Source organism: Tardibacter chloracetimidivorans (assembly GCF_001890385.1).
Taxonomy (GTDB): domain Bacteria; phylum Pseudomonadota; class Alphaproteobacteria; order Sphingomonadales; family Sphingomonadaceae; genus Tardibacter; species Tardibacter chloracetimidivorans.
The window spans coordinates 1330052-1385541 of the sequence record NZ_CP018221.1 but is presented as its reverse complement, the minus strand read 5'-3'; the positions used below and the strand labels follow the sequence as shown (position 1 = coordinate 1385541).

Genomic DNA, 55490 nt, shown 5'->3' with positions numbered 1-55490 from the left:
AAATGGGCGCATGCGACGGAGGCGTGGGACAATCTGCAACTCGGCCTGCGGCTGGGGACGCAGCCGCGCGTGCTGGTGACGACGACGCCCCGGCCGGTGAGCCTGCTGAAGGCGATGCTGAACGACCCGTCGGTTGCCGTCACCAGAGGCCGGACGAGGGACAATGCCGACAATCTGCCCAGGTCGTTCCTGGCCCATGTCGAGGCGAGCTATGGCGGCACGCGCCTTGGCCGACAGGAACTGGACGGCGAACTGATCGAGGATGTCGAAGGCGCGCTCTGGACGAGGGCGCTGCTGGAGGAGCGAAGGACGAGGACGCATCCCGGCCTGCGCCGGGTGGTGGTTGGCGTGGACCCGCCTGCGGGCGTCGGCGGCGACGCCTGCGGCATCGTGGTGGCGGGTCTGGCGGAGGACGGCCGGGCGCATGTGCTGGAGGATGCGAGCGTCCACGGCCTTCACCCCGAAGGATGGGCGCGCGCGGTCGCGGCCGCCGCCGGTCGCTGGCAGGCGGACAAGGTGGTGGCCGAGGTGAACAATGGCGGGGCGATGGTGACGAGCGTGCTTCGCTCCGTGGACCCGCTGCTGCCGGTGAAGGCGGTGCGCGCATCCCATGGCAAGGTGACGCGGGCCGAACCCGTCGCCGCGCTTTATGTGCAGGGCAGGGTGTCGCATGTGGGGTGCTTCCCCCTGCTTGAGGACGAGATGTGCGGATTGATGGCGGGCGGCGGCTATGCGGGGCCGGGCCGTTCGCCCGATCGCGCGGACGCGCTGGTGTGGGCGCTGACCGAGCTGATGCTCGGCAGGCGCGGGGCCGAGCCGATGGTTCGGATCGTCTGAGTTCCCGCCTTCGCGGGAATGATGGGCTCTTATGCTTGGAGAAATCGATGCGATGGTTTGGACGCAAGGCTGCGCGCGATGACGCGCGGCCGCATTTGACTCGCACTGCAGTCGCCTGGCTGGGGCTGGCGGCGAGCGAGACGCCCCGCAGCTATGAAGCGCTGGTGCGCGAAGGCTATGAGCGCAACGCCTTTGCCCAGCGGGCGGTGCGGCTTGTCGCCGAGGGCGCGGGCTCTGCGCCCATCGGCTGCTGCGCCGGGCATGAGGATGCGCTGGCGCTGCTGACCGGCACGGCTTCCGGCCGGCAACTGGTGGAGGCGATGGCGGCAGGCCTGATGCTTCACGGCAACGCCTATGTGCATACGATCAACGATGCCGAAGGACGGCCCGCCGAACTGATCGCGCTGCGGCCGGAGCGCGTATCGGTGGAGCTTCCTGCTGCCGGGCGAGGCGGACCCGGTCTATGCGGGCGACATCGACCGGCTGTTCATATCGATGGTGCCGCCGGACTATGGCCCCGCGCCGCTGCCGCTCGCCGGTCCGGTGGAGGCCTGGGCGGAACTGACCGAGATGCGCTGCGAAGGGCGGCGTTCGGTGCTGGCGATCGGAGATACGCTGGTGCCCGAGCATCGACTGCGGATCGCCAATGGCTATGACGACAGCTATGATGTGACGCCCGCGCGGCTGCTGCGCAACGTGCTGCACCTGGGCTATCGCAAGCTCATCAACCATTATGTGGGCATGAGCCATTATTTCCGGCTGGGCTGGAACGCCGGGGAAGGAAGGTTCGTGGCGCAGGCGGCGGGTGATCCGCTCAATGCGCCGTGCCGGAGATGGCACGAGGATTTCGCTGCACGCGCCAAGGCGCTGAACTACAACATCATCTGGTCGCTTTCCTATGAGCTGTTCGACGCCCATCCCCCGGAAAGCTGGAAGCAGCGGGCATGGGACGGCAGTCCGGCATTGACCGGCTGGTCGCCGCCGTCGACTCTGCTGTCGCCCGCCAATGACGACGCGATGGAATATCTGCGGGGCGTGGGCCGGGCGTTTATCGGCTTTTCGGCTTCGGCCGGGCTGGAGCCGCTTTTCCAGATCGGCGAGCCCTGGTGGTGGGTGCCTGCCGATGGGCGGCCGCACATCTATGACGATGCGGCGAGGGCGGCGTTCGGCGGCACCCCCCCGGAGATCCCGACCGTACGGGCGAGCCTTTCGTCTGGCCAGCAAGCGTTGCTCGATCAGGCGGGGGTGCTTCTCGGCGCATCGACGCTGGCGTTGCGCGATGCGGTCAAGGCGGAAGCCCCGGCGGCAAAGGTGATGCTGCTGTTTTATGCGCCGCAGGTGCTCGACAGCGAAGCGCCGGACCTGGTGCGGGCCAACATGCCGGTGGAGTGGGCTGTGCCCGCGTTCGACGTGCTTCAATTGGAAGACTATGATTTCGTGATCGCCGGTGATCCCGGATCATCGGCGCGCGCGTTCGACACGGTCATTGCGCGGCTGGGCTATCCGCCCGACGACCAGCATTATTTTTCAGGCTTTGTGCTGAACGGAGAGGACCGGGCGCTCTGGCGGCTGGTGGACTCGGCAGCGGACGCGGGCAGGCGGCGCGGTGCTGCCGAGACATTCGTCTGGGCCTATCCGCAGGTGGTCCGCGACGGTTTCATTCATTTCGACGAGACGGAGGCCGAGGTGCAGCCCTTCCATGACGTGGCATTTCCGCTGGCGCTGGGCCTGGACGCAGGTGTCGGTCCGGAGTTTTCGACGGCGATCGTGACGACCGGCTCCGGCCGTGAACAGCGCAACGCCGGATGGGCCGATGCGCGCCTGAGCTATGATGCCGGATCGGGCCTCAGGTCGGAAGATGACCTGAAGACGCTGATCGCTTCTTCCGCGCACGGCGGGGACCGGCGGTCGGCTTTCGCCTCCGCGATCCGCTGGACGACAGTTCCGCAGCGCCGGGGGATGAACCCGATGCAGCCGACCAGTGGCTTGGAACTGGCGACGGCGTCCAGACCCGCTTTGCGCTGGTGAAGCACTATGGCCTTTCCGATGATCCGCAGACGCGGCGTATCACGCGGCCGCTTTCGGGCAGCGTGCGCCTGTCGATCGAAGGTGTGGAGCAATTGACGGGCTGGTCGCTGGAGCCGGGTGGCTGGATCAGCTTTGCCGCCGCGCCAGCCGAAGGGCAGGAGGTGAGGGCGGGGTTCCGGTTCGATGTGCCGGTGCGCTTTGCCGAAGACCGGCTGCAACTGTCGCTCGCGGCGTTCCGGGCCGGCGAAATCCCGAACGTGACGTTGGTCGAGATCAGGGAGGACTGAGGGTGGTCCCGCTGGAAACGGAGTTCGCCGCGCGGCTGGCGGCGGACACAACGACATTTGCCTTCTGCTGGCGCGTGGTGCGGTTCGACGGAGTGGCGCTCGGCTTCACCAGTCATGACCGCGACCTCGAGATTGAGGGGCTGGTCTATCGATCAGCGCCCGGAATTGCGCCGTCCGCCATTCACCTGTCGGCGGGCCTTGAGACGGACAGCATGGACGTGACGGGTGCGCTCTCTGCCGATGCGATCACCGAGGCTGACCTTGCGGCCGGGCGATATGACGGCGCGCAGGTCGAGCTGTTCATGACGGACTGGGAAATGCCCGAGGCCGGAAAATTGCCGCTGATGCGCGGCCAGCTTGGCACGGTGAGCCACGAAGACACGGCCTTTTCCGCTGAACTGCGCGGGCCGATGCATGTGCTTGAACGGCCGGTGGTCGAGCTGCTTTCGCCCGAATGCCGGGCAGAGCTTGGCGACCCCAAGTGCAGGGTCGACATAGCTTCACGGTCCGCAATGGCGGAGGTGAGCGAAATTGCAGGTCCGCAGTCGCTGCGCGTTTCCGTCGTCGAACCGGCCCCAAACGCCTTCGGCTATGGCATGGTGCGCTTCCTGTCGGGCGCGAACAGCGGGCTGGAACGGGCGATCCTTTCCTCCGCGAGCGATATGATCCAGCTTTCAGAGCCACCCGCCTTCGCCTGTGCGCCGGGCGATGCGATCGAGCTGCGGCAGGGGTGCGACAAGCGCTTTTCCACCTGCCGGAACCGCTTTGCCAATGCCGCCAATTTTCAGGGTGAGCCGCATGTGCCGGGCAACGACCTGCTTACCCGCTATCCCGGGCTTTGACATGACGGGCGACAAAATCGCGAGTGCGGCGCGGGCGTGCATCGGAACACCGTTTCGCCCGCAGGGAAGGCTCGCCGGAGTCGGCCTCGACTGCATCGGCCTGGCGGCCGTGGCGGTGCGGGCGGGCGGAACCGATGTGGAACCGCCATCCGACTATGACCTGAGCGGAGATTGCGGATCGCGCCTTCCCGACGCTCTGGAGGCGCTCGGCCTGTCACGTGCGGACACGGCCCGCACCGGCGATGTGATGCTGTTTCGGTCCGGAAGGTTGCAGCAGCACCTGGGCATCTGCACGGGTCGCGGCTTTGTCCACGCCCATCTGGGGCTACGGCGCGTGGTGGAGACGCCGTTTCCAGCGCCCTGGCCCGTGCTTGGAATCTGGCGCGTGAAAGAGGGGGGCTGAACAGATGGCGACGCTTGTGCTGACCGCAGTGGGCGCGGTCTTCGGCCCCGTGGCGGGAATTGCCACCGGTGTGATCGGCTTTGCCGGGGCGCAGCTTTTCGGCGCGGGCGGCAAATCGCGGCAGGGCCCGAGGCTCAATGACCTGGCGGTGCAAAGCTCCGTCTATGGAACGCCGCTGCCGCGGCTTTATGGAATGATCCGCGCTTCGGGATCGGTCATTTGGGCGACGGACATCCGCGAGACGGCGCATCGGTCCGGCGGGGGGAAGGGCAAGCCCAAGACCACCACCTACAGCTATGCGGCGAGTTTCGCCGTGGCGCTTTCAGCCCGCCCCATCCGATCTGTGAAGCGGATATGGGGTGACGGCAAGCTCATGCGATCGGCAGAGGGAAGCTGGATCATGGCCGCCAACATGCGGCTTTATACCGGCTTGGAGGATGAAGCGCCCGATCCGTTGATCGCCTCGGCGGAAGGGCCGGACGCCGCGCCTGCCTATAGAGGCATGGCCTATGCGGTGTTTGAAGATCTCGATCTGACGGAATTCGCCAACCACATTCCGTCGCTGAGCTTTGAGGTGGAGGCCGATGAAGCGCCGGTGAGCGCCGCTGCGATCATTGACGATCTTGGCGCGATCACGGGCCTTGCGCCCAGCCTTTCCCCCGAAGAGGCGACGCCGTTGCGAGGCTTCGGCATTGCAAGCGGCGGTTCTGTCCGCTCCGTTCTGGAGACGCTCGCCACCGTCGATCCGTTGACCATATTGGACGACGGGACCGCCACCGCCGTGTCGCTGCGGAGAATCCCCGACGCGATCGACCTCTCCCGCCAAGACATGGGAGCATCATGGCGCATAGAACGAGGCGCTCCCGTGGCGCGGATGACAGTGGAGCGCATTGCCGCCGATCAGACGCCGGGCGAGATCAGCATCGGCTATTATGATTGCGCGCGCGACTATCAGACCGGGTTGCAGCGGGCGCATTTCGGGATGGGCCGGCGTTCCGAACGGATTGAGCTTCCCGCCGCGCTGATGCCGGGAGAAGCAAAGGCGCTGGCGGAACGCAAGATGGCGGAGGTGTCGGTCCGCTCGGTGACCTCGACGATCCGTCTTCCCTATCGCGCGCTGGCGCTGAGGCCGGGCGACCTGCTGCGGCACCCGGCAGATGGCGGCCTGTGGCGCGTGACCGAAATGACGGTGGAGCGAATGGTCGTGGAACTGGCGCTGGAGCGGATGCTGCAGATTCCGCTCACGCCCTCCTCGGCGGCAGACGGCGGCCGCGTTGCGCCGCAGAACGGCCTGGCGAATGGCGAGACCGTTCTTCACGTGCTGGACCTGCCGCCATTGTTTGACGAACTGCCCGCCGTCCCCCGAATCTGGATCGCGGCATCGGGAAAGGAGCAGGGGTGGCGCAGGGCCGATATCGCTCTCAGCCTCGATTCGGGCGGAAGCTGGCAGTCGATCTACACCGCCACCGGAGGCAGCGTGGCTGGCGTGACGCTGACTGCATTGGGCGCCGGCGCATCGACACTCTGGGACGATCGAAATGCAGTCGAGGTCGAGCTTGACCATGAAGGCATGTGGCTGGAGGGCAGGGCCGATGAGAGTTTGCTGGCAGGCGCGAACCTCGCGCTGATCGACGATGAACTCGTGCAGTTCGGCCATGTGGAGCAGCTTGGCGGCCACCGCTTCCGGTTGAGCCGGCTGCTGAGGGGGCGACGCGGAACGGAATGGGCCTCGGCCGACCATGAGGCGGGCGGCAGGTTCATATTGATCGAGCCGGCTGTGACGGGCGTTGCCGACCTGCCGGTGAGCCGCCTGGGAAGCAGCATCCGGTTCCGCGGGACGGGTCCGGGAGAGGACCCGGCGGCGGCCGAAGCTGTGACGCTGCTGCTGAAGGGGCGGGCATTGCTGCCGCCCAGCCCGGTACATGTGACGGCGTCGTTGCTCGCCGATGGTTCGGTGAACGTGCAATGGATCAGGCGGAGCCGGCAGGGGTGGGGGGGATGGATCGACGGTGTCGACGCGCCGCTCGGCGAAGAAAGCGAACGCTATCGCGTGACCCTGCGACAACTCGGCGGCAGCGAGCGCATTGTGGACGTCAGCCAATCTTCGTGCACTCATGCCCTTGCCGACCGACTGGCCGATGGCGGCGACATATCAAGGCTGAGTGTTGCAATTGTGCAACTCAGCGCGATTGCCGGACCCGGCATGGCGGCTGCCGCCGACTTCGTGATCGATGACTGAACGATGACGGTGAACTGGACTGGAGTAATACATGACCAAGAGCGCACGTCTTTTTCTTCCACTGCTGGCGCCGGGACAGGCCCAGAAGGAAATCACGCATAACGAGGCACTTGCGCAGCTGGACATCATTACGCAGGCGGTCGTTCAGGCCGTGGGCGTCGATGTTCCGCCCGCTTCACCCGCGCTGGGCGAGTGCTGGATTATCGGTCCGTCCCCGGAAGGATCATGGTCCGGAATGGCGCAACACCTTGCAGGATGGACAGAAAACGGCTGGCGCTATGTGCAACCATTTATCGGATTGGGCGTTTGGACCGTCGATGAAGGCATGTTCGCCCGCTGGGATGGGGGAGCGTGGGTAACAGGGATTGTGTCGGCTGCCGCCATAAGCATAGGCGGTGAGCAGATCATCGGTTCCCGTCAACCCGCAATCGCAAACCCGGAAGGCGGCGGAACTGCCGACGTCGAGGCTCGAACGGCGATTGGATCAATTCTGGATGCAATGCGCGCCCATGGACTGATCGACGAGCCAGTGTAGTGAGTTCGGCAGAACAAGACATGTTGTGATGAGTAGTCTGAACATTCGTTAACTTTTCTCAACATCAGACGCGATCGGTTTGGAAAGAGCGTCTTTTTGGCAACAGTTCTGTGGTTTACTCTCTTGCATCGCCGTAATGAGTTGGTTAGACGGCAATTTCAGTTCTTGTATGGAACTAGTTTTGGAAAGGGGATAGCTATGCGGAAGCTCGCCATTGTAATGGCCTTCGCATCGACTGCACTCGCAACCACAGCCCAGGCACGTGACGGCGCCTGGTATGTCGGTGTCGAGGGCGGCGGTATGATCGTCGAGGACTCCGATTTCGACCTCGGCGCAACATCGAACGCGGTGACGGTCGAACATGAGAAGGGCTTCGACGTCGACGGCATCATCGGCTATGACTTCGGCGGGTTCCGTGCCGAATTCGAAGTCGGCTACAAGGATGCAAACCTCGACAGCGTAAGCACCAGCGTTGCCGGTGTTCCGGGCGGCGGCGGCACTTCATATCTGCCGGGCGGCGCACAGCCCGCCGGCACCTATGAAGCCGCCGACGGCAATACCCGCGTCCTGAGCTTCATGCTCAACGCCTTGCTCGACTTCGGCAACGATGACGGCTGGAACGGCTATATCGGCGGTGGCGCCGGTGTCGCTCGCGTCAAGGAATCCGAGTATCAGCTGGCCAAGTACGGCTCGGCGTTCGTCGATGATTCGGACTCCAAGTTCGCATGGCAGGCGATCGCTGGTGTTCGCCGCGCGATCACGACCAACATCGACTTCGGCCTGAAGTATCGCTTCTTCAACGTCGACGATGTGAAGACCGTCGCCGTGAACGGCGCGAACATGGAAGGCCGGATCCGCTCGCACAGCTTGCTGGCCAGCCTGATCTACAACTTCGGCGAACCGGCTGCACCGCCGCCCCCGCCGCCCCCGCCGCCCCCGCCGCCGGAACCGGCTCCGCCGCCTCCGCCGCCGCCGGCTGCGACACCGGGGCCGTTCATCGTGTTCTTCGATTGGGACAAGGCGGACGTCACGCCTGAAGCAGCCAGCATTCTCGATAACGCTGCTGCCGCCTATCAGCAGACCGGCCAGGCAAGCGTCATGCTGGCAGGACACGCCGACAAATCTGGTTCCGACCAGTACAACGTCGGTCTGTCGCAGCGCCGTGCAGAAGCGGCCAAGGCCTATCTCGCCGGCAAGGGCGTGCCTGAAACGGCAATCGCGACCGAGGGCTTTGGTGAGAGCCGTCCGCTGGTCGAAACCGCTGACGGTGTCCGCGAGCCGCAGAACCGGCGTGTGGAAATCACCTTCGGTCCGGGTTCGGGCATGTAAGGACTGCCTGCAAAGGCAAGAAGTTCGGGCGGGTCATCTTGGGATGGCCCGCCCTTTCTTTTGCCCGAAGATCAAATTGCTGCGCTCATCTCCGCGACCGGCGGCGCGCGTTTTCCTGTTCAGCCGCCCTCAGATGTCAGGCGCCCCTCTAATCCCATCTCGGCAGGATCAGCAGCGCTTCTTGCGCCGTCCCTTCTTGTCCAGGCACGGGTCAACAAGCCTCGGCAGGTGGAACTGGGAATAGTTGACCGAGAATATGCGATCGCCAACCGGCCTCAGGCTGTTCCTGAATTCGCGCAGCCGCGCGACGGCAAGTTCGTGAAAGCTTCCCTTGGGCGTGGCCAGCGCGGCGCGACCGATCTGCGCGGCCGTCTGGCAAAAGCCGAGCTGGCCATACAGCGTTGAAAAGTTGTTATAGGTCCGGGTGGTGTATTGATCGAACGCACGCGGTCCGGCCTTGCTGTGGACGCGCTTGAAATAGCGCTCCAGGCTTGCCCGTGCGCTGTCCAACTCTGCTGCCTGATGGCGCAAAAGCTGGTTGTAATTGCGCACGGTCCCCAGAAAGGGAGAGAACTGGCACTGGAGCGCGGCTACGTTCAACCCGGCGCGGAGATTCCAGATCAGCGACGAGCGCACCTCGTCCGGCGTCGCGCCCGGTAGCGGGAGGGCGATGCCCGGCTCCAAAGTTGTCACCGGGGGCCCGGAAAAATCAGGCGGATAGATAAAGAGCTGCGCCGATGCCGGCGCGCCAGCAAGCGTCAGCGCCACAAATCCGGCGGTAAAATGATTCCAGCGAAGAGTCACAAGGTGGGCCTTTCAATCAAACCAAAAGGATGCGCGCCGCCTGTCTGAACAGGTCATGCGCCACCCGCATCGCTCCGGAGGGAGGTATGCCCCTCCCCCATTATTGCCCCCCGTTTTCGTATCAGCCGCTATTCGGCCGAAGCGTTGTCCTCGGCCCCCTCGTTGGCGGGCACGGCGACTTCATCATCCGTTCCGATGGCTGCGTCGAGCGAAGTGGCGTCGTTGGTCGTCCCGTCGAGCGTGGTCTCTGTGCTCAACATTTCCGTCGTCGTCGTATTGCCCGCCTCGGCCCCCTCGTCAGCGCCGCCGCACGAGGCGGTGGCGAACGCCAAAATCGACATGCCGGTGGCGACGAAAATCTTGCGGGCAATGCTCATATGTGTCTCCCTGTTTCAGCCGAGGCTGGCGGTGGTGATGATTGATCAAGGTAAACGGATCGCCGTCGCGTCTCAACTGCCAGCAGCGCCAGTATCCGGCATTTTCGACAAAGCGCCATCCGCCAGCCGGTCAAGGAACGCCGGAAGCCTTGCCTTCAGGCACTCATCCACCTCGGCAAGCGAGGCCTGGCGACCCAGTGCCGCCAGGCTCGTGACTGCGTAATCGGGAAGGCCACAGGGCACGATGCCGCCAAAGTGGGAGAGATCGGGCGCGACATTGATCGCAAAGCCGTGAAAGGTGACCCAGCGCCTGACCCGGATGCCTATGGCGGCGATCTTGGCTTCGCCCTCGGGCGTGTCGACCCAGAGGCCGACCCGCCCGTCCACTGCATATGCGGCAATCCCGAACGGCAGCAACGCCTCTGAAATCCAGGTCTCCAGGCTGTGGACAAAGTTGCGGACGTCCCGCCCCCGCTTGTCCAGATCAAGCAGGATATAGCCCACCCGCTGTCCCGGCCCATGATAGGTATATTGTCCGCCACGGCCGGAACGGAAAACGGGAAAGCGCCCGGGATCGACCAGGTCCGAAGGTTTTGCGCTGGTGCCCGCCGTGTAGACCGGCGGATGTTCGACAAGCCAGATGCGTTCTTTCGCGCCGGCCGTGCGGATTGCCTCCGCGTGGCTTTCCATCCGAGCGACAGCCTCGGCATAATCGATGAGGCCGGGTTCCACGATCCAGTCAACGTCCGGCATTGGCGGTATCAGTCCCCGGTGAACAGCTTTCGAGCGGTAGATCGACCTGTGGAAGCCCCGGGTCAAGCCGCAGCGCCCTTCCTTTACTCTTGGCAGGACGGCCCGACATCGCCACATGGGAGACATGGCAGATGATTTCACCCCCCGCTATGGCGAAGTTGAGCAGATGGCTCCCGGTATCCGGCGCGTGCTCGCACGGAACGCGGGGGCGTTCACCTATTATGGCACCGGAACATATATCGTCGGCAACGGCGCAGTAGCCGTGATCGACCCCGGTCCCGACGATGCCGATCATGTGCATGCCATCCGCGCTGCCCTGGAAGGGGAGCGGGTGAGCCATATTCTGGTGACGCACACACACTATGACCATTCTCCGGCAGCCGTGCCGCTGAAGGCTGCGACCGGCGCTGAAATCGTCGGCTGTGCGCCGCTGGTCCTGGATGACAATGGTCCGCGCGCGGACGCCGGATTCGATCGGGATTATTCGCCCGATCGCGTATTGACGGACGGCGATGTGGTGGCGGGTTCGGACTGGACGATCGAGGCGGTGGCGACTCCCGGCCACACCTCGAACCATCTGTGTTTCGCCTACCGCGAAGGTGAGGCGCTCTTCACCGGCGACCATGTGATGGGCTGGTCGACGACTGTGGTGTCGCCCCCTGATGGGGACATGGCCGATTATATGCGTAGCCTTGAAAAGCTGCTCGAGCGGGACGAGCGTATCTATTACCCGACCCATGGCGCACCGGTGGATAACCCGCGGCGTTTGGTCAGGGGGATGCTGACGCACCGCAAGCAGCGCGAATATCAGATCGTGGCGCTTCTGAAGGAGGGCGTGAAGCATATCCCCGACATGGTCGCGCGCATGTATGTAGGCCTGGACCCGCGGCTGACGGGCGGCGCGGGCAGATCCGTTCTGGCGCATCTCGTCGATTTGAAGGAGCGGGGGCAAGTGCGGGAAACCGATGGTGAATGGCGCCTCTGCGCCACATCCGCGCGAGATTGAGGAGCAGGAATGGACGCAAGGCTGAACATGCTCGGGGGCGAACTCGCAGGGCTGGACCTGCGCGCGGAGATCGACAGGCTGCGCAAGGAGCGTAACGCCGTCATCCTCGCCCATTATTATCAGGATCCGGTCATTCAGGATCTGGCCGATTTCGTCGGCGACAGCCTGGACCTGTCCCGGAAGGCAGCGGCGACCGACGCCGAGGTGATCGCCTTTTGCGGCGTCCGCTTCATGGCGGAAGTCGCCAAGATATTGAGTCCGCAGAAGACGGTCGTGCTGCCGGACATGGCGGCCGGGTGCAGCCTGGAAGACAGCTGCCCGCCCGATCAGTTCGCCCGCTTCCGCGCCCAGCATCCCGATCATATCGCGCTCAGCTATATCAACTGCTCGGCGGCCGTGAAGGCGCTCTCGGATATCATCGTCACGAGTTCGTCGGCGGAAAAGATCATCAGTCAGCTTCCCCGCGACCAGAAGATCATCTTCGGCCCCGACCGGCATCTGGGGGCCTATCTGAACCGCGTCACGGGGCGCGGCATGCTGCTGTGGCCGGGCGCGTGCATCGTGCATGAGGCGTTTTCCGAGACCGAGCTTTTGAAGCTGAAGGCGCAGCACCCCGACGCGCCGGTGGCCGCCCATCCGGAATGCCCGGGGCATATCGTCGAGCATGCCGATCATGTCGGCTCGACCTCCTCCATCCTTTCATTCGCGCTGGCGAGCCCGGCGACGACGATCATCGTCGCCACCGAGCCGCACATCATTCACCAGATGCAAAAGGCCGCGCCGCACAAGGAGTTCATCGGAGCGCCCGGCGCGGACGGCAACTGCAACTGCAACATGTGCCCCTATATGGCGCTCAACACGCTGGAAAAGCTGTATTTGAGCCTGCGCGACCTGACGCCGCGGATCGAGATCGGCGAGGACATGCGGCTGAAGGCGCTGAAGCCGCTCGAGCGGATGCTGGAGATGTCCGGCGGCACGGTCGGACAGGGCGATGTGGGCAAGCCGAAGGTGACCGGTGGCTGACTTTTCCATGCCGGGCTTCGATCTGGACGCATTCGTTCGAAACACGCTTGCCGAAGACCTGGGGGAAGGGGGCGACATCACCTCTGCCGCAGTGATCCCGGCCGATGCACGTTTTGATGGCGTGATGGACAGCCGCGATTCCATTGTAGTGGCGGGGCTGCCGATCGCCGAGGCCTTCTTCCGTGCGCTTGACCCCGATGTCGGGATCGAGCGGCTTGTGGAGGACGGGGCGCGGGTGAGACCCGGCACCAGTCTGATGCGTCTCATAGGCCGTGCGCGGGCGATGCTGACGGCGGAGCGATCCGCCCTCAACACGGTGCAGCATCTGTCGGGGATCGCCACCATGACGCGCGGCTATGTCGATGCGATTTCGGGCACCGGCGCGATCCTGCTGGATACACGCAAGACCATTCCCGGCCTGCGCGTTCTGGAGAAATACGCAACGCGGATGGGCGGAGCGCAGAATCACCGGATGCGGCTGGATGACGCGGCGATGATCAAGGACAATCACATAGCCGTGGCGGGCAGCGTCGGCGAGGCGGTGCGGCGGGCGCTTTCGGCGGGTATCGCGGAAGTCATCGTCGAGGTGGACAGGCTGGCGCAGATTGAGCCAGCGCTTGATGCGGGCGCGACGCGGCTGCTCCTCGACAATATGGACGCGCCGACGCTGGCGCGGGCGGTGGCGCAGGTCGCCGGGCGCGTGCCGACGGAGGCGAGCGGAGGCGTGCGGCTGGACACCATCAGGGCCATTGCCGAAACCGGCGTCACCTATATTTCGGTCGGGCGGCTCACCCAGTCGGCCCCGGCGGCGGACATAGGGCTGGATTTTGCGACTGCTTGAGGCGGCGGCGCTTTTCGCGCTGCTGCCGTTGGCGAGCGGTGCGGCGGCCCAGACCGCCTCATGCGTCGTCCCCGATCAAATCCCCGCGCCCGAGACGCCCCGGCAAGCCGATCAATCACGGATAATTGCGCCGGTTACAGGTTATCTCCTGGCACTCTCCTGGTCGCCCGAGTTCTGCCGAACGCACACGGAAAGCAAGCGGCACCGCCTGCAATGTTCAGGAGAGATGGGGCGCTTCGGTTTCATTCTCCATGGGCTGTGGCCGGACGCTGCGGGAAGGCGCGACCCGCGCTGGTGCCGCCCCGTGCCGCTTCCGGACCCGGCGACGATCAGAGCCAATCTGTGCGTCACTCCATCAGCCGATCTGCTGGCGCATGAATGGGCGAAACACGGAAGCTGCCGCTTTAGCGACGCGCCCCGCTATTTCCGTGCGGCGTCGGTCATGTTCAACGCCGTCCGTTTCCCCGACATGGACAGGCTGTCTCGCCGCAATCCAACGGCGGGGGACATCAGGCGCGCTTTTGCCGCGCGCAACCCCGGTCTGCCCGAAAGCTCCGTGGCGGTTGTTGCCAATCGGCGGCAGTGGTTTCAGGAAGTCCGGCTTTGCCTGGGCGAAAACTTTCGGCCCCGGCCGTGCCCGGTTGAGGACGGAGGCGTGGCTGACAAGGTGCCGGTTTCTATCTGGCGCGGCCAGTAATCTCGCCCTCGATCACGGCCGAAGACGGATGGTGACGATCGAGGTGACGCCGGACGATCCGGAGGTTGCGCGTGTTGGACCGAAAGGCAAAGTCGAACAGATCGCCGACCAGCGGAATCGCGCCGATGGCCGTGTCGACGAGGGTGTTCGCCCCCATGCGGGCGAGATGCCATTTCGACATGCCGAGGTTGCGCGCTTCCCAGATGACATAGGCAGACATGAGCGCGGCCAGCAGATCGCCGACGACCGGGATCAGCCCGACAATGGCGTCGAGCCCGATTGGCCGGTTGATGCCGGGCACGATGAAGGCGCGCTCCAGAACCGCCTCCAGCGCCTCGATCCGCCTGCGGACGGAGGCCGGGTCGTTTCGGTCGCCTCCCATCATCCGGGCGAAATCATTGACCTGATCGGGGGTGATGCGTCGCATGGCTTTGTCTCCTCGCGTCAATCTAGGAACTCCTGCCGCTTTTGTTTAGAGGCATGGCGCGACCAATCGGGCGAGGCGGTGTGATCGGGACGGCAAAATATCTGTTTGGGCTGAGCGTGGGGCTGATCGCATTGCTGTGCTTTGCGGCCGGCGCGGTCATCGATCGCCGGCCTGATGTGCCCAGGGCGCCCCCTCCCGATGCGCAGGAGGTGCGGGCTGCCCTTGGCTTCGGCCAGATGGCCCTGATACTGATGGGTACGTCCAGCCCGGTCAGCTTCACCCTGCCGCAGGCCTGGCTGGACGGCGTTCACAGCCTCGTCAGCCACGGCAAGGACAATCTGGCGATGGACGGCCGCATCGACGGCAGGGGTGCGGTCTTCCGCGTCTCCAAGCGGCTGACGCGGCACGGCTGGCTCAATCTGGCCTTCCGGCTTGAGGAGACCTCCGCCGGCGGCGCGCCTCGCCTCATCCTGTATGCGGGCGGGTGGCGCGCGCCTGAATGGTTGACCGCTGCACTGTTGCGGATGGGGCTGCCGCTGCTTGGCGGCAGTCAGGAGCTTGAAAGCCTCATCCCTGCCTTTCGTGCCGAGGATCAGACCGTGCAAATGACGGCGCGCGTGCCAAGGGCGCTTGTCGGCGGGCTTCAGGCGGTCCTCGGGTCGGGCGAGGGGGGCGGCGTCGACCTGGAACTCGTGCGAGCCATATATGGCGAACTGCTGGCAGGCGCGGTTCTGGAGCCGGAGCCTGATTACGCCCGGATCGTCCGCCGCGCTGCGATGCAGGTCGACAGCGCCGAGGGGCTGAAGGCTGCGCTTGTGGCGCTGACGATGTTCACCGACGGCCCGCGTGTGCTGAGGCTGGCCGGCGACCGCACCAAAACCCCGCCTTGCGCGTTGACGGCGTTTGCAACGCGCCTCCACGGCAGGGCTGATACTCCCAAGCACTGGGTGCTGTCGGCTGCGCTCACCATGTTCATGGATGAGAAGACCGGGCGCGCCATCGGGCTGTGGAAGGAACTGGACGACAGCCTGCCCGGCGGCTCCGGCTTTTCCTTTGTCGATCTGGCCGCCGACATGGCCGGGGTCCGGATCGGCAAGGCGGCGCGGGACGGCACGGATATCGACAAAGTGATCGCCGGGTTGAGGAGCGGGCGTCCGGAAATCATTCTCCCCTCCGCCGTTCTCCAACTTCCCGAAGCGCTGCCGCACCACCAATGGAAAAGGCGCTACGGACCGCTGGAGGAACGGCGGATGATGCGGCAGGAGAGGCTGATCGGCAATCTGCTCGACCGCTCGCCGCTCTATTCGCGGTTGCCGCCCAGCAGGCCCTGATTGCCGCTGATCACCGACAGCGCGGCCAGCGGGTGCTGGCCCACGGCGTTGTCCGCCCAGCCCAGCACATTCGGGTCGACCATTGACCAGCGGATCGGCGTGAACAGCGGGATCATCGGCTGATCCACCACCAGCAGCTGTTCCGCCTCCATAAGCGCCTTTCGACGTGCGGCCGCGTCCTGTGCGCTTCGTGCCTGATCCAGCAGGGCATCCACCTGCGAATTGCAATAGCCGTTCTTGCGGCAGCGGAACATGTTCAGAAACCATGTCGCGCTGTCGGCGGGAGCCACCGTTTCCACAATCTCAAGATCCGCGCTTTTGTCGCCCGGCTTCACGGGCTCGGTCCGGACTCCGACCTGCAGCCAGCTCTGCGCAATCTGGTTCAGCAGGGCGGCATGGCCCGGCCCATGGGGAATGGCCACGCGCAGCACCAGCGGATTGGCAGCAATGTCGCCGCGCGCAGAGCGCATCAGAGCCTGCGCGTCGGCCACGCGGTCGGCGAGCGGCCGGTTCACCCATTCCGCCACATAAGGTTGCGGCAAATCGGACAGTCCCCATGAGACGACGCCGTAGATGGGCGAGGCGGTGCCAGCGCCCGTCGATGCGGCAACCGCCTCGCGGTCGATCACCATTGCAAGGGCCTGGCGGATGCGCGGATCGGCCAGCGGCCCTTCCATGCTGACAGGCCGATAGCCGTAAATCCCGCGAACGGGATCGAGCCTGAGGAAGCGGTCCAGCCCCGATGCCCGGGCAAGCTGGAAGTCCCCGGTTGTGCCGCCCAGCAGAACGCCCTTTTGCTCGCGCTTGTAATTCTGGAGGGCGATTGCCGCCTCGGAATGGGCGACAACGCCGATGCGGTCGAGCTGGACAGAGCCGGGATCGGTGAAGTCCGGATTGGGGACAAGCTCCGTCACTCCATCCTCGTTGCGGCCGAACCTGAACGGTCCCAGCGCGACGCTCGACATGTTGCGGTCGGCAATGCCCATTGCGGGATGCGCCATGATCTGCAGCAGGCTGGGTCGCGGCGCGCTGAGCCGGATTTCGACCACCTCCGGAATGGGGGCCAGCACGCCCAGCGCGCTTGGCGGCTTTTTCCCCGCCGCTACGTCTGCGCCATTTTCGATCACGGAAAGAATCTGTTTGAACGGATGCTTGCTGTCTCTGGCCATGACGGCCCTGAACATGCGGACGAAGTCCTGGCCGGTCACGTCGCGGCCGTCGGTCCATTCGGCTTCCCGCAGCCTGAAGATGATCGAACGGCCGTCGTCGCTCACCCGCCACGATGTCGCCAGGTCGGGGACCACCTGCCCATTGCCGTCAAGCTTGACGAGCCCGCGCGAAACCGCTCCCGCGATCAGTTCCGGCTTCAGCGGCCAGTCGCCGAGCAGCGGCTGGAAGACGACTGATTCCTCGCTGATTGCGATGACGCTCAGATCGCCGCGCTTTTCCTCGGCGTCGCCGCTTCCGCAGCCGCCAACAAGGACCAGGAGCGAGATGAGGATAAGCCGGATCATGAGCCCTTCAGTCCCAGGGTGCGCGACGGGTGAACATTGGCCAGATTGTTTCGCCAGCCGGTGACGCGGGGTCCTACCAGATTTTTGGTAACATAGTAATGAACGGGAAGGACGGGCGCGTCTTCCATCAGCGCCGCTTCGGCCTGCGCCATCGCCGCGTCGCGTTGCCGGGGGTCGCTGATGGCGAGCGCCTGCTCCAGCAGCCGTTCAAAGGCAGCACCGCGATAGCCCGGATAGTTGAGCGGGCTGTCGCCTCTGTAGATGCTCAGAAAGTTTTCCGGCGCCGACAGATCCCCGATCCAGCCGGATCGCGCCAGTTCGAAATCGCCGTTTCTGAGACTGGCGAAGTGGAGCGTCGCCTCGGTGTTGAGAAGCCGCACTTCGACCGGCAGGTCGCGCCAGTTGTCGAGCAACGCAAGCGCCACCCGGCGATGATCGCTATCGCTGTTGAAGCGTATTTCAAACCGCAACGGCCGATCTGCCCCATAGCCCGCCTCGCCCAGCAGGCGACGTGCTTCCGAAAGCCGCTTTTGACGCGGCCAGAAGCTCCAGTCGGGGCGGTGGCCTCCTTGCCGCGACAGACCTGCGGGCACCACGCCCCAGGCCGGGGGATTGCCGACGGCAAGCAGCCTGTCGGTGATCGCCTCCCGCTCGACGGCCAAATTGAGCGCGAGGCGCACCCGCCTGTCGTCGAACGGCGGCCGCCGGGTGTTGAACACGAAATAATAGGAACCGCGATAGGCCGAGATCTGGGCCGCTCCCGGCATTCGGCGGTTCAGCCAGTCGAGCCGCTCGGACGGGAAATCGCTGACGATATGGGCCTGGCCGGCGCGAAACTGGCGAAAGGCGCTCTGCTTGTCGCCTGCGGGCTTCCACTCGATGGCGGGGATCGGGGCGGGAGCGTCGTGCCAGTTGGGATTGCGCTCCAGCAGAATACGGTCATGCAGCGCCCAGCTTTGCAGGCGATAGGGGCCTGATGTCACCAGCGGCCGGTCTTCGGTCCAGCGGTCGCCCGCTTCGGCGATTCGGTGCATCGGAAGCGCGGCGATTGCTGGATGAGCAAGCAATTCGGTAAGCGCCGGGAACGGATGCCGCAGCTTCAGCGTCAGAACATGGCTCTCGGGCGCGTCCATGCTTTCGATCACGTCGAACAAGCCCGCGGTGGGAGAAGCGGTGACGCCGCGCCGCAGCCTTTCCAGAACTGCGACGAATGTTTCGGCCGTGATCGGCGCTCCATCCGAAAAGCGCAGCCCCCGACGCAAGACGAAGCGCCAGATGAGGCCCTGCGGGTCATGGCTCCAGCCTGCGGCCAGTCCCGGCTCGACCGTTCCGTCGCCGCGATAGCGGGTCAGCCCCTCGAACTGGTCCATCGCGACCCTGAGCGAGGTGAGGTCGGACACCTTCTGGGGGTCCAGGCTCTTGACTTCGTCATCCGACAGGCGAATCAGAACGTCGTCGGGCGGGGCTTGCGGTTGCGCCTGTTGCCGGGAGCAGCCGGCAAGCGCGAGAGCGCACAGGCAAAGGACAAGAAGCCCGATTGCCGTGGAAACCTGCCGGGACAGAATGGACGCCCGCGAGCCGCTAGCCGTCAAGAACAGTAACTCCGTTGTCCCGTCAGGCCTATTCCTCTCGGTCGGGCCTTGCAACCGGCCAGACTGATTGGGCTGATTTGGGGTGGCATGGGCAGCGCAGACACCCTAAATGCGGCCCGTGCAATTTTGGAGAGAATGATGTCCGACGCCGAAAACACCCTCATCTTCACGCTGGACAGCGGCGACGTCACCATCCGGCTGCGGCCGGACCTTGCTCCCGGCCATGTCGAGCGGATCAAGGAACTGACCCGCGAAGGCTTTTACGACGGCGTTTTGTTTCACCGGGTGATCGATGGCTTCATGGCGCAAGGCGGCGATCCTACGGGCACCGGCATGGGCGGATCGGAGAAGCCCGACCTGAAGGCGGAATTTTCCGCCGAGCCGCACGTCCGGGGCGTTTGCTCCATGGCGCGTACGTCGAACCCGAACTCGGCCAACAGCCAGTTCTTCATCTGCTTTGGCGACGCGACCTTTCTGGACCGGCAATATACCGTCTGGGGTGAAGTGACCGACGGCATGGAACATGTCGATGCGCTTCCCAAGGGCGAGCCGCCTGCAAAGCCCGGCAAGATTCAGAAGGCGCGGCTGGCGGCCTGAGTCGCCGGCGGGGCGGGATTGGCCAGGTCGATCTCGTCGAACAGCCAGTTATGGAACATGCGGACGGCCTTGGATGACAAGGCCGCCTGCTTGCACACGAACCAATATTCATAGGGGCTGTCGATCTTCACATCGAAGATCGGCTGGAGCCGGGGATCGTTGGCGAGCAGCGTATCCAGCATGAACGCGATGCCCATGTCTGTCGCGGCCGCGTCCAGAATCAGCTGGCCGCTGTCGAACTGAATGGTTTCCACCGGCCGGATCACGGGCAGGCCCTGCGCCTCGAACCAGTGATTGACGGCGTTGGGCATGTCACGGTGGACCAGGAAGGTGTGCCCTCGCAGATCATCAGGGGTTCGCGGTGCATTGCTGCTGTTCGCCATCGCCTTCGATGCGACGACCGCGATGCGGTTATGTCCGATCCGGCGCGAATAAAAGCGCGGGTCGATGTCTTGCGCCAGGGTAAGCGCGACATCCAGCCCTTCGCCCAGGCGGCTGACGGGCAAGGGCGCCGTATCCAGATCGAGGTGCAGTTCCGGATGCAGATTTCGCAACCGTGGCAGTTGCGGCATCAGCACGTGCGACGCGAACAGGGGCAGGACGCCGACGCGCAGCCGCAGTTCGTGAGGCCCGCTCATGCTGTCGAAGATTCGTCCCAGATCGTCGATGAGCGGGGCGACGGCTTCGAGCAGGCGTTCGCCCGCGATCGTCAAAGACAGCGCCTGGTGCTTCCGCTCGAAAAGAGCTTCACCCATCCTGTTTTCAAGGGTTTGCACCCGCCGGCTGAGCGCTGATGGCGACAGGGCGAGAACTTCGGCGGCATTCTTTATGGAGCCCATTCGGGCCACTGTCACAAACGCCTCTATTGCCCCAAGCGGCGGCAGCCTCAACATTGGAACGCCCCATTCCCCATCTGCAATTGCGCAGCGCGGTATCGATGTGGTGCAGGTTTCCGGCAAAAACCAGCCCCTTTTCAATAGCGAGTGAATTGCATTTTTTGCAATTGGCGTCAAGTTTTTTGCAGTTGCGAAGAGAATCGCTCAACTGCACAAGGAACGGGCCTTTCAGGCATCCTCTCCTAAAACTTGCGGGCCGGCCCTTTTGGGCTGGCCCCTTTTTTATTGTTGCAAGGCATCGCATCTTCGGTCTCGATCATTATCTATTCGAAACGGCGGGATCGTAACGGGAGGATCGGGCAATTGGCGGATGCAGAATCGGACGTCCGAAAGCTTCAGGTCGCAAACGCGCGGCCGGATGATGCCGGCAGGGGCCTGGCCAGGCTGTCACGCACGTCGATGAACGCGCTTGGCCTTGCTGAAGGCGATGTGGTGGAGATCGTCGGCCGTCGATCTACGCCGGCGCGGGCCGTATTATCCTATGCTGAAGACGAAGGGCTGGACATTCTGCGCCTCGATGGGCTGCAGCGCGCCAATGCGGGCGCGGGCTCGGGCGATTTCGTGGAAATCCGCAAGGCGGAAGCAAAGCCCGCGACCCGAGTCGTCTTTGCTCCCGCGCAGAAGAATCTTCGACTGCAGGGGTCTAGCGAGGCGCTGCGTCGCACTTTCGGGATGAGGCCTCTTGTCGCGGGCGATGTCGTTTCGACGTCCGGCCAGCAGCGTGTGGACAGGGGCGACCTGCCGCCGCAGCTTCGCCAGATGCTGAACGCTCCGGCCTATGCGTTGCAGGAAGTGCGGCTGGCCGTCGTCTCCACTGCGCCAAAGGGCATCGTCCAGATCACGCCCGAAACGGAAATCGAGCTTCGCCCCGAGTATGAAGAGCCCAAGGAAGCCCGGCGCGCGGACGTGACCTATGACGATCTGGGCGGCCTCGGGGTGACGATCGACCAGATCAGGGAAATGGTCGAACTGCCGCTCCGCTATCCGGAGTTGTTCCAGCGTCTTGGCGTCGATCCGCCCAAGGGGGTTCTCCTCCACGGTCCGCCCGGCACCGGCAAGACGCGGCTCGCCCGCGCGGTTGCGAACGAATCGGAGGCGCAGTTCTTTCATATCGCCGGGCCGGAAATCATGGGATCCGCCTATGGCGAATCCGAACGGCGGCTGCGGGAAGTCTTTGAAGAAGCGAGCGCCAACGCGCCTTCCATTCTGTTCATCGATGAGATCGATTCGATCGCGCCCAAGCGCGGGCAGGTGACAGGGGAGGCCGAGCGGCGGCTGGTGGCGCAGTTGCTGACGCTGATGGACGGGCTGGAGCCGCGACAGAATCTTGTGGTCATCGCCGCGACCAATCGCCCGGAAGCCCTGGACGAGGCGCTGCGTCGTCCCGGCCGTTTCGACCGGGAGATCATCATCGGCGTGCCCGACCAGCCCGGACGCCGCGAGATTTTGGGCATTCACACCCGCGCGATGCCGCTGGCCGAAGATGTCGATCTGGATGAATTGGCGCGAATCACCTACGGCTATGTCGGGGCCGATCTGGCCGCCATCACCCGCGAGGCGGGGATCGAGGCGGTGCGGCGGATCATGCCCCAGCTGAATCTGGAGGAAGGGACCGTCCCGCCGGAAGTCCTGGAGAATCTTTCGGTGCGGCGGGATGATTTCATCGCTGCCCATAAAAGAGTCCAGCCATCGGCCATGCGCGAAATCATGGTGCAGATGCCGGATGTCCGCTGGGACGACGTCGGCGGCGTCGACGAAGCTCGCGACAAACTGCGCGAGGGCGTGGAACTGCCGCTCAAGAACGCGGCTGCCTTTCACCGGCTTGGCATACGCCCCGCCAAGGGCTTTCTGCTGTTCGGGCCGCCGGGCACGGGCAAGACGTTGCTCGCCAAGGCGGTGGCGCGAGAATCCGAGGCCAATTTCATCACCGTGAAATCGTCCGACCTTCTTTCCAAATGGTATGGGGAAAGCGAGCAGCAGATCGCACGGCTGTTCGCCCGTGCCCGACAGGTGGCTCCCACCGTCATCTTCATCGACGAGATCGACAGCCTTGTGCCCGCGCGGGGCAGAGGGTTTGGCGAGCCTCAGGTGACGGAGCGGGTGGTCAACACGATCCTTGCCGAGATGGACGGGCTGGAGGAATTGCAGTCGGTGGTAGTCATCGGCGCAACGAACCGGCCCAATCTGGTCGACCCGGCGCTGCTTCGACCCGGCCGTTTCGACGAGATTATCTATGTGCCGGTCCCCGACGAAAAGGGGCGTCGGCAGATTTTGGGCATTCATACCGAAAAGATGCCGCTGGGCGAGGGCGTCGATCTTGATGATCTGGCGCGGCGCACACCCCGCTTCACCGGCGCGGACCTTGAGGACCTGGTGCGTCGCGCGGGGCTTACCGCGTTGAGGCAGGACAATATGGTTACCGCCGTATCCGGCGATCATTTCGAAGCCGCGCTGAAGGAAACGCGCGCCAGCGTGACGCCGGAGATGGAAGAGGAATACAGGGCGATGCAGTCCACGCTCAAGCAGGACGCCATGCAGGTGCCGCTTGGCTTCATTAGTCCGGGCATGTTGAAGCCGCGAAACTCGCCGGACGGGAAAACCGTTTAGGATCGGTTGCCTGATGTCGTCCGGGTGAAAACGTCCGCCGGGCGCACGGCCACTTGCGTTGGATTCAGTCTTCGGCCAACGGCAGCTTTGAACGCCGTTCGCGCGTTGAAAGTCAGGGAGCAGTTGATGTCGGCATTTGGGGCTGGGCGTGCAGAGGGCAAGGCGATCGGCAAGTCGCGACGTCCCGGGCCTCTCACCATGTTCGCGCGCGGATTTCTAAAAAATCCCGTGATGGTGGGCTCGGTTATCCCGTCCTCGCGCTTCCTGATCGAAAAAATCCTCGCGCCGGTGAACTGGGGACGCGCCGATGTGTTCGTCGAATTCGGCCCCGGCGTCGGCACCATCACAAAGCCCATCCTTGATCGGCTGAAGCCCGACGCAAAGCTGATCGCAGTCGATACCAACGCCGATTTCTGCGAGTATCTGCGGCATGAGTTTGCCGACCCGAGGTTGATCGTCGCAAATCGTTCGGCGGCGGACCTGGGCAAGATACTGGCGGACAACGGGTGCGAAGGCGCGGATTACGTCATTTCCGGCCTGCCCTTCTCGACGCTTCCGGCCGGAGTGGGGCCGGCGATCGTGAAAGCGACGCGATCGTCGTTGAAGCCCGGCGGTATCTTCCTCGTCTACCAGTTTTCCCCAAAGGTGGGTGATTATCTGCGGGCCGAATTCGATCACATCGACCGGGGTTTCGAAGCGCTGAACGTCCCTCCCGCACAACTCTTCTTCGCACATGCCTGACCGGCTCAGTCGTTGCCCAGATTCAGGCGGCGCGCGACGTTGAAATCCAGAATTGCGACGATGAAATAGGCGATCGTCCATTTGAGCTTTCGCCACCAGTTCGACATCTGCCGATAGCGTGCCCGGTCAATCCGTTCGCTGACGGCGATGTCCTCGGCAATGCGGCTGCGGATTTCTCCCGCAAAGGCGGGGTCGTCCACCCGCAGCATCAGTTCCATGTTGAGGTAAAGGCTTCTGACGTCGAAATTGGCGGAGCCGATGTAGGTGATGTCATCGGCCACGATCAACTTGGCGTGCAGCCGCTGCTTGCCATATTCGTAGATCTTCACGCCCCGGCGCAGCAGGCGGCGGTAGCAGTGCCGGGCGGCGTCGATGGTGACGTTGTTGTCCGATCTGGCGGCGGTGACGACGGTGGCCGCGCCGCGTTCCCCAATGCGTCCCAAACGCCTCAGGAAACCGGGGTTGGGGGCGAAATAGGCCATGGACATCATCAGGTCGCGCGCGCCCTGAAAGTCGCTCTTCAACGTCCGGACAAGACCGCTCGGCCGCAATGTGGGCCCCCCGATCAGCCACCGCACGGCACCCCGGGTCTGGCTGGAACTCTGAACGAGCTTGCGGATCGTCCGCATGCTCCCTCGGGGGTCGCCGGACCAGCGGAATAATGCCCGGTAGTAATCCGCCAGATGCGCGATCGATGGCCCCTCCACCTCCACGCCATAGTCGTGCCAGCTTTCCGGGTGGTCGGGCATGAAATATTCGTCTTCGACATTGAACCCGCCAATGATCGCGCGGCTTGCGTCGGCGATCGCCACCTTCTGGTGGTTGCGCAGCAGATAGCGGCGGCCCAGCCGGGGATGGAACCGGCAGACCTGCACGCCGCTTTCCGCCAGCGGCGCGAAGAAGCTTTCAGGCGTGTCCTCGCTTCCGAAGTCGTCGATGATGAGCGAAACGTCGACACCGCGCTGCCTCGCGTTGCCGATGGCGTCCCGAACGCGGTGGCCAACGGCGTCAGCTGCAAAGATATAATAGAGGAGCAGGAGTTCGCTTCTTGCCCCATCGATCAGCCCGCACAGGCGATCCAGCGCGCGTGGGCCGGTTGTCGCGAAGCTCAGCCGGTGCCCTTCGACGATGAAATCACCGCGTTGCGCTGCCGCTTCCGTCATGCCCTGATAACGCGCTGGCGATGCATTCCATACTCGTCCGTCGTGGAGACAAAACAACTTATCGCACAAGCACATGCTTGTGCATCATCCTTTCCTGTTCATATAAGGGGCCGGCAAGGGCTGCCTGCAAGGGCGCGGCAGCATATTGGGGGAAGGAACAGCCGTGGCTAAGATCATGGGTAATCTGAATCTCGTTCTGGGCCTGGGGGCGATACTGCTCCTCGCCATTATCTTCGGTTTTCATGGCGATGCGTTCGACGGCAGCTATGCCAACTGGATATTGCGTTACCTCCATGTCCTGTTCGGCATCATGTGGATCGGCCTGCTCTATTATTTCAACTTCGTGCAGATACCGACCATGCCGAAGGTTCCTGCCGAACTGAAACCCGGCGTCTCCAAATATATCGCGCCGGAAGCGCTTTTCTGGTTCCGCTATGGGGCGCTGTTCACTGTCATTACCGGCCTGCTCATTGCGGGATTGAATCATTACCTCGTCGAAGGGCTGCTGTTTCAGCCCGGCTTTGTCATCATCGGCATCGGCATGTGGCTGGGGCTTATCATGGCGTTCAACGTGTGGTTCGTGATCTGGCCGAACCAGAAGCGCGCGCTCGGCATCGTCGAGGCGGACGCGGACGCGAAGGCCAAATCGGCGACCACGGCGATGATCTTCAGCCGCATCAACACGCTGCTGTCGATCCCGATGCTCTATTGCATGGTGACGCAGTTCTACCTGCCTCGCTGACGCGAATGGAGGCCGGTCCGCCGCCGCTGCGGCAATTCCTGGGCGAGGCAAGATTTCTCGCCGAATGGTGGACCGGCCGCAACCGCCGCTATGGCTTGGAAGGCCGGGAGGGCGCGCGCGGCAGGACCGTGCTCGTCATTCCCGGCCTTCTTGCCGCCGACTGGATGACCCGTCCGTTGCGTCGCGCGCTGGAATCTGCCGGGCACGGGGTGCATGGCTGGGCGCTGGGATGGAACAGGGGACTGAGGCCCGGCCTGGTCGAGCGGATGATGGAGCGCACTGCGCTGCTTGCCGAGCGGCATGGTCCCGTCACCGTCATCGGCTGGAGCCTTGGCGGGCTTTACGCGCGCGAGATCGCAAAGCGCCTGCCGCAAGCGGTCGAACAGGTCATCACCCTCGGCAGTCCCTTCTCCGGCGATCTGCGCGCCAACCGCGCATGGCGGCTCTATGAGCGGGTGGCGGGGCATCGCATCGACACGCCGCCGATCGAGGTGCGCCTCCATGAAAAGCCGCCGCAGCGGACAGTTGCGCTCTGGAGCCGTCTCGACGGCATTGTTTCGGCGCACACCAGCCGCGGCCTTCCCGGCGAGGTGGACGAGGCGGTGGCGGTGGATTGCACCCACATCGGCTTTGTCTGTGCGCCTGCGTCGATCGAGGCGGTGCTCAGGCTGCTACGCTAATTCTGTGCGGTTTAGATGGGATCATCCTGCTCACCCTGAGCCTGTCGAAGGGTTGGCGGAGGGAAGCGCCGGCTTCGACAAGCTCAGCCTGAGCGCTTCAATCTAAACAGGACAGACCCTAGCTTTCAGCCGCTCGACCAGAGCTGCCGCGAATTCCGACAGGGTGTCGTCGCGCGCGCCCATCACCACGATGCGGTCACCGGGTTGGGCAAGCTCGACCAGACGGTCGCCGCAGGTTGCGCGGTCGGGAATGTGAACGGCATGGCGTCCAGCGGCGCTGACGCCCGCCACGATATCGGCGCTTCCGACTTCGCGGGAAACGCTGCCTCCGAAATATGCCGGGTCCGGCATGATGAGCAGGTCGTCGACCGCGAGATCGCGCGCGAAGCCGGCGATAAGCGCATCCTTCATCACCTTCAGCGGGCCATAGCCATGCGGCTGGAACATCACCAGCAACCGTCCGGGAAAGGCATGGAGCGCCGCCAGCGTTGCGGCGATCTTGTCCGGGTTGTGACCGAAATCGTCGATTACCGTCACGTCGCCCGCTGTTCCTGCCACTTCAAAGCGGCGCTTCAGGCCGGTGAAGCTTGCAAGCGCAACCGCCGCTTCCGGCAGCGGCACGCCCACCATCGAGGTGGCGGCGATGGCGGCGAGCGCGTTCAGCGCATTATGGCGGCCGGGCACCTTCAGCCTGGTGGTGAAGGTTTCCCCCGACCCGCGGCAGGTTACCTCGAAGCTGACGGCAAGCGGTTCCTCAGCGACGTAGCCGCCGCGCAGGCCCGCGCCTTGGGTAAAGCCATAGGTCAGACGCCGCACTTCGGGCGGTAGCGCGGCCGCCAGCCGCGCCGTTTCAGGATCATCGAGGTTGAGCACCGCAATCTCGGCGCGGTCGAGGAATTCGCCGAACAACTGGCGCAATTCATCCATCGACTTGTGGTCCAGGCTGATGTTGTTCAGCAAGGCCACCGTAGGCCGGTAAAGCGCGATCGAACCGTCGCTCTCGTCCACCTCGCTCACGAACATCCCGCCGTCGCCCACCAGTGCGCTGGCAAAGGGCGTCTCGGGCGTGACGAAGTTCTTCATCACCGCGCCGTTCATGATCGTGGGATTGCGGCCGGTGGCGTGCAATATCCAGCCGATCATCCCGGTAACGGTGGATTTGCCGCTGGTGCCGCCGACCGCGATGCTGGTGGGCGCGGCGTTCACCAGTTCCGCCAGCAGTTGCGGGCGCGTCAGATGTCGAAGGCCAAGCCGCCGCCCGGCCTGAACGTCGGGAATGCTTTCTTCCACCGCGGCCGAAGTGACGAGGATCTGATCGGGGCTGGTGATCCCGCTGCCGTCCTGCGGAAAAAGCGCGATGCCCTGATCGCGCAGATAATCGAACTTTGACGGGGTGCGGCCCTGGTCCAGCGACCGGTCGGAACCCGCCACCCTGGCGCCGTTTGCGGCCACTATGGATGCGAGAGGCAGCATGCCGCTGCCGCCGATGCCGCAAAAGAAATAGGAACTGGTTTCATTCATGCGGCAAACCTAAAGCATGGAACCGAAGCGTTGAAAACGGGGGCTGGAGTGACAACTGGGGTGACACACATCGGTGTTGCGGCAAGCGGGCGTCCGGTCACCCCCGATGTTGCGGAGCGCGTGCAGGCTCTCGCCCGCAGCATCTGGCCTGATGGGCGGGTACGGATCAGCTATCACCCCCAATGCTTTCAGGAACAGGGACATTTCGCCGGAAGTGACGAGGCGCGGGCCGACGCCCTGGTGGAACTGGCGAACGATCCGGCCGTGGATGCGCTGTGGATCGCGCGCGGCGGCTGGGGCGCGGCGCGGATAGTGGACATGGTGCTGCCCCGGCTGAAGAGGGCGGCGCATGGGAAAAGCTATATGGGCTATAGCGACGCGGGGACATTGCTTGCGGCGCTTTACGCGCGCGGCATCGGGCGTCAGTTCCATGGGCCGATGCCGGTGGACATCGTGCGCGAAGGCGGCGAGGCGGCGGTCGCCCGTGCGCTGCGCTGGCTGGTCGACCAGGACGAGGAGTCGCTTGAAGCGAGCGTGCGCGCGACGGACAAGCCCGTTGCCGCATTTAACCTTACGATTTTGTCGCACCTGATGGGTACGCCCTGGCTGCCCGACCTTTCCGGCCATGTGCTGATGCTGGAGGAGGTGGGGGAGTATGTGTACCGGATAGACCGGGCGCTGGCGCAGGTCACGTCCAGCCCGGCCGTGAGAGTTGCGGCGGGCATCCGGCTGGGCCGGTGCAGCGACATTCCGCCGAATGATCCCGATTTCGGCCGGGACGAGGAGACCGTCGCCCGCGAATGGTGCATGCGCAGCGGCATCCAATGGCTGGGCCGGGCCGACATCGGCCATGACGTGGCGAACAAGGTCGTGCCGTTCGGAAGGCCCTGACGGGCGCGCAAAGCCCGCCGGGCTGCCTCAATTTGCATTTTCGCGGCAATCCTCCTATATGAACCCTGCTACGTCGCCGTCGGCGGAAATTGATGCTACCAAGCTGATCCTTCCCTTCCACGCTTCCTGGCTCCTGTTGGACACGTTGTCCGGCGGGAAACATGTTTCGTGAAAGGAAACACTCATGCCTATTGGTACCGTAAAATTCTTCAACACCGACAAGGGCTATGGCTTCATTGCGAATGAAGATGGCTCCGGCGACAGCTTCGTCCACATTTCCGCCGTTGAACGGGCCGGCATGGCGACGCTCGAGCGCGACCAGCGCCTCAGCTATGAACTGGAGACGGATCGGCGCGGCAAACAGTCGGCCGTGAATCTCCAGCAAGCCTGAACGGGTGGCGAAAGAAGAACTCTTCGTCATTGAAGGCCAAATAGACGAAATACTGCCTGACGGCCGTTTTCGCGTGCTGCTCGACAACGAGCAGCGCATTATCGCTTACACGGCCGGGAAAATGCGGCGCTACCGCATTCGCTCGGTCGTGGGTGATCGCGTTCATGTGGAAATGACCCCTTATGATCTCGAAAAGGGGCGGATCATCTTTCGTGAACGTACCCCGGGCGCAGGTCCCGGCGTAGCGCGCAACAAGCGCCGTTAAGTTCAATAATCAATAAGCGCGGAAAATCCGCGCAGGATATCATGCAAATCACGACCAAAAACCATTTGGATAAACGATCCAATCGACCCGTTGCGACCATCGGAGCTTCTTCAAGAGTTTCTTCCGACACCAGGCGACCACACGGACTTTCCCGTCTCGAACTGCAACGGATCGTCGCTGAAATGCTGGGTTGACCGCCCGGCCGAAAAGGAGCGCCACCATGTCCACCAGCAGCAGCTTTTATCTGGCGCGCGCCGAGGCCTGCGCGAACGAGGCTGAAGAGGCGGTGCTCGAAAACGTCCGCAAGCGGTGCTTGCGGGCGGAGGCGGCATGGCGGGCGATGGCTGACCGGACATTGCGGGCCCAGGCGATGCGTGACGAACGCGAAGCCGAAAAACCGTCCGATGATTCGGCGGTGGCGCTCTGAAGCCTGCTTCAGGACCGGCTTATCGCACGAACGGTTCCGTCAATTCCCTCGGCACCCTGAGCGGCTTTCCCGTTTTCCGGTCGATGATCGCCCATGTCGTCCGGGCGGCGGCGCGGATACGGCCCTGATCGTCGACGAACTCGACAAATCGATCGAAGCGCGCGCCTTTCGGGTCGCCCACCCATGTTCGGGCCGTCACCGTCTCGTCGGGCAGGATGGCCCGATGATAGTCGATCTCGTGTCGGGTCGCGACCCATAGATATCTGGCGACGTCCGCCGGGCTCGCCAGCTTCACCCAATGCGCGGTCGCGACATCCTGCAGCCAGCGGACATAGACGGCATTGTTGACGTGGCCCAGCTCGTCGATGTCGCCGGGTCGTGGAGCGAACGGCATTTGAAAGACGTTGCGGTCAGGCGGCGGTGGCATGGCGTGCTCCTGTGACTGCTATCCCAGCTGGGTGAGGACAAAGGCATAGGCTTCGGCCTCTTCCTTCAGGCTTTCCCACCGGCCGGACTTGCCGCCATGACCTGCGCCCATGTTGATCTTCAACAGTTGCAGATTGCCGTCGGTGCGGCTGGCGCGCAGCTTCGCCGCCCATTTGGCCGGCTCCCAATAGGTGACGCGGGGATCGTTGAGGCCGCCGGTAATCAGCATCGGCGGATAGGCCTGCCGCGCCACATTGTCATAGGGGCTGTAGCTTCGGATCAGCTCGAAAGCGGCCTTGTCGGTAATGGGGTTGCCCCATTCGGGCCATTCGCCGGGGGTGAGCGGCAGCGTGTCGTCCAGCATCGTGCTGAGCACGTCGACGAAGGGCACATCGGCCACCACCGCGCCCCACAGATCGGGCGCTGCATTGACGACCGCGCCCATCAGTTCGCCGCCCGCCGAGCCGCCCTGAATGGCGAGGCGGCCGGGCGCTGCGAAGCCGGCCTGGATCAGCCCGCGCGCGCAATCGACGAAATCGTTGAAGGTGTTGGTGCGTTTTTCCAGCTTGCCGTCCAGATACCAGCCATAGCCCATGTCGTCGCCGCCCCTGACGTGCGCGATCGCATAGGCGAAGCCCCGGTCCAGCAAGGACAGGCGATTGGTGGAAAAGCGTGGTGGAATGGCAAGGCCATAGGCGCCATAGCCATAGAGAAAGAGCTTGCCCGTGCCATCCTTCGGAAAGCCCTTGGCGTAGACGATCGAGACCGGAACTTGCGCACCATCGCGCGCGGTGATGGTCAGCCGCTCGCTCTCATATTCAGCCGCGTCATAACCCGAGGGCACCTCGCGGACCTTCAGCACTTCCAGGCTGCGGTCGGCGGGGTGATAGTCATAGACGGTGTCCGGCGTCACCATCGACGAATAGCCGATGCGATAGGCGGCGGGCGCGAACTCGGGGTTGCCGCCAAGCCCGGCCGTGTAGCTGGGCTCCGGAAAGGCGATGCGATGTTCCTCGCCCGCATAGGTGCGCAGCCGTATCTGGTCGAGGCCGTTCACCCGCTCTGTCAGGATCAGATGATCGGCAAAGCTGGAGATGCCCCTGAGGTATACCGAATCCGAGCCCGGGATCACCGTCTCCCATTTTTCCGGATCGACCAGAGTGGCGCGGGCCAGGCGGAAGTTGACGTGATCGTCGTTGGTCAGAACCCACAATGTGCCGTGCGCCATGTCCACAGAATATTGCCGCTTCACCTGCCGCGCGGAAATGAGGATCGGCGGGGTCTCTGGCGCGTCCGCAGGGATGAGGCGCACCTCCGACGTGTCGTGATCTCCGGTGGATATGATGATGTGCGTGCGGTCCTGCGTAAGGCCCACGCCCACGGAAAAGCCGGGGTCGTGCTCTTCGTACAGGGTGATGTCGGTGTCGGGCGACGCGCCGAGCCGGTGCAGCCGCGCGCGATAGGCGCGCCAGTTGTCGTTCACTTCCGTATAGACGAACGACCGGCTGTCCGACGCCCAGACGATCCGGCCGATGGCGTTCGGCGTCACCATCTCCATGTCCTGTCCGGTCGAAGGGTCGCGGACCTTGAGCTTGAACCGCTCCGACCCGTCATCGTCCGCCGACCATGCGAGCAGATGTCCGCTGGGGCTGGCCTCCATCGCGCCCAGGCGGAAATACGCGCCCTTGGCGGCTTCGGCGGGCTCGTCGACCAGGATTTCCGCCGCGCCTCCGGGGACAGGGCGGCGATACCATGTGCGGTACTCCGCCCCCGGCGCATATGCCCACCAGTAGAGCCAATCCCCATCCTTTACGGGAACGCTCGAATCGTCCTCCTTCTGCCGGCCGCGCATTTCGGCGAACAGCGTGTCGATCAGCGCGCGGTGCGGAGCCATCGCCGCTTCGAAATAGGCGTTTTCGGCCTTCAGATAGGAAAGCACGTCCGCGTCCTCCACCTTCGGATAGCCGGGATCGCGCAGCCAGGCGTAGTCGTCGCTGACGGTGATGCCGTGGTGGGTGAAGCTGTGCGGGCGGCGTTCCGCGAGCGGCGGTGGGGGAAGGGTGGACAAGAAGCAACTCCGTGGATGGAAACCATGCCGCTGACGGCCTATCTAATGTTAGTGATCTCAAGAGGTTTCGCCGATGTCCACCCATGAAGCGCGGTTGAGCGCGCTGCGCGACGAACTGAAGACCCGGAAGCTGAGCGGCTTTGTCGTGCCGCTGACCGATGAGCATATGAGCGAATATGTCGGCGAATATGCGCAGCGGCTCGCATGGCTGACCGGCTTTGAAGGATCGGCGGGAACGGCCGTGGTGCTAGAGGGAGAGGCCGCGATCTTCGTCGACGGGCGCTACACGCTTCAGGTGCGCGACCAGGTGGACGGTCGCTTCTGGCAATATGAACAGGTGCCCCAGACCAGCGTCGCCGAATGGCTGAAGAGCCACGCCCCGGACGGCGCGCGCATCGGCTATGATCCCTGGCTCCACACCCGAAGCTGGGTGAAGGCGGCGCGCGAGGCGCTGGAGTCACGAAACGGGGAGCTTGTGGTGCTGCCCGACAACCCCGTGGACGCCGTCTGGCGCGACAGGCCACAGCCGTCCAATGCGAGGCTGATCGTTCATGCCGATCGTCATGCAGGCAAGTCTTCCGCCCAAAAGCGGCAGGAAATGGCCGAATGGCTGAAGGAGAAGCGGGCGGACGCGGCAGTGCTCTCCGCGCTCGATTCGATCGCCTGGACGTTCAACATCCGCGGGCAGGACGTGGCCCGGACGCCCGTGGCGCTGGCGTTTGCGCTGGTGCACGCCGATGGCACGGCCGATCTCTACATCGATGAGGCGAAGCTGGACGATGATGTCCGCGCCCATCTGGGCAATGCAGTCCGCGTGCATCCAAAGCTCGATTTCGTGAACGGGCTGGCGGGGCTTTCGGGGAAGACGGTGGTGGTCGATCCGGCATCGTCCGTGACCGCGATCTTCGAGCGGCTGGGGCAGGCCGGCGCAAAGCTGGTGGAAGCGCGCGACCCGGCCGTGCTTCCCAAGGCGGTGAAGAATCCTGTCGAGATCGCGGGGACGAAGGCGGCGCACCTGCGCGATGGCGCGGCGCTGACGCGGTTCCTGCACTGGGTGGCGCTTGAATCGCCGAAGGGCGGGCTTGATGAACTGACCGCATCGGACAAGCTCCACGCGCTTCGCAGGGAGACGGGAGAACTGCGCGACCTGTCGTTCGACACCATCTCGGGCGCGGGGCCGAATGGCGCTGTGGTGCATTATCGTGCGTCGGAGAAGACCAACCGCAAGCTGGAGCCGGGCCAGCTCTATCTGGTCGATTCGGGCGGGCAATATCCCGACGGCACCACCGACGTGACCCGGACGGTGGCGATCGGAGAGCCGACGGCGGAGATGCGGGACCGCTTCACCCGCGTGCTGAAGGGACACATCGCCATCGCCCGCGCGGTCTTTCCCAAGGGTACGCGCGGCAGCCAGCTTGACGTGCTGGCCCGGCAGCATCTGTGGGATGTCGGCCTCGATTTCGCGCATGGCACCGGCCACGGCGTCGGCAGCTTCCTTTCGGTGCACGAAGGGCCGCAGCGGATCGCGACGACCGGCGGGGACGAGCCGTTGCAGCCGGGCATGATCCTTTCCGACGAGCCGGGCTATTACAAGACGGGCGAATACGGCATCCGCATCGAAAATCTGGTGCTCGTCGCGCCGCATGCGATGGCGGGGGCCGAAAAGGAAATGCTGTGCTTCGAGACGCTGACACTCGCGCCGATCGACCTGGCGCTCGTCGATACGGCATTGCTGGACGAAGGCGAGAAAGCGTGGCTCAATGCGTATCACGCGCGTGTGCTGGGCGAGATCGGGCCGCTGGTCGACGCGGGCACGCAGGAATGGCTGGAACAGGTGACGCGGCCGCTTTGAGGAGAAGACGCATGAAGCGGGAATTGGCGGCGATGCTGGCGGCGGCGGGTTTGATCGGCGCGGGGCTTTGGTCGGTCGCAGCCGCATCGAAGGGCGGCAAGGGCGGCACCGTCTATGACCATAAGCTGACCGCGATCGACGGGACGCCGATGCCGATGGAGCAGTTCAGGAGCAAGGTGATCCTCCTGGTGAACACGGCCAGCTTCTGCGGGTTCACGCCGCAATATGAGGGTTTGCAGAAGCTCCAGACCACCTATGGGCCGCGCGGCTTCACCGTCATCGGCGTGCCTTCGGGCAATTTCCTTGGGCAGGAATACAAGTCCAACAAGGAAATCTCGACCTTTTGCCAGACCAAGTTCGGCATCAAATTCCCGCTGGCCGAGAAAAGCGACGTGATCGGCCCCAACGCCATACCGCTCTACAAATGGGCGGCCGCCGAACTGGGCATGACGAACATCCCCAAGTGGAACTTCCATAAATATCTGATCGGGCGCGACGGCAAGCTGATCGCGGCCTTCGGCACTAAAACCGATCCGATGGATGTGAAGGTCACGACGGCGATCAGCGCTGCGCTGGCCAAAACGCCTGCGTAATGTTCGCGGGGCGTTTTTCGCCCACGACGAAATGCTTGTCGACCCAAGGAACTAAAAATACCTCCTGCTGGTTTAACGGCCAACAAGCAAGGAGGTAATCATGCCGAAGTCGAGCACGACAGACGCGACGAAGCTTTTGGCCGAAGGCCATAGAAAGGTAGAGGAACTTTTCGAAAAATTCGAAAAGACCAAGGGCGCTGAGAAAAAGCAGAAGATCGTCCATGAAATATGCACCGAGCTGAATGTCCACACCCGTATAGAGGAAGAGATTTTCTATCCGGCGCTTCGCGGCAAGATCGAGGAAGATGATCTGGACGAGGCCTATGTCGAGCATGATTCGGCCAAGGCGCTGATTCTGGAGCTTGAGCAGGCCCAGCCCGATGAGGAATATTATGACGCCAAGGTGCTGGTTCTGAAGGAGCAGATCGAGCATCACGTCAAGGAAGAGGAAAAGCAGCGCGACAGCATGTTCGCCCAGGCGCGCAAGGCCGATGTCGACCTTGAGAAGCTTGGCGAACAGCTTCAGGCGCGCAAGAGCGAGCTGATGGAAGAAGCAAAGGCCGGACGGCTTGCGCCCGCTGAAATGCATACGCTTGCGAGCTGAAATCCTCCCTCACCCCTGGAAGCGCCATACTGCTTCCCCTTTCCAGCCCGGCTTCACCGCCGGGCTTTTTTTATGACGCCCTGCTGCTGCGCCGTCTCAGGAGGCGGGTCTCGGTGGGGTCAGGACAACCGGCCTTCGCCTCATCCGCTCGCTGCGCCGGCGGCTGGGACCGGATTTCAACACGCCTCGCTTGAACCAGCCGGCCGCCACGGAGACGGTGATCGCAACCCACAGCGCCTGCCAGAAAAGCGCCACCACATGCGGCCAGATTTCCGGTTCGCGCGCTGCATAGGCGATCATCGCCAGCGGCGAACTGTAGGGAAAGACCGCAGCGGCGATGGCGGCGATGCTGCCGGTGTCCTTCAGCGCCGCGCTTGCAAGTCCATAGAGCAGCAGTTGGGCCATCGTCACCGGAAGCGAGATCGTCTGCACCTGCCTGACGCTGGAAGCCTGCGCGCCGATGCCGAGCAACAGCGCGCCGACCAGCAGATAGTTGGTGGCGAAATAGAGAATGCCCAGGATCAGGAAAGCAGGCCAGCCGATCTCCGGCGCCGGCAGCGCGACAAGGCCCTTGTCCGACAACATCACAAAGCCGACGGCGGCGGTAAACCCCCATACCGCAACTCCGACGATGGAAGAGCCGAGCATTGCGAAAAGCTTGCCGGTGAACACGGCGGGCATGGGTGCTGCGGCGGCCAGCACTTCGATCACCTTGTTGCCCTTTTCCTCTATGAAGTTGGAGAGCAGCACCCCGGCGAGCATCAGGGTGAGGACGAATAGCAGGGTCTGCGCCACCTGCGCGACGAGGGCGGTCCTCTTGTTTTCGACCGGCGGCGGTCCCAGCGCGACCGACGTCACCTGCGGCGTCTTAATGCTGGCGATGCCCAGGCGTTGCAGCGTCCGTTCCCGCGCGGCCTCGTTCAGCAGCAGACCGGCATAGGGCGCCACGCGTTCAAGCACCCGAGGTTCGGCGTAAAGCGTGGCGTCGGTGCCCGCGACGATCATCAGGGCTGAAAGATCGTCCCGCTCGCGAAGCAGGGCCGAGATGGATTTTTCGTCGGGCAGCAAAAGCTCGACCGGCTCAAGTGCGATGCTGGAGGCAGGGGCGACACCCGACTGCAATCTTTCATGCGCGGTGGCGATTCGCATCATGGTTTCAGGCCCGGCGGTGATCGCAAGCGCGCGCAGATGGTCGGGGCGCGGCGCGACATCCGATCCGACCGAGCCGAACACCAGCCCGAACAGCAGCGGGAAGATCGGCGCGATCAGAAAGAGCAGGAAGGTGCGCGACATGACGGTCGCGATGAAATCGCGCCGGGCGATCACGGCTGCGGTACGGACGTTGCTCATGCGGCAAGGCTTTCGTCTTCCACGGCGCTGCGGCCGACGATGGCGACAAAGGCGTCGTGCAGGCTGGGCCGCTCGATCGACAGGGTCTCGATTCCCGCGCCGCCTGCGATCAACTGCCCGAGCAGCGGTTCGATGCCTTCGGGCGGCAGGATGAAGCGCCATCCCGTCTCGCCCGCTTGCCGGACGGCGTCGGCCGGAAGCGCCGCGCGCCACGGCCCATCGGCCTGGCGGGTGACGAGATGAACCCGCGCGCGCAAGGTCGCGCGCGCCGCCTCCACCGTTCCCGAAAAGCGCACCTTGCCGTCGCCGATGATGGTGAGCGATTCGCACAGCCGTTCGGCATGGGCCATGACATGGGTGGAAAACAGGATGGTGGCGCCGCGCTGGCGTTCTGCCCTGATGAGTTCCTCGAGGCCCTGCTGGTTGAGCGGATCGAGCCCGGAAAACGGCTCGTCCAGCACGATGAGCTTTGGCTGGTGGATGAAGGTGCCGAGCAGCTGCACCGTCTGCGCCATGCCCTTGGACAGCGTGCGGATCGGGCGGCGGGCAACCTCGCCCATGCCGTTCGCCTCCAGCATCCGGTCGGCGCGGCGGCGGCTTTCGGATAGCGGTAGGCCCCTCAGCGAGCCGAGGAAGGCGACCGCCTCGCGCGTGGTCATGGCGGGGTACAGGCCGCGCTCCTCGGGAAGATAGCCGATCTGATAGGCGGCATCGATCGGCCGGTCGCGCCCCAGCAGCGTCCGCGATCCGGCGTCGGGCTCGATGATGCCGAGCAGCATCCTGAGCGTCGTCGTCTTCCCCGCGCCATTGGGGCCGAGTACGCCATAGATCGCGCCTTCGGGCACGCTCAGCGAAACGCTGTCGACGACGCGGCGCTTCCCGAAATATTTCACCAGACCATGGGCATCGATCGCAGGCGGCATGTTTTCCCCTTTTGCGGGTCGTGTAAAGCCTCAACTCGTGACCAGTGGCAATAACAGATTGAACGACGCTTTGGAGGCCGAGGCGAAACGGCTGGGGTTCGTCGCCTTCGGCGTCGCCGATGCGGGAGCAGCGCCGAAGACTGCGTCACGCCTGCGCGCATGGCTGGAACAAGGCAGGCATGGCGACATGATCTGGATGGCCGAGACAGAGGAGCGGCGGGCCAGCCCGCGCGCGCTCTGGCAGGATGTGCGTTCGGTCGTCATGCTCGGGGTCAGCTATGCGCCTGGCGAAGACCCGCTGCGGCTGGCGGACGAGCCAGAGGTGGGGCGCATCTCGGTCTATGCCCAGGGCAAGGACTATCACGACGTCGTGAAGAAGCGGCTGAAAGCGCTTGCGCGCTGGTTGGTCGCCGAAGCGCCCGACACCCAGCTGAAGGTGTTCGTGGACACCGCGCCGGTGATGGAAAAGCCGCTGGCCGAGGCGGCGGGGCTCGGCTGGCAGGGCAAGCACAGCAATCTCGTGAGCCGCGAGCATGGGTCATGGCTGCTGCTGGGGGCGATCTACACGACCCTGGAGCTTGCGCCGTCAGAGCCGGGGCAGGACCGCTGCGGATCGTGCAATGCCTGCCAGTCGGCCTGCCCGACCGCAGCCTTTCCAGCGCCGTACCAGCTCGATGCGCGGCGGTGCATTTCCTATCTGACGATCGAGCATGCGGGACCGATCCCGGCCGAATTCCGCGAGGCGATAGGCAACCGCATCTATGGCTGCGACGATTGTCTCGCCGTGTGCCCATGGAACAAGTTCGCCGACAGCGGCGGGCGCGATCCGGCGTTTGATCCGCGCGCGGAGCTTGCGGCTCCGGAACTCGCCGATCTGCTGGCGCTGGAGGATGCGGGCTTTCGCGAAATCCTTTCCGGATCGCCGATCAAGCGGATCGGGCGGGACCGGATGGTGCGAAACGCGCTGATCGCGGCCGGAAACAGTGCCGACGAGCGGCTGTTGCCGCAGGTCATGGCGCTGCTCGATGATCCAGCGCCCGTCGTTCGGGGTGCGGCGGCCTGGGCCTTGCTTCGGCTGGACCCCGAGCGCTTTGCCGAGGCGCGCACGCGGAGAATGGCGGTGGAGACGGAGCCGCTCGTCCTGCGGGAATGGGCTGTTTGAGTTTTGGCCCTAGCGCGCCGCCGGGCGCCGGGCGAGGGCGGCGATGCAGGACGCCCGGTCCAGGTCCGCGCCTTTCAGGTCGCGCGCCTCGACATAGGTGACGACCGGCGCAAGTCCCGCCCTGGTGGGATAGAGATAGACGTCCAGCACGCAGAACGGCCCTGCGAACTGATATTTGCGGGCATGGCCTTCCCGGACGTCCAGATCAGGCTCTCCGAACAGGGCGAACAGCGCCCTTTCATCCTTGCCCATCACCCGCTCCAACCCGGCCACCGGCAGGGGCGGAGGCGCTGTCACCGGAGCTGGAGGAGACGGGGCGCATGCGGCCAGCAGGGCCAGCGCCACCAGGACGACGGTGGATTGGAAACGGGAAAGTGGCGACATCGGGAAAGTGATGGCCGGTCAAAAGCAGCGGGTCAATCACCGTTGCGGGAGACGGTGCGGCCCGTTAGGCAGTGCGCCTTCCACTTCTCTATCGAGGAAAGCCGCCAATGCCCTATCCGCCGCTGGATGTCCTTGCGATCGGCAACGCCATCGTCGATGTGATCGCAACCACCGACGAGGCGTTCCTCGGCTCTGAAGGGCTGGTCAAGGGCTCCATGCGGCTGATCGACGCAGAGGAGGCGACAAGGCTCTATGGACGCATGGCGCCGGGCCGGGAAACCTCTGGCGGTTCTGCGGCGAATACGGCGGCAGGCGTCGCCGCGCTGGGGTGCAGGGCCGGGTTCATCGGCCGGGTCGCCCCCGACCAGCTTGGCGAAGTGTTCCGCCACGACATACGCGCGCTCGGCGTCCACTTCGATTCGCCGGCCGGGGCGGAGGAGCCGCCGACCGCCCGCTGCCTCATCCTTGTCACGTCCGACGCGCAGCGCACGATGAACACCTTTCTCGGCGCTTCCCAGCACCTGCACGCGGACGACCTCGACCATGAGCTGATCCGGTCTGCGGCGATCCTGTACCTTGAAGGCTATCTGTGGGACCCCGAAGCACCGCGCGCGGCGATGCGGGTTGCGATTGAAACCGCTCGGAACGCCGGCCGCAAGGTCGCCTTCACGCTCTCGGACGGCTTTTGCGTGGACCGTCACCGGAGCGACTTCCGGACCCTTATAGAAAGCGGCGCGATCGACATATTGTTCGCCAACGAGGACGAGGCCTGCTCGCTGACGAGGACCGACAGCTTCGATTCAGCCGCTGACTGGCTGGAGGGCAAGGCCGAAGTCGTGGTCATCACGCGATCGGAAAAAGGCGCAGTCGTGCTGGCCGGTGGCGAGCGGCATCCGGTGCCCGCCGCTCCGGTCACGCATATCGTCGATACGACCGGCGCGGGTGACCTGTTTGCAGCCGGGTTTCTGGCGGGTCTGGCGCAGAACCGCGAACTGCCGGTCTGCGCGCATATGGGCGCGATCGCGGCGGCCGAAGTCATCAGCCATTATGGCGCGCGCCCGGAAGCGGACCTGAAGGCCTTGGTGGCCAGTCTTTCATAGCTCCTTGGCCGTCACCCCAACTTGTTTCAGGGTCCATGAACACCGTGCTGGCCCGTTTCTCGCCGACCTGAGTTCATGGATGCTGAAACCAGTTCAGCATGACGATGGGACAGGCAAGTAGGGATCAGGCCTGCTTGTAGCCCGGCGTAGGCGCGTCCGGCATTGGCGGGACCGGCTGCGGCGGCGCATCCGGATCGTCCTCGTGCACCTCCGTCAGGCCGCGCGCGACATGGCTCTTCCGATAGCCGTAGAGGAAATAGATCAGCAGGCCGAGACAGCCCCAGACGGGCAGCACGAGCATGGCGTCCGACGGAAGGGAGACATAGAGCCCCACGCAGCCGACCACGGCAAGCGGGGCGACGATCCACACTGCGGGGGTGCGAAACGGCCGGTGCCGCGTCGGGTCCGTGCGGCGCAGGATCATCACCGACAGCGCCACCATGAAGAATGCGAAGAGCGTCCCCGAATTGGAAATATCGGCCAGCTTGCCGACCGGTAGGAAGGCGGCGGTGAGGGCGACGAAGAAGCCGGTGATTGCGGTTACGACGTGCGGCGTCTTCCACCGGGGGTGGATGCTGGCGAGCTTCTCCGGAAGCAGGCCGTCGCGCGCCATGACGAAGAAGATGCGCGTCTGGCCGAACAGCATCATCAACACCACCGACGGCAGGGCGAGGAAGGCGGCAAGGCCGATGAGATTGCCGATCTGCTCATAGCCGACGCTGCGCAGCACATGGGCGAGCGCCTCCCGCGAGCAGACGAGTGGTTCCGTTCCAAGCGCTGTAAGTGCCGCGCATCTATCGGCAAGGGCGACGGTCCCCGGCATCAGCATCTCACCGTCCAGGCCCCGGACCGGTTGCGCACCCAGCGAGCCGATGGCGCCTGCCGATACCAGAAGGTAGAAGACCGTGCAGATGCCAAGCGAGGCGATGAGGCCGATCGGCACGTTGCGCTGGGGATTGCGCGTTTCTTCGGCGGCGGTCGACACCGCATCGAAGCCCACATAGGCGAAGAAGATCGACGCCGCCGCGCCGACCACGCCGACGCTGCCCCAGCCATTAGGTACGAAGGGATCGAAATTGACGCCCTTCATCATCGGGATCGTAAGGGCGATGAACAGCGTGAGCGCGGTGACCTTCACCGCCACCAGAACCGCATTGAAGCGGGCGCTTTCCTTTGTGCCGATCATCAGCAGCCAGGTGACCAGCAGCGCGATGAGGAGCGCCGGCAGGTTCACCACGCCACCGGCATAAGGACCCGAGGCGAGTGCGGGCGGGACGACGATGTCGAGCGAACTGCTGAGCAGCCCCACGAAATAGCCCGACCAGCCCACCGACACTGCGCTGGCTGCAACCGCATATTCAAGGATGAGCGCCCAGCCGACCATCCATGCCAGCAATTCCCCCATTACGGCATAGGTGTAGGTATAGGCGGAGCCAGAGACCGGAACCATCGACGACAGTTCCGAATAGCAGAGCGCCGCGACCGCGCAGACGAAACCGGCGATGATGAACGAGAACATCATGCCGGGACCGGCCTTTTGCGCGGCTTCCGCCGTCAGCACGAAAATGCCCGTGCCGATGATCGCGCCGATGCCCAGCATGGTAAGCTGGATGGGACCAAGGGATCTGTGGAGCGCCTTCTTCTCGGCTGTCGCCAGAATCGCATCGAGCGGCTTGACGCGCCAGAAGAGCATATGTGTCCCCTTGTGAGAGCGGGCCTTGCGCCGCTGCCTTCATCCCGTGGCCAAGCTGACGCGGCAGCGCAACATGGTCAAGTGGTTTGACCCCCGGCCTCCGTCATTCCCGAGGCAACATCGCGCCGAGCTGGCGGCCCCCGAAGATGTGGACATGAAGGTGGGGCACTTCCTGGTGACCATGCTGGCCGATGTTGGCGAGAAGGCGGTAGCCATCATCCGTCAGGCCCATCATCGCGGCGACCTTGCCGACCCCGCGAATGAACTGAGCGATCTCCCCATCCGACGCCTTTTCGGTGAAGTCCATCCAGGAGACATAGCGGCCCTTGGGGATCACGAGCACATGGACCGGCGCTTGCGGGTTGATGTCGTGAAAGGCGTAGATCCCGTCGTCCTCATAGACTTTCTTCGACGGAATCTCGCCGCGCAGGATTTTGGCGAAGATGTTGTTGTCGTCATAGGGCAGCTTGGGGTCGATCGGCACGTCGTCAGTCTCCCTTTTTGCGCGATGCCTTTTCCTCAAGGCCGGAGATGCCTTCACGCCGGTCAAGTTCTGCCATGACCTGCGCCGGGTCGATCTCCATATCGGCAAGGAGGACGTGAAGATGAAACAGCAGGTCCGCCGCCTCGCCGACCAGCTTTTCCCGGTCGTCGCCGATCGCGGCGATCACGGCTTCCACCGCTTCCTCGCCGAGCTTCTGGGCAATCCGCGCCCGCCCGCGCGCGAACAGGCTGGCGGTATAGGATGTGGAAGCATCCGCTCCCCGACGGGAAAGGATGGTGGCGTGGAGGCGGGCGAGCGTGTCTGTCATGGGGGCTTCTTACGCGACGTACCCGCCGCGCGCCAGAAGCCTGTCCCGCCTTCCACGGGGAAAAGCCGGCCGCACGCAGCGACCGGCCTCCCATGCAGGTGCATCGGCTTTCAGATGGATGACATCAGCCCGCGGTGGAAAGACCCCGGGCCCGACTGCGACGCATCTGCCAGCCCACGAGCCCGAACCCGGCCACAAGCAGCGCCCAGGTATGTGCTTCCGGAATGGGAGATATTTGGGCGAGGATCACGAAATCATCGTAATCGTCGTCCGACGCGCCTCCATCGTCATAGCCGAACACCAGCGTGTCCGTGAGATAGCTGGACCCCGAAAATCCGACCGGCAGGAATATGCCGAAGTTTGAAAGACCGGGAACCGCCGGTAACCCGCCGTCGGACATGAATACCAGCCCTCCGAACGATCCCGGAGAGGTGAAGTCGGCCGATCCGATCAGGCGTGTGGGATCATAGGCGTAATCGGCCTCGGTGTGGCTGAGCGCCCCGAACAGGAATGTGTTCTCAAGACCGCTCTCGGAACCAAGCGCATAGAAATTGATCCGTGCCGGGGCCGTAACCGAAATGCTGCTGAGGTCGCCGGTTTGCGACACCAGAGAATAATCCGCTTCAAGTTCCGTCTTGAACGAGAAATTGTCCGGAATGGCAACCGCGCTTTCGATGTCTTCTATCAATATGGCGGCCGAAACCGGACTTGGCGCAATAGCCACAGTGGCGGCCATCAGCGGTAACAATGCTTGAACTTTCATCTACTTCCTCCCGACGTGCGATACACCCGCGCCGGAAGAGCAGCAAAGCCTGTGCCATGATGGTTAATATCGCCGCTTTACGGGCGCGGCGGTGGTTTCGACCTGATTGCAAAACGGGCAGCTGTATGATCTACCGACTTTTAATGATGGTTAACAAGTGGCTGATTAACCAACATTAATTCATGTTATGAGAGACTTGCTCGGCCGTTAACCAACATTAAATCGGACTGCCTCCGGAACGGCTCGACTGGTCCTCGGTTCGAACTGTAAAATTTTCCGACAGTCGTTAACGCCGGGGTTCAGCAGCTTCGCACGGGCAGCCCGGCCTGTCTCAGCGCGTCGCGGGCTTCGGCGAGGCTGTGCTGGCCGAAGTGGAAGATGGAAGCGGCAAGCACCGCGCTGGCGTGACCTTCGCGCACGCCCTCCACAAGGTGCTGCACGTTGCCGACGCCGCCCGATGCGATGACGGGAACAGTCACGCGGTCGGCGATCGCGCGGGTGAGCGCCAGGTCATAGCCGTCGCGGGTGCCGTCCCGATCCATCGAGGTGAGAAGGATTTCGCCCGCGCCAAGGCTGGCGAGGCGAACGGCATGTTCGACCGCGTCAATGCCTGTGGGGCGACGGCCGCCGTGGGTGAAGACCTCCCACCTGCCGGGCGTGGCCGCGCGCGCATCGACCGCACCCACCACGCATTGATCGCCGAACTGGCGCGCCATCTCGCCGACCAGCTCCGGCCGGGCGACGGCTGCCGAATTGACCGCGACCTTGTCGGCTCCGGCAAGCAGCAGGGCGCGTGCATCCTCCACCGAACGGACGCCGCCGCCGACCGTCAGCGGCATGAAGCAGACCGACGCCGTTCGGGTGACGACATCCAGAATCGTGCCGCGTCCTTCATGGCTGGCGGTGATGTCGAGGAAGCAAAGCTCGTCCGCGCCCTGCGCGTCATAGATGCGCGCCTGTTCGACAGGATCGCCCGCGTCCTTCAGGGAAACGAAGTTCACGCCCTTCACGACGCGGCCGCCGGCCACGTCGAGGCAGGGGATGATGCGGACGGCGACGGTCATCCCGGCTGGCGTCCCGCTATCTCCAGCGCATCGGCAAGCTGGAGCCGCCCGTCATAGATGGCGCGGCCGGTGATCACGCCTTCGATTCCCTCGGCATGGGCGCGGGCGAGCGCGAGTATGTCGCCCAGATCGGCCACGCCGCCGCTTGCGATGACGGGCATGTTCGTCTTGCGTGCGAGATGGACGGTCGCCTTGATGTTCGCGCCCTTCAGCAACCCGTCGCGGCCGACGTCGGTGAACAGGATCGACGCGACGCCCGCATCGTTGAACCGGCAGGCCAGATCGACCGCCGTAATGGTGGAGACATCGGCCCAGCCGCGCGTGGCGACCATGCCGTCCTTCGCATCGACCGCGACGACGATGCGGCCGGGGTAGTCGCGCGCCGCCTCGCGGATCAGCTCGGGATTCTCGAGCGCCGCGGTGCCGATCACGACACGGTGAACGCCAAGCGAAAGCCAGCGATCGATCGCCGCGCGGTCGCGGATTCCGCCGCCAAGCTGCACCTTGCCCTTGAACGCCTTCAATATGCCTTCGACTGCCTCGGTGTTGACGGAGCAACCGGCAAAGGCGCCGTCCAGATCGACGACATGCAGATGGGTGGCGTTCTGCTTGTGGAAAAGCTCTGCCTGGCCCGCCGGATCATCAGCATAGACGGTGGCGCGATCCATGTCGCCTTCGGCAAGACGAACGACCTGCCCGCCTTTAAGATCAATGGCTGGAAAGATGATGAGCGACATTTTTTCTATGGGTTCCAGTCGAGAAAGCGTTCGAGCAGCGCCAGTCCGTAGCGCTGGCTCTTTTCGGGGTGAAACTGCACGCCAAGCAGATTGTCGCGGGCGACTGCGGCGGTGATCCGCTGGCCGTAATCGGTGGTCGCCGCCAGATGGGCGGGATCGGCGACGCGAAAATGATAGCTGTGGACGAAATAGGCCTCGCCCGGCTCGATCGGCGAAGGGGCCGTGGCCGGCTCCACCCTGTTCCAGCCCATATGGGGAATCTTCAGCCCCATGTCGGCGGGCTGAAGCCGCACGACATCGCCGCCGATCCAGCCAAGGCCCTTGTGGACCCCATGTTCCTGCCCGCTGTCCGCCATAAGCTGCATGCCGACGCAAATGCCGAGGAACGGCCGGCCCTTGCGGACCACGGCCTCCTCAAGCGCGTCTTCCATGCCCGGAAGCGCGCGCAGCGCCGCGGCACATTGGCCGAACGCGCCCACTCCGGGAAGGATGACGCGGTCTGCGGTTCGCACGTCTTCCGGCGCGCCGGTGGTGACCACATTGACGGCGCGCGTCCCGGCGGCGACGGCAAGCGCGTTGGCGACCGAGCGGAGATTGCCAGCGCCATAATCGACGATCGCGATCTTTTCAGCCATCAGTCCGCGCCGCCGAGCGTCCCCTTGGTGGAAGGGACGCTGTCGGCCTTGCGCGTGTCTATTTCGACCGCAGTTCGAAGCGCCCGCGCGGTCGCCTTGAAGATGCTTTCGATGATGTGGTGGTTGTTGCGCCCGTGGAGCGTCTCGACGTGCAGGGTTATTCCCGCCGCCTGCGCGAAGGACTGGAACCAGTGCTCGAACAGTTCGGTATCGAAATCGCCGAGGCGCTTCTGGCTGAACTCCGCCCTCCACACGGTGAACGGCCGCCCGGAAATGTCGAGCGCGACCCGGCTCAGCGTCTCGTCCATCGGCGCATAGGCGTGGCCGTAGCGGGTGATGCCCTTGCGGTCGCCCAGCGCCTTTGACAGCGCCTCGCCGATGGCGATTGCGGTGTCTTCCGTCGTGTGATGCTGGTCGATGTGGAGATCGCCCTTGGCGTCGACCTTCAGGTCGATCAGCGAATGGCGCGAAAGCTGCTCCAGCATGTGATCGAGAAAGCCGATGCCGGTCGAAACCTCGTACACCCCGGCGCCGTCGAGGTTCAGCTCGACCAGGATCTGCGTTTCGGTCGTATCGCGTCTGATGGTGGCGGTGCGCATGATGGCCGCGCCCTTAGCAGTTTGAAACGCCATCGCCTAGCATCCCCATCGCCTCCTTCCTATATGGTTTCGAACAGCTTCTTCGGAGATCCCATGAGCGACAACACAAGCTGGCACGGCACGACCATTCTTTCGGTGCGCAAGAACGGAAAGGTGGTGGTGGCGGGCGACGGACAGGTCTCGCTGGGGCAGACGGTGATAAAGGCCAATGCCCGCAAGGTGCGCAAGCTGGGCGACGGATCGGTGATCGGCGGCTTTGCCGGGGCCACGGCCGACGCCTTCACCCTGTTCGAGCGGCTGGAGACCAAGCTGGAGCGACATCCCGGCCAGCTGATGCGGGCGGCGGTGGAGCTTGCCAAGGACTGGCGGACGGATCGCTATCTGCGCAGGCTGGAAGCGATGATGGCGGTGGCCGACGCCAATGTGACGCTGATCCTCACCGGTACAGGCGATGTGCTGGAGCCGGCCGACGGGATCGCCGCCATCGGTTCTGGCGGCAACTATGCCCTGTCGGCAGCCCGGGCGCTGATGGACTATGAGGAGGACGCCGAGAAGATCGCGCGCAAGGCCATGCAGATCGCAGCCGATGTCTGCGTCTACACCAACGAGAATGTGACGGTGGAGTCGCTGGATTCCTCAATCTAGTGGATTGACGTGGAGAAGAAACGGAAACGAATGAGTATCGATAAACTGACGCCTTCGGCCGTGGTCGCCGAACTTGACCGCTATATCATCGGCCAGAAGGACGCCAAGCGCGCCGTCGCGGTGGCGCTGCGCAATCGCTGGCGTCGGCAGCAGCTCGATTCAGCGCTGCGCGACGAAGTGACGCCCAAGAACATATTGATGATCGGGCCGACCGGCTGCGGCAAGACCGAGATCAGCCGCCGTCTCGCAAAGCTGGCGCAGGCCCCGTTCGTGAAGGTGGAAGCGACCAAGTTCACCGAGGTTGGCTATGTCGGCCGCGACGTGGAATCGATCATCCGCGATCTGGTGGAAGAATCGATCCGTCTGACCCGCGATGTGCGCCGCGAGGCTGTGCGCGAGAAGGCGGAGGAAGCCGCCGAGGCGCGGCTGCTGGATGCGCTGGTCGGCAAGGATGCCTCCGAGGCAACCCGTTCCGCCTTCCGCCAGCGGTTCAGGGATGGCCATCTGACCGAGAGCGAGGTGGAGATCGAGGTGGAAGAAGCGCCCAATATGCCTCTCGACCTTTCCGGCATGGGCGGCGGGCAGATCGGCATGATCAACCTGGGCGACATGTTGGGCAAGATGGGCCAGCGCACCAAGCGCCGCCGCCTGAAGGTGCCCGCCGCATTCGCCAAGCTGGTAGAGGAAGAGGCGGACCGCCGGCTCGACCAGGACGAGATTTCGCGCGAGGCGCTGTCGAATGCCGAGGCGAACGGGATCGTCTTTCTGGATGAGGTCGACAAGATCGCCACATCGGATGTGCGCGGCGGGTCGGTCAGCCGCGAAGGCGTCCAGCGCGACCTGCTGCCGCTGATCGAAGGGACGACGGTGGCCACGAAATACGGGCCGGTGAAGACCGACCATGTCCTCTTCATCGCATCCGGCGCGTTCCACGTCGCCAAACCTTCCGACCTGTTGCCGGAACTGCAGGGGCGGCTGCCGATCCGCGTCGAGTTGAAGGGCCTTACCGAGGCGGATTTCGTCCACATCCTCACCGACACCGAAGCCTCGCTGATCCGTCAGTATCAGGCGCTTCTGGGGACCGAGGAGGTGGCGCTGGAGTTCAGCGAGGACGGCATCGCCGCCATCGCCCGCATCGCCGCGCAGGTGAACGCCGAGATCGAGAATATCGGGGCGCGGCGTCTGCAGACGGTGATGGAAAAGCTGCTGGAGGACATCAGCTTCGATGCGGAGGCCCGGCAGGGGCAGACGGTGGCGATCGACCGGGCATTTGTGGAAAAGCAGTTGAGCGAGATCGCGCGCAATACCGATCTCAGCAAATATGTCCTTTGACCTTTCCACCGGCCGTTTCCCGCCAGTCCGGAGGCGGCCACCCGCCATGTGAAGGAGTGGGTGACAAGGCGCAGCCCTTGATCCCGGCCCCATCTATCGCCAAATGCAGCCCATGCTTATTGAAACCGAACGCACGCCCAACCCGGCGACCCTGAAGTTCCTGCCCGGCCGCGAAGTGCTCGGCAGCGGGACGCGCGAGTTCACCAGCCCGGAAGATGCCGAGGCGTCTCCACTGGCGAGCGCGCTCTTTTCGCTCGGCGACGTGACCGGCGTTTTCTACGGTCGGGACTTCATTTCCGTGAAGAAGGCCGAAGGCAGCGCCGACTGGCAGGAGCTGAAGCCGCTGGCGCTCGGCATTCTGGTCGATCATTTCGCAAGCGGTGCGCCCCTGTTTCAGGGCGGCGGCGCGGACGCCATTGATATCGCGCCGGACCTTCCGCCCGATAATCCGGAAGATGCCGATATCGTCGCCCAGATCAACGACCTGATCGAGACGCGCATTCGCCCCGCCGTGGCGCGCGACGGCGGCGATATCGTCTACCGCGGCTTCGACAAGGGTGTGGTCTATCTGCAGATGCAGGGGGCTTGTTCGGGCTGTCCGTCATCCGCAATGACATTGAAACAGGGCATTGAGACACTGCTCAAGCATTATGTGCCCGAAGTGACGGACGTGCGCGCTCTTTGACGCGCAGACGGGGTTGAATCGAAAAGGGGGATTGCAGTGGCGACCGAGATATTGAGCGACAATGATCTGGATCTGATCTTCCGCAGCGCGCGCAGCTATAACGGTTATCTCGACAGGCCGGTCACCCGCGTTCAGATCGAGGCGATCTACGATCTGCTGAAGATGGGGCCGACATCGGCCAATGTGCAGCCGGCGCGATTTGTGTTTTGTCTGAGCCAGGACTCCAAGGAAAAGCTGGCGTCCGTCGCGAGCGAGGCCAACGCCGCCAAAATCCGCAAGGCCCCTGCGGCGGTGGTTGTCGGGATGGACATGGATTTTCCTGAAAGGATGCCGGAAGTCTTCCCGCACAATCCGGATGCCAAGCACTGGTTTTCCGGCGCGATGCTGGAGACGACCGCCTTTCGCAATTCCAGCCTGCAGGGCGCCTATTTCATCGTAGCGGCGCGCGCGATCGGCCTGGACGTCGGCCCTATGTCGGGCTTCGACAATGCCCGGGCCGATGAGACATTCTTCGCCGGCACGTCGATCAAATCCAATTTCATCGCCACCTTCGGCTATGGCGATCCGGAAAGCATCTTCGGCAGGCTGCCTCGTCTCGGCTTCGACGCCGCCTGCAAGATCATCTGACGAACTGATCCGGGAGCGCCCGTGCTGCTAGCTATCGAAACCGCCGAGACGGCTTGCTCGGCGGCGCTGATTGTTGGCGCGACCATTGTCGACGAGCGGCACGAAATGGTGGGGCGCGGACATGCCGAGCGGCTGATCCCGATGATCGGCGATCTGCTGCAAGGACGCAGGCCGGGCCGCATACTGGTGGATTGCGGGCCGGGCAGCTTCACCGGCGTTCGTGTCGGGATCGCCGCCGCGCGCGCGCTTGCGCTTGGCTGGCAGGTGCCGGTCTCCGGATATTCGGCGATGACGCTGATTGCGGCGTCAGGGTTCAGCATCCATGACGGACACGCTATTGCAGTAGTGATGGCGGGCGGACACGGTCAACTTTTCGTGCAATGCTTCCAGCGCGCGCCCTTCGGTGCTCTGGGGCCGCTCAAATCGCTGGTTCCGGAGGAGGCTGCGGCAATGTGCAAGGACATCCCGCTCGCTTTGGGGTCCGGGGCACCCGCTCTGGCGGCCGCGGGCTGGGCGGGGCGAACGGGCATGTCGGCTCCGCGCGCCGCGGACGTGCGGCTCCTGGCGGAAGCAGACCGTAGCCTGCCGCCGGTCCCGATTTATGGTCGCCTCCCCGATGCGAGGCCGTCGGCGGGATGAACCATGTGATCCGCATCGCCGACTGGCACGATGTGTCGGCCGTCATGCCGGTGATGGAAGATGCGTTCGATCCGCTATACGGCGAAGCCTGGTCTGAAACCCAGTTATCGGCCCTTCTGCTGGGGCCGGGTAACTGGATGCTCGTGCTTGAGGTGGAAGAGCGGATCTGCGGCTTTGCCGTAGCCCGGTCGGTACTGGACGAAGCCGAGCTGATGTTGATTGCGGTTCCCCAAAAAATGCGGGGCAGGGGCTATGGACGTGCGCTTCTGGATAAAGTGATCGTCGAGTGCCGCCGCCGGAATGTTCGGCGGATATATTTGGAAGTCAGGTCGGACAACGAAAATGCGGTGATGCTCTATGAGTCGGCAGGATTTCGTCCGGTTGGCCGCAGGAGCGGATATTACAGGGGAAAAGACGCTGTATTGCGGGACGCAACAACAATGGTGCTCGACTTGGTTAATGATTCCCTTCGATAAGATACTTGTATTGCGGCCGGTCAATGTTAATAGGGCGGTGGCCAAGAGGTTCGCCAACAAAAAGCCGGAGCCATGTAATGGAAAACAATAACGAGACGTTGATCACCTTAACCGCCGACATCGTATCGGCCCATGTCAGCAACAACACTGTTGCCGTAAACGATCTCCCGACGCTGATCCAGAATGTGCATGGTGCGCTTGCTGGTGCGGGAGCAGCTCAGAAGCCTTTGGACGAGAAGCCGCAGCCGGCTGTTTCGATCCGTTCATCTGTCAAGCCTGACTATATTGTCTGCCTTGAAGACGGGAAGAAGCTGAAGATGCTGAAGCGTCACTTGATGACGCACTATAGCATGACGCCGGATCAATATCGCGCCAAATGGGGACTTGCCGCTGATTATCCGATGGTTGCACCCAACTATGCGCAGCAGCGCCGTTCCCTGGCGATGAAGATCGGCCTGGGTACGAAGCGTACCAAGGGTAAATAAACGGCCTTGGGGGTCGCTGCAGCCTGAAATATGGCCGCGGCGACTTGCCCTTTGTGTCGGCTGGTCCTAAGCTTCGCGCATGGCTCAAGCGATCGATATTGAGACCCTTTGTCACGAGAAGGGCCTGAGGGTAACCGAACAGCGGCGCGTCATCGCGCGCGTGCTGAGCGACGCTTCGGACCATCCCGATGTGGAGGCGCTGCACGCCCGCGCGGTGGCGGTCGATCCGGGCATTTCAATCGCAACGGTCTATCGTACGGTGCGGTTGTTCGAGGAAGCCGGCATTCTGGAGCGGCACGATTTCGGCGATGGGCGCTCGCGCTATGAAGCCGCGCATGACACGCATCACGATCATCTGATCGATGTCGAATCGGGCAAGGTGATCGAGTTTGTCGATCCCGATCTGGAAGAACTTCAGCGCAAGATCGCCGAAAAGCTTGGCTTCCGGCTGGTGGACCACAGGATGGAGCTTTATGGCGTTGCGCTTTCGCGCGAGCGCTGATCCGCGCTCTGTCATAATTCCCCGGTGCAGGCTATAGCCCCCGCCGCATGACCGAATCCCCAAAAAAACCGAAGAACTATTTCGTCAAATCCTTCGGCTGTCAGATGAACGTCTATGACAGCGAGCGCATGGCGGAACTGCTTGCCGCAGAAGGCATGGCGGCCGCGACCGATGCCGAATCGGCCGATCTCGTGGTCCTGAACACCTGTCATATTCGTGAAAAGGCGGCCGAAAAGGTCTATTCCGAAATCGGACGTCTGAAGAAGAACAACGCCGGAAGCCGGGTGGTGGTCGCCGGGTGCGTCGCCCAGGCGGAGGGCGAGGAAATCGTCCGGCGTGCGCCCTCGGTCGATGTCGTCGTCGGACCGCAGGCTTATCACCGCCTGCCGGAACTGATCCGCCAGGCAGGTGAACGCCGCGCGATAGATACCGACATGCCGCCGGTCTCGAAGTTCGATGCGCTTCCGAAACGTAGCCGCCAGGGTGCGTCTGCCTTTCTCACCGTGCAGGAAGGCTGCGACAAGTTCTGCACCTATTGCGTGGTGCCCTATACGCGCGGGGCCGAGCTTTCGCGCAGCTTTGCGGCCGTTATGGACGAGGCGCGGGCGCTTGTGGACGGCGGCGCGCGCGAGATCACGCTGCTGGGCCAGAATGTGAACGCCTGGACGGGCAGCGACGACAAGGGCGCGGATGTCGGGCTGGACGCGCTTGTCCGCGCGCTCGACGCGTTGCCGGGCGTGAAGCGCATCCGCTACACCACCTCCCATCCCAACGACATGACGGAGGGGCTGATCCGCGCCCATGCCGAGGTCGAAAAGCTGATGCCCTATCTGCACCTGCCGGTTCAGTCGGGGAATGATCGCGTGCTGAAGGCTATGAACCGCAGCCACAGCCGGGAAAGCTATCTGCGCATCATCGAGCGGGTACGGGCGGCGCGGCCGGACATCGCCATTTCGGGCGATTTCATCGTCGGCTTTCCGGGGGAGACGGAAGCGGAGTTCCTCGACACGCTGGAGATCGTGCGGGCGGTGAACTACGCCCAGGCCTATTCCTTCAAATACTCGCCGCGTCCCGGCACTCCGGCCGCCGACATGACGGGACGGGTCGCGGCCGAAGTCATGGAAGACCGGCTGGCGCGCCTGCAGGCGCTGCTCGGCGACCAGCAGCGCGCCTTCAACGAGACAACCGTCGGAAAGCGTGTGGACGTTCTGCTGGAACGGCCCGGGAGGCGCACGGGCCAGCTCGTCGGAAAATCCCCCTGGCTTCAGTCCGTGCACGTCGAGGTGGCGGGCGCCGCCATCGGCGATCTCGTCACCGTCGACATCGTTTCCGCCGGTCCGAACAGTCTGGCCGGCATCCTCCCAGCGAAAGTAGCGGCCTAGTGTCGAGAAAACCCGAGAAGGCGAAAACCGGAGAACGCGCGCGGCTGGAGATATTGTTCGACAGGCCGCAATTGCTGGGAAAGCTGTTCGGCGAATATGACCAGAATCTGGTAGCGCTGGAAAACCGGCTGGGCGTTTATATTTCGGCGCGCGGCAACCGCGTCCAGATCGAGGGCGAGGCTGAACAGGCCGCCCGCGCCAGGGATGTGCTGACCGGGCTTTACAATCGCCTGACCCATGGCCAGCCGATCGACGAGGGCGATGTCGAAGGCGCGGTCGCAATGTCGGCCGATCCGTCGCTGGAAGGCGTGGTGAAGGCGGCGGCCGGCGAAGCCCCGCCGATCATGATCCGCACCCGCCGCAAGACCATCGTGCCCCGCTCCGGCACGCAGATCCGCTACATGGAATCGCTGGCGAGCGACGACATCATCTTCGCGCTTGGCCCAGCGGGAACGGGCAAGACCTATCTGGCGGTGGCGCAGGCGGTGAGCCAGCTTGTCGCCGGATCGGTCGACCGACTGATCCTGTCGCGCCCGGCGGTGGAAGCCGGCGAACGGCTGGGCTTCCTGCCCGGCGACATGAAGGAAAAGGTCGATCCCTATCTGCGGCCGCTCTACGACGCGCTTTACGACATGTTGCCGACCGAGCAGGTCGAACGGCGGATCGCAAGCGGCGAGATAGAGATTGCGCCTTTGGCCTTCATGCGCGGCCGCACGCTCTCCGATGCGTTCGTGATTCTGGACGAGGCGCAGAACACGACCCCGGCGCAGATGAAGATGTTCCTCACCCGCTTCGGCATGCGAAGCCGCATGGTCGTGTGCGGCGATCCGAAGCAGGTGGACCTGCCGGAGCCGGGCAAATCCGGCCTTGCCGACGCCGTCGCCAAGCTGGAGGGCATAGACGGAATCGCGACCGTGCGCTTCAACGCGGCCGATGTGGTGCGCCATCCGATCGTCGGCCGTATCGTGGAAGCCTATGAGGGACCGGATGCTTGAAGTTGCGACATCCGTCGGCCCCGGCTGGCCGGACGACCCGGACTGGGAAGTGCTTGCGATCGGCGCCGCTCATGCGGCGGTGTCGCACACGCCGTTCGGCGGCCTGATCGAAGCGCCGTTCGATGCGGAAATATCGATCCGGCTGACCGACGACGCCGAGGTGCGCAAGCTGAACCACGCCTATCGGCAAAAGGACAAGCCGACCAACGTCCTTTCATTCCCGCTGTTCGAGCCGGATCAGATCGAGGCGTTGAGCCTGACCGACGACGGCGAGGAATTGCTGGGCGACATCGTGCTGGCGCTGGGCGTGGTCACGCGCGAGGCGGCTGAAAAGAACGTATCGGTGGAACGTCACGCCGTTCACCTGATTGTGCATGGCGTACTCCACCTGCTAGGCTATGATCATGAACTGGGGGAAGTGGAAGCAGAAGCGATGGAGGCGATTGAACGCGCCGCGCTTGCCGATCTCGGCATTCCCGACCCATATCAGGTGACGGAGGCCTGATCCTCGAAATGTCTGAAGAAAGTCGATCTAGCGACGCGGGCGGCCGATTTTGGCAGGGCCTGCGTGCACTGTTGCTTGGAAACGATCACGAAATCACGCTTCGCGACCAGATCGAGGAAGCGATAGAGGAGCATGACGAGAACGGCGGCGGCCAGGGCGACCTGAGCCTCGTCGAGCGTCAGATGCTGAAGAACCTGCTGCATTTCGGCGAAAGACGGGTGATCGACGTCGCCGTGCCGCGATCCGACATCATCGCCTTTGACGACGCGGGAAGCTTTGCCGATCTGGTGGCGCTGTTCCGTGAGGCAGGCCACAGCCGTATCCCGGTGTTCACCGGTTCGTTGGACGAAGTGCAGGGCATGATCCACGTCCGCGATGTCTACGCGCACCTCGCCGATCCGGCGCACGGCCCGGACCCCACGGTTGAATCGCTGATGCGGCCGGTGATCTTCGTGCCGGAATCCATGGGAGTGCTCGATCTTCTGGCCCGCATGCGGGCGGAGCGGACGCATCTGGCGATCGTCGTCGACGAATATGGCGGCACCGACGGAATCGTGACGATCGAGGATCTGGTCGAGGAGATCGTCGGCGACATCGAGGACGAGCATGACGAGGCGGTGGCCGGCACCATCCAGCCGATGGACGGCGGGCTGTTCGAGGCCGATG

The 55490-nt window shown here is 64.0% G+C and carries 59 protein-coding genes and 1 pseudogene (2 of these 60 running past the window's edge); 38 read left to right on the top strand and 22 right to left on the bottom strand.

The features are described 5' to 3' along the window. The 7 genes and pseudogenes from BSL82_RS07215 to BSL82_RS07175 all read left to right on the top strand — a co-directional run. Nucleotides 1-837, top strand: partial view of a DNA-packaging protein gene (locus BSL82_RS07215; protein ID WP_226998660.1) — the 3' portion only. Its footprint begins 471 nt before the window's first position; 837 of the gene's 1308 nt are visible here — the last part of the coding sequence; the start codon falls outside the window, past its left edge; its stop codon occupies nt 835-837. A gap of 432 nt (nt 838-1269) precedes the next feature. Then, nucleotides 1270-3152, top strand: a pseudogene (locus tag BSL82_RS21605) (DUF2460 domain-containing protein); the annotation flags it as partial. A 2-nt stretch (nt 3153-3154) separates the two neighbouring features. Then, nucleotides 3155-3994 (top strand): phage/gene transfer agent baseplate hub protein, encoded by an 840-nt coding sequence (locus tag BSL82_RS07195; RefSeq protein ID WP_335743903.1) that lies wholly within the window; start codon nt 3155-3157, stop codon nt 3992-3994. A 1-nt stretch (nt 3995) separates the two neighbouring features. Continuing rightward, on the top strand, nt 3996-4397 hold the full coding sequence (locus tag BSL82_RS07190; RefSeq protein WP_072596671.1) for a C40 family peptidase: 402 nt from the start codon (nt 3996-3998) through the stop codon (nt 4395-4397). A gap of 4 nt (nt 4398-4401) precedes the next feature. Continuing rightward, nucleotides 4402-6636 (top strand): phage tail protein, encoded by a 2235-nt coding sequence (locus BSL82_RS07185; RefSeq protein WP_072596670.1) that lies wholly within the window; start codon nt 4402-4404, stop codon nt 6634-6636. Between the two features lie 31 nt (nt 6637-6667). Beyond that, complete coding sequence (locus BSL82_RS07180) at nt 6668-7171, top strand: DUF2793 domain-containing protein (protein WP_072596669.1); 504 nt, start codon at nt 6668-6670, stop codon at nt 7169-7171. 198 nt (nt 7172-7369) lie between these two features. Next, on the top strand, nt 7370-8500 hold the full coding sequence (locus BSL82_RS07175; RefSeq protein ID WP_072596668.1) for an OmpA family protein: 1131 nt from the start codon (nt 7370-7372) through the stop codon (nt 8498-8500). Between the two features lie 168 nt (nt 8501-8668). On the opposite strand, the gene BSL82_RS07170 is transcribed toward BSL82_RS07175, so the two are convergent. From BSL82_RS07170 to lipB, 3 genes are all read right to left on the bottom strand, one after another. Continuing rightward, complete coding sequence (locus BSL82_RS07170; RefSeq protein ID WP_072596667.1) at nt 8669-9304, bottom strand: hypothetical protein; 636 nt, start codon at nt 9302-9304, stop codon at nt 8669-8671. A gap of 128 nt (nt 9305-9432) precedes the next feature. Then, entirely contained in the window at nt 9433-9681 is a 249-nt protein-coding gene (locus tag BSL82_RS07165) for a hypothetical protein (RefSeq protein WP_072596666.1), read from the bottom strand. 72 nt (nt 9682-9753) lie between these two features. Beyond that, nucleotides 9754-10434 (bottom strand): lipoyl(octanoyl) transferase LipB, encoded by a 681-nt coding sequence (gene lipB / locus BSL82_RS07160; RefSeq protein WP_072596665.1) that lies wholly within the window; start codon nt 10432-10434, stop codon nt 9754-9756. A 124-nt stretch (nt 10435-10558) separates the two neighbouring features. On the opposite strand from lipB, the gene BSL82_RS07155 reads away from it, so the two are divergent. The 4 genes from BSL82_RS07155 to BSL82_RS07140 are packed head-to-tail and all read left to right on the top strand — an operon-like array spanning nt 10559 to nt 14001. Then, nucleotides 10559-11440, top strand: a complete 882-nt coding sequence (locus tag BSL82_RS07155; protein WP_072596664.1) for an MBL fold metallo-hydrolase — start codon at nt 10559-10561, stop codon at nt 11438-11440. A 9-nt stretch (nt 11441-11449) separates the two neighbouring features. Next, a complete protein-coding gene (nadA, locus tag BSL82_RS07150) occupies nt 11450-12463 on the top strand; it encodes a quinolinate synthase NadA (RefSeq protein WP_072596663.1) in 1014 nt (337 codons plus the stop codon). A 7-nt stretch (nt 12464-12470) separates the two neighbouring features. Continuing rightward, the gene (gene nadC / locus BSL82_RS07145; protein WP_072596662.1) at nt 12471-13304 is read left to right on the top strand and encodes a carboxylating nicotinate-nucleotide diphosphorylase; all 834 of its coding nucleotides are present in this window, start codon (nt 12471-12473) and stop codon (nt 13302-13304) included. Further along, entirely contained in the window at nt 13291-14001 is a 711-nt protein-coding gene (locus BSL82_RS07140; RefSeq protein WP_226998659.1) for a ribonuclease T2, read from the top strand. Before nadC ends, BSL82_RS07140 begins: the two co-directional genes overlap by 14 nt. Here the strand turns inward: BSL82_RS07140 and BSL82_RS07135 are convergent. Beyond that, on the bottom strand, nt 13982-14428 hold the full coding sequence (locus BSL82_RS07135; RefSeq protein ID WP_072596660.1) for a DUF4112 domain-containing protein: 447 nt from the start codon (nt 14426-14428) through the stop codon (nt 13982-13984). The two genes, BSL82_RS07140 and BSL82_RS07135, sit on opposite strands and share 20 nt — an antisense overlap. A gap of 53 nt (nt 14429-14481) precedes the next feature. Between BSL82_RS07135 and BSL82_RS07130 the strand changes: the two genes are divergently transcribed. Next, nucleotides 14482-15759, top strand: coding sequence for a YfiM family lipoprotein (locus BSL82_RS07130; RefSeq protein ID WP_158010737.1), 1278 nt, complete (start codon nt 14482-14484; stop codon nt 15757-15759). Here the strand turns inward: BSL82_RS07130 and BSL82_RS07125 are convergent. Together BSL82_RS07125 and BSL82_RS07120 are read right to left on the bottom strand one after the other, a co-directional pair. Then, nucleotides 15729-17273, bottom strand: a complete 1545-nt coding sequence (locus BSL82_RS07125) for a peptide ABC transporter substrate-binding protein (protein ID WP_072596658.1) — start codon at nt 17271-17273, stop codon at nt 15729-15731. The genes BSL82_RS07130 and BSL82_RS07125 overlap by 31 nt on opposite strands. Beyond that, nucleotides 17270-18865: a peptide ABC transporter substrate-binding protein gene (locus BSL82_RS07120; protein WP_226998658.1), complete on the bottom strand. Its 1596-nt coding sequence runs from the start codon at nt 18863-18865 to the stop codon at nt 17270-17272. The genes BSL82_RS07125 and BSL82_RS07120 overlap by 4 nt, the downstream gene beginning before the upstream one ends. Nucleotides 18866-19000: 135 nt before the next feature. On the opposite strand from BSL82_RS07120, the gene BSL82_RS07115 reads away from it, so the two are divergent. Then, entirely contained in the window at nt 19001-19462 is a 462-nt protein-coding gene (locus BSL82_RS07115) for a peptidylprolyl isomerase (protein ID WP_072596657.1), read from the top strand. On the opposite strand, the gene BSL82_RS07110 is transcribed toward BSL82_RS07115, so the two are convergent. Then, entirely contained in the window at nt 19438-20355 is a 918-nt protein-coding gene (locus BSL82_RS07110; protein WP_083579091.1) for a LysR substrate-binding domain-containing protein, read from the bottom strand. The genes BSL82_RS07115 and BSL82_RS07110 overlap by 25 nt on opposite strands. Before the next feature lie 306 nt (nt 20356-20661). Between BSL82_RS07110 and BSL82_RS07105 the strand changes: the two genes are divergently transcribed. Continuing rightward, nucleotides 20662-22965 carry a CDC48 family AAA ATPase gene (locus BSL82_RS07105; protein ID WP_072596656.1) on the top strand — a complete coding sequence of 768 codons (2304 nt, stop codon included), beginning with the start codon at nt 20662-20664 and terminating at the stop codon, nt 22963-22965. 126 nt (nt 22966-23091) lie between these two features. Further along, nucleotides 23092-23706, top strand: coding sequence for a class I SAM-dependent methyltransferase (locus BSL82_RS07100; RefSeq protein WP_072596655.1), 615 nt, complete (start codon nt 23092-23094; stop codon nt 23704-23706). A gap of 5 nt (nt 23707-23711) precedes the next feature. On the opposite strand, the gene BSL82_RS07095 is transcribed toward BSL82_RS07100, so the two are convergent. Then, entirely contained in the window at nt 23712-24869 is a 1158-nt protein-coding gene (locus tag BSL82_RS07095; RefSeq protein WP_072596654.1) for a phospholipase D-like domain-containing protein, read from the bottom strand. Between the two features lie 163 nt (nt 24870-25032). Here BSL82_RS07095 and BSL82_RS07090 point away from each other — a divergent pair, with 163 nt between their 5' ends. Next, a complete protein-coding gene (locus BSL82_RS07090; RefSeq protein ID WP_072596653.1) occupies nt 25033-25611 on the top strand; it encodes a urate hydroxylase PuuD in 579 nt (192 codons plus the stop codon). 5 nt (nt 25612-25616) lie between these two features. Next, nucleotides 25617-26291 carry an esterase/lipase family protein gene (locus BSL82_RS07085; RefSeq protein ID WP_072596652.1) on the top strand — a complete coding sequence of 225 codons (675 nt, stop codon included), beginning with the start codon at nt 25617-25619 and terminating at the stop codon, nt 26289-26291. A gap of 102 nt (nt 26292-26393) precedes the next feature. On the opposite strand, the gene BSL82_RS07080 is transcribed toward BSL82_RS07085, so the two are convergent. Next, nucleotides 26394-27812, bottom strand: coding sequence for a UDP-N-acetylmuramate--L-alanine ligase (locus BSL82_RS07080; protein WP_072596651.1), 1419 nt, complete (start codon nt 27810-27812; stop codon nt 26394-26396). Between the two features lie 60 nt (nt 27813-27872). Here BSL82_RS07080 and BSL82_RS07075 point away from each other — a divergent pair, with 60 nt between their 5' ends. The 4 genes from BSL82_RS07075 (at nt 27873) to BSL82_RS07060 (ending at nt 29786) form a co-directional block, all read left to right on the top strand. Continuing rightward, a complete protein-coding gene (locus BSL82_RS07075) occupies nt 27873-28703 on the top strand; it encodes an LD-carboxypeptidase (RefSeq protein ID WP_226998657.1) in 831 nt (276 codons plus the stop codon). Nucleotides 28704-28887: 184 nt separating this feature from the next. Continuing rightward, a complete protein-coding gene (locus BSL82_RS07070; RefSeq protein WP_072596650.1) occupies nt 28888-29094 on the top strand; it encodes a cold-shock protein in 207 nt (68 codons plus the stop codon). Between the two features lie 4 nt (nt 29095-29098). Beyond that, nucleotides 29099-29359, top strand: a complete 261-nt coding sequence (gene infA, locus BSL82_RS07065; protein WP_072596649.1) for a translation initiation factor IF-1 — start codon at nt 29099-29101, stop codon at nt 29357-29359. Nucleotides 29360-29579: 220 nt separating this feature from the next. Further along, entirely contained in the window at nt 29580-29786 is a 207-nt protein-coding gene (locus tag BSL82_RS07060; RefSeq protein ID WP_072596648.1) for a hypothetical protein, read from the top strand. Nucleotides 29787-29805: 19 nt separating this feature from the next. Here the strand turns inward: BSL82_RS07060 and BSL82_RS07055 are convergent, their stop codons facing one another. Together BSL82_RS07055 and BSL82_RS07050 are read right to left on the bottom strand one after the other, a co-directional pair. Beyond that, the gene (locus BSL82_RS07055; RefSeq protein WP_083579090.1) at nt 29806-30213 is read right to left on the bottom strand and encodes an acyl-CoA thioesterase; all 408 of its coding nucleotides are present in this window, start codon (nt 30211-30213) and stop codon (nt 29806-29808) included. Nucleotides 30214-30231: 18 nt separating this feature from the next. Further along, a complete protein-coding gene (locus BSL82_RS07050; RefSeq protein ID WP_072596647.1) occupies nt 30232-32280 on the bottom strand; it encodes a S9 family peptidase in 2049 nt (682 codons plus the stop codon). Nucleotides 32281-32353: 73 nt separating this feature from the next. Here BSL82_RS07050 and BSL82_RS07045 point away from each other — a divergent pair, with 73 nt between their 5' ends. The 3 genes from BSL82_RS07045 (at nt 32354) to BSL82_RS07035 (ending at nt 35329) form a co-directional block, all read left to right on the top strand. Further along, on the top strand, nt 32354-34132 hold the full coding sequence (locus BSL82_RS07045; RefSeq protein WP_072596646.1) for an aminopeptidase P family protein: 1779 nt from the start codon (nt 32354-32356) through the stop codon (nt 34130-34132). A gap of 11 nt (nt 34133-34143) precedes the next feature. Then, nucleotides 34144-34725 (top strand): glutathione peroxidase, encoded by a 582-nt coding sequence (locus BSL82_RS07040; protein WP_072596645.1) that lies wholly within the window; start codon nt 34144-34146, stop codon nt 34723-34725. A 100-nt stretch (nt 34726-34825) separates the two neighbouring features. Next, nucleotides 34826-35329, top strand: a complete 504-nt coding sequence (locus BSL82_RS07035; RefSeq protein WP_072596644.1) for a hemerythrin domain-containing protein — start codon at nt 34826-34828, stop codon at nt 35327-35329. Between the two features lie 96 nt (nt 35330-35425). On the opposite strand, the gene BSL82_RS07030 is transcribed toward BSL82_RS07035, so the two are convergent. Together BSL82_RS07030 and BSL82_RS07025 are read right to left on the bottom strand one after the other, a co-directional pair. After that, entirely contained in the window at nt 35426-36679 is a 1254-nt protein-coding gene (locus BSL82_RS07030) for an ABC transporter permease (RefSeq protein ID WP_072596643.1), read from the bottom strand. Continuing rightward, nucleotides 36676-37602: an ABC transporter ATP-binding protein gene (locus tag BSL82_RS07025; RefSeq protein WP_072596642.1), complete on the bottom strand. Its 927-nt coding sequence runs from the start codon at nt 37600-37602 to the stop codon at nt 36676-36678. Before BSL82_RS07025 ends, BSL82_RS07030 begins: the two co-directional genes overlap by 4 nt. A 37-nt stretch (nt 37603-37639) precedes the next feature. Here BSL82_RS07025 and queG point away from each other — a divergent pair, with 37 nt between their 5' ends. After that, nucleotides 37640-38764 (top strand): tRNA epoxyqueuosine(34) reductase QueG, encoded by a 1125-nt coding sequence (gene queG, locus BSL82_RS07020; RefSeq protein ID WP_072596641.1) that lies wholly within the window; start codon nt 37640-37642, stop codon nt 38762-38764. A gap of 9 nt (nt 38765-38773) precedes the next feature. Here the strand turns inward: queG and BSL82_RS07015 are convergent, their stop codons facing one another. Then, nucleotides 38774-39148 carry a hypothetical protein gene (locus tag BSL82_RS07015; RefSeq protein WP_072596640.1) on the bottom strand — a complete coding sequence of 125 codons (375 nt, stop codon included), beginning with the start codon at nt 39146-39148 and terminating at the stop codon, nt 38774-38776. Between the two features lie 107 nt (nt 39149-39255). Here BSL82_RS07015 and BSL82_RS07010 point away from each other — a divergent pair, with 107 nt between their 5' ends. Next, a complete protein-coding gene (locus BSL82_RS07010) occupies nt 39256-40248 on the top strand; it encodes an adenosine kinase (protein ID WP_072596639.1) in 993 nt (330 codons plus the stop codon). A gap of 124 nt (nt 40249-40372) precedes the next feature. On the opposite strand, the gene BSL82_RS07005 is transcribed toward BSL82_RS07010, so the two are convergent. The 8 genes from BSL82_RS07005 to hisB form a co-directional block, all read right to left on the bottom strand. Continuing rightward, nucleotides 40373-41941 (bottom strand): amino acid permease, encoded by a 1569-nt coding sequence (locus BSL82_RS07005; RefSeq protein ID WP_072596638.1) that lies wholly within the window; start codon nt 41939-41941, stop codon nt 40373-40375. A gap of 103 nt (nt 41942-42044) precedes the next feature. Next, entirely contained in the window at nt 42045-42425 is a 381-nt protein-coding gene (locus tag BSL82_RS07000) for a histidine triad nucleotide-binding protein (RefSeq protein ID WP_072596637.1), read from the bottom strand. A gap of 4 nt (nt 42426-42429) precedes the next feature. Further along, nucleotides 42430-42753 (bottom strand): phosphoribosyl-ATP diphosphatase, encoded by a 324-nt coding sequence (locus BSL82_RS06995; protein WP_072596636.1) that lies wholly within the window; start codon nt 42751-42753, stop codon nt 42430-42432. Nucleotides 42754-42877: 124 nt separating this feature from the next. Beyond that, nucleotides 42878-43516 carry a PEP-CTERM sorting domain-containing protein gene (locus BSL82_RS06990; RefSeq protein ID WP_226998656.1) on the bottom strand — a complete coding sequence of 213 codons (639 nt, stop codon included), beginning with the start codon at nt 43514-43516 and terminating at the stop codon, nt 42878-42880. Nucleotides 43517-43815: 299 nt separating this feature from the next. After that, nucleotides 43816-44580: an imidazole glycerol phosphate synthase subunit HisF gene (gene hisF, locus BSL82_RS06985; RefSeq protein WP_072596634.1), complete on the bottom strand. Its 765-nt coding sequence runs from the start codon at nt 44578-44580 to the stop codon at nt 43816-43818. Then, nucleotides 44577-45317 carry a 1-(5-phosphoribosyl)-5-[(5-phosphoribosylamino)methylideneamino]imidazole-4-carboxamide isomerase gene (gene hisA / locus BSL82_RS06980; protein ID WP_072596633.1) on the bottom strand — a complete coding sequence of 247 codons (741 nt, stop codon included), beginning with the start codon at nt 45315-45317 and terminating at the stop codon, nt 44577-44579. The genes hisF and hisA overlap by 4 nt, the downstream gene beginning before the upstream one ends. A gap of 5 nt (nt 45318-45322) precedes the next feature. Then, nucleotides 45323-45952 (bottom strand): imidazole glycerol phosphate synthase subunit HisH, encoded by a 630-nt coding sequence (hisH, locus tag BSL82_RS06975; RefSeq protein ID WP_072596632.1) that lies wholly within the window; start codon nt 45950-45952, stop codon nt 45323-45325. Then, nucleotides 45952-46551 carry an imidazoleglycerol-phosphate dehydratase HisB gene (gene hisB, locus BSL82_RS06970; RefSeq protein ID WP_072598652.1) on the bottom strand — a complete coding sequence of 200 codons (600 nt, stop codon included), beginning with the start codon at nt 46549-46551 and terminating at the stop codon, nt 45952-45954. Before hisB ends, hisH begins: the two co-directional genes overlap by 1 nt. Before the next feature lie 93 nt (nt 46552-46644). Between hisB and hslV the strand changes: the two genes are divergently transcribed. From hslV to BSL82_RS06910, 12 genes are all read left to right on the top strand, one after another. After that, nucleotides 46645-47196 (top strand): ATP-dependent protease subunit HslV, encoded by a 552-nt coding sequence (gene hslV, locus BSL82_RS06965; protein WP_072596631.1) that lies wholly within the window; start codon nt 46645-46647, stop codon nt 47194-47196. Nucleotides 47197-47226: 30 nt separating this feature from the next. Further along, complete coding sequence (hslU, locus tag BSL82_RS06960; RefSeq protein ID WP_072596630.1) at nt 47227-48528, top strand: ATP-dependent protease ATPase subunit HslU; 1302 nt, start codon at nt 47227-47229, stop codon at nt 48526-48528. Nucleotides 48529-48640: 112 nt separating this feature from the next. Then, complete coding sequence (locus BSL82_RS06955) at nt 48641-49213, top strand: NifU family protein (protein ID WP_193408597.1); 573 nt, start codon at nt 48641-48643, stop codon at nt 49211-49213. A 36-nt stretch (nt 49214-49249) separates the two neighbouring features. Next, complete coding sequence (locus BSL82_RS06950; protein ID WP_072596628.1) at nt 49250-49840, top strand: malonic semialdehyde reductase; 591 nt, start codon at nt 49250-49252, stop codon at nt 49838-49840. 21 nt (nt 49841-49861) lie between these two features. After that, on the top strand, nt 49862-50479 hold the full coding sequence (tsaB, locus tag BSL82_RS06945) for a tRNA (adenosine(37)-N6)-threonylcarbamoyltransferase complex dimerization subunit type 1 TsaB (protein WP_072596627.1): 618 nt from the start codon (nt 49862-49864) through the stop codon (nt 50477-50479). After that, nucleotides 50476-50955 (top strand): ribosomal protein S18-alanine N-acetyltransferase, encoded by a 480-nt coding sequence (rimI, locus tag BSL82_RS06940; RefSeq protein ID WP_072596626.1) that lies wholly within the window; start codon nt 50476-50478, stop codon nt 50953-50955. The genes tsaB and rimI overlap by 4 nt, the downstream gene beginning before the upstream one ends. Before the next feature lie 77 nt (nt 50956-51032). Further along, the gene (locus tag BSL82_RS06935; protein WP_072596625.1) at nt 51033-51440 is read left to right on the top strand and encodes a Ros/MucR family transcriptional regulator; all 408 of its coding nucleotides are present in this window, start codon (nt 51033-51035) and stop codon (nt 51438-51440) included. Between the two features lie 79 nt (nt 51441-51519). Further along, nucleotides 51520-51942: a Fur family transcriptional regulator gene (locus BSL82_RS06930; protein ID WP_072596624.1), complete on the top strand. Its 423-nt coding sequence runs from the start codon at nt 51520-51522 to the stop codon at nt 51940-51942. Nucleotides 51943-51989: 47 nt separating this feature from the next. After that, entirely contained in the window at nt 51990-53324 is a 1335-nt protein-coding gene (gene miaB, locus BSL82_RS06925; RefSeq protein WP_072596623.1) for a tRNA (N6-isopentenyl adenosine(37)-C2)-methylthiotransferase MiaB, read from the top strand. After that, nucleotides 53324-54319, top strand: coding sequence for a PhoH family protein (locus tag BSL82_RS06920; RefSeq protein ID WP_072596622.1), 996 nt, complete (start codon nt 53324-53326; stop codon nt 54317-54319). Before miaB ends, BSL82_RS06920 begins: the two co-directional genes overlap by 1 nt. Then, nucleotides 54312-54824, top strand: coding sequence for an rRNA maturation RNase YbeY (gene ybeY / locus BSL82_RS06915; RefSeq protein ID WP_072596621.1), 513 nt, complete (start codon nt 54312-54314; stop codon nt 54822-54824). Before BSL82_RS06920 ends, ybeY begins: the two co-directional genes overlap by 8 nt. Nucleotides 54825-54832: 8 nt before the next feature. Further along, a protein-coding gene (locus BSL82_RS06910) for a hemolysin family protein (RefSeq protein WP_072596620.1) crosses the window boundary here: on the top strand, nt 54833-55490 show its 5' portion. The gene runs 236 nt beyond the window's last position; the window shows 658 of its 894 coding nt (coding positions 1-658); it begins with the start codon at nt 54833-54835; the stop codon falls past the right edge of the window.

Excerpts from the sequence above, each read along its gene's own strand:
- BSL82_RS07190 (WP_072596671.1), top strand. The coding sequence starts at position 3,996 with ATGACGGGCGACAAAATCGCGAGTGCGGCGCGGGCGTGCATCGGAACA.
- BSL82_RS07185 (WP_072596670.1), top strand. The coding sequence starts at position 4,402 with ATGGCGACGCTTGTGCTGACCGCAGTGGGCGCGGTCTTCGGCCCCGTG.
- BSL82_RS07180 (WP_072596669.1), top strand. The coding sequence starts at position 6,668 with ATGACCAAGAGCGCACGTCTTTTTCTTCCACTGCTGGCGCCGGGACAG.
- BSL82_RS07175 (WP_072596668.1), top strand. The coding sequence starts at position 7,370 with ATGCGGAAGCTCGCCATTGTAATGGCCTTCGCATCGACTGCACTCGCA.
- BSL82_RS07165 (WP_072596666.1), bottom strand. The coding sequence starts at position 9,681 with ATGAGCATTGCCCGCAAGATTTTCGTCGCCACCGGCATGTCGATTTTG.
- lipB (WP_072596665.1), bottom strand. The coding sequence starts at position 10,434 with ATGCCGGACGTTGACTGGATCGTGGAACCCGGCCTCATCGATTATGCC.
- BSL82_RS07155 (WP_072596664.1), top strand. The coding sequence starts at position 10,559 with ATGGCAGATGATTTCACCCCCCGCTATGGCGAAGTTGAGCAGATGGCT.
- nadA (WP_072596663.1), top strand. The coding sequence starts at position 11,450 with ATGGACGCAAGGCTGAACATGCTCGGGGGCGAACTCGCAGGGCTGGAC.
- nadC (WP_072596662.1), top strand. The coding sequence starts at position 12,471 with ATGCCGGGCTTCGATCTGGACGCATTCGTTCGAAACACGCTTGCCGAA.
- BSL82_RS07135 (WP_072596660.1), bottom strand. The coding sequence starts at position 14,428 with ATGCGACGCATCACCCCCGATCAGGTCAATGATTTCGCCCGGATGATG.
- BSL82_RS07130 (WP_158010737.1), top strand. The coding sequence starts at position 14,482 with ATGGCGCGACCAATCGGGCGAGGCGGTGTGATCGGGACGGCAAAATAT.
- BSL82_RS07125 (WP_072596658.1), bottom strand. The coding sequence starts at position 17,273 with ATGATCCGGCTTATCCTCATCTCGCTCCTGGTCCTTGTTGGCGGCTGC.
- BSL82_RS07115 (WP_072596657.1), top strand. The coding sequence starts at position 19,001 with ATGATGTCCGACGCCGAAAACACCCTCATCTTCACGCTGGACAGCGGC.
- BSL82_RS07110 (WP_083579091.1), bottom strand. The coding sequence starts at position 20,355 with ATGTTGAGGCTGCCGCCGCTTGGGGCAATAGAGGCGTTTGTGACAGTG.
- BSL82_RS07100 (WP_072596655.1), top strand. The coding sequence starts at position 23,092 with ATGTCGGCATTTGGGGCTGGGCGTGCAGAGGGCAAGGCGATCGGCAAG.
- BSL82_RS07095 (WP_072596654.1), bottom strand. The coding sequence starts at position 24,869 with ATGACGGAAGCGGCAGCGCAACGCGGTGATTTCATCGTCGAAGGGCAC.
- BSL82_RS07085 (WP_072596652.1), top strand. The coding sequence starts at position 25,617 with ATGGAGGCCGGTCCGCCGCCGCTGCGGCAATTCCTGGGCGAGGCAAGA.
- BSL82_RS07080 (WP_072596651.1), bottom strand. The coding sequence starts at position 27,812 with ATGAATGAAACCAGTTCCTATTTCTTTTGCGGCATCGGCGGCAGCGGC.
- BSL82_RS07070 (WP_072596650.1), top strand. The coding sequence starts at position 28,888 with ATGCCTATTGGTACCGTAAAATTCTTCAACACCGACAAGGGCTATGGC.
- BSL82_RS07060 (WP_072596648.1), top strand. The coding sequence starts at position 29,580 with ATGTCCACCAGCAGCAGCTTTTATCTGGCGCGCGCCGAGGCCTGCGCG.
- BSL82_RS07055 (WP_083579090.1), bottom strand. The coding sequence starts at position 30,213 with ATGCCACCGCCGCCTGACCGCAACGTCTTTCAAATGCCGTTCGCTCCA.
- BSL82_RS07045 (WP_072596646.1), top strand. The coding sequence starts at position 32,354 with ATGTCCACCCATGAAGCGCGGTTGAGCGCGCTGCGCGACGAACTGAAG.
- BSL82_RS07040 (WP_072596645.1), top strand. The coding sequence starts at position 34,144 with ATGAAGCGGGAATTGGCGGCGATGCTGGCGGCGGCGGGTTTGATCGGC.
- BSL82_RS07035 (WP_072596644.1), top strand. The coding sequence starts at position 34,826 with ATGCCGAAGTCGAGCACGACAGACGCGACGAAGCTTTTGGCCGAAGGC.
- BSL82_RS07030 (WP_072596643.1), bottom strand. The coding sequence starts at position 36,679 with ATGAGCAACGTCCGTACCGCAGCCGTGATCGCCCGGCGCGATTTCATC.
- BSL82_RS07025 (WP_072596642.1), bottom strand. The coding sequence starts at position 37,602 with ATGCCGCCTGCGATCGATGCCCATGGTCTGGTGAAATATTTCGGGAAG.
- BSL82_RS07015 (WP_072596640.1), bottom strand. The coding sequence starts at position 39,148 with ATGTCGCCACTTTCCCGTTTCCAATCCACCGTCGTCCTGGTGGCGCTG.
- BSL82_RS07010 (WP_072596639.1), top strand. The coding sequence starts at position 39,256 with ATGCCCTATCCGCCGCTGGATGTCCTTGCGATCGGCAACGCCATCGTC.
- BSL82_RS07005 (WP_072596638.1), bottom strand. The coding sequence starts at position 41,941 with ATGCTCTTCTGGCGCGTCAAGCCGCTCGATGCGATTCTGGCGACAGCC.
- BSL82_RS06995 (WP_072596636.1), bottom strand. The coding sequence starts at position 42,753 with ATGACAGACACGCTCGCCCGCCTCCACGCCACCATCCTTTCCCGTCGG.
- BSL82_RS06990 (WP_226998656.1), bottom strand. The coding sequence starts at position 43,516 with ATGAAAGTTCAAGCATTGTTACCGCTGATGGCCGCCACTGTGGCTATT.
- hisF (WP_072596634.1), bottom strand. The coding sequence starts at position 44,580 with ATGACCGTCGCCGTCCGCATCATCCCCTGCCTCGACGTGGCCGGCGGC.
- hisA (WP_072596633.1), bottom strand. The coding sequence starts at position 45,317 with ATGTCGCTCATCATCTTTCCAGCCATTGATCTTAAAGGCGGGCAGGTC.
- hisH (WP_072596632.1), bottom strand. The coding sequence starts at position 45,952 with ATGGCTGAAAAGATCGCGATCGTCGATTATGGCGCTGGCAATCTCCGC.
- hisB (WP_072598652.1), bottom strand. The coding sequence starts at position 46,551 with ATGCGCACCGCCACCATCAGACGCGATACGACCGAAACGCAGATCCTG.
- hslV (WP_072596631.1), top strand. The coding sequence starts at position 46,645 with ATGAGCGACAACACAAGCTGGCACGGCACGACCATTCTTTCGGTGCGC.
- hslU (WP_072596630.1), top strand. The coding sequence starts at position 47,227 with ATGAGTATCGATAAACTGACGCCTTCGGCCGTGGTCGCCGAACTTGAC.
- BSL82_RS06955 (WP_193408597.1), top strand. The coding sequence starts at position 48,641 with ATGCTTATTGAAACCGAACGCACGCCCAACCCGGCGACCCTGAAGTTC.
- rimI (WP_072596626.1), top strand. The coding sequence starts at position 50,476 with ATGAACCATGTGATCCGCATCGCCGACTGGCACGATGTGTCGGCCGTC.
- BSL82_RS06935 (WP_072596625.1), top strand. The coding sequence starts at position 51,033 with ATGGAAAACAATAACGAGACGTTGATCACCTTAACCGCCGACATCGTA.
- BSL82_RS06930 (WP_072596624.1), top strand. The coding sequence starts at position 51,520 with ATGGCTCAAGCGATCGATATTGAGACCCTTTGTCACGAGAAGGGCCTG.
- miaB (WP_072596623.1), top strand. The coding sequence starts at position 51,990 with ATGACCGAATCCCCAAAAAAACCGAAGAACTATTTCGTCAAATCCTTC.
- ybeY (WP_072596621.1), top strand. The coding sequence starts at position 54,312 with ATGCTTGAAGTTGCGACATCCGTCGGCCCCGGCTGGCCGGACGACCCG.